At 64.3% G+C, this 57,671-nt stretch carries 48 protein-coding genes (2 of these 48 cut by a window edge); 32 read left to right on the top strand and 16 right to left on the bottom strand.

Features of this window, described 5'->3' with window-relative positions; genetic code table 11:
• Positions 1-1,864, top strand: the 3' portion of a protein-coding gene (ppsA, locus tag KW824_RS12925; RefSeq protein ID WP_182788525.1) for a phosphoenolpyruvate synthase. It extends 509 nt beyond the left edge of the window; the window shows 1,864 of its 2,373 coding nt (coding positions 510-2,373); the start codon falls outside the window, past its left edge; it ends in the stop codon at positions 1,862-1,864.
• Positions 1,865-1,982: 118 nt separating this feature from the next.
• Positions 1,983-3,437, top strand: coding sequence for a molybdate ABC transporter ATP-binding protein ModF (gene modF, locus KW824_RS12920; RefSeq protein ID WP_218409992.1), 1,455 nt, complete (start codon positions 1,983-1,985; stop codon positions 3,435-3,437).
• Between the two features lie 18 nt (positions 3,438-3,455).
• On the opposite strand, the gene KW824_RS12915 is transcribed toward modF, so the two are convergent.
• Genes KW824_RS12915 through KW824_RS12905 form a run of 3 tightly spaced genes read right to left on the bottom strand, consistent with a single transcriptional unit; the run spans position 3,456 to position 4,662 of the window.
• Entirely contained in the window at positions 3,456-3,647 is a 192-nt protein-coding gene (locus tag KW824_RS12915; RefSeq protein WP_234690507.1) for a hypothetical protein, read from the bottom strand.
• A gap of 5 nt (positions 3,648-3,652) precedes the next feature.
• Complete coding sequence (locus KW824_RS12910) at positions 3,653-4,192, bottom strand: isochorismatase family protein (RefSeq protein ID WP_218409991.1); 540 nt, start codon at positions 4,190-4,192, stop codon at positions 3,653-3,655.
• Positions 4,193-4,233: 41 nt separating this feature from the next.
• Positions 4,234-4,662: a VOC family protein gene (locus KW824_RS12905; RefSeq protein ID WP_218409990.1), complete on the bottom strand. Its 429-nt coding sequence runs from the start codon at positions 4,660-4,662 to the stop codon at positions 4,234-4,236.
• Between the two features lie 342 nt (positions 4,663-5,004).
• Here KW824_RS12905 and KW824_RS12900 point away from each other — a divergent pair, with 342 nt between their 5' ends.
• Positions 5,005-5,826, top strand: a complete 822-nt coding sequence (locus KW824_RS12900) for a MetQ/NlpA family ABC transporter substrate-binding protein (protein WP_218409989.1) — start codon at positions 5,005-5,007, stop codon at positions 5,824-5,826.
• Between the two features lie 74 nt (positions 5,827-5,900).
• Here the strand turns inward: KW824_RS12900 and KW824_RS12895 are convergent, their stop codons facing one another.
• Positions 5,901-6,623, bottom strand: a complete 723-nt coding sequence (locus KW824_RS12895) for a phosphatase PAP2 family protein (protein WP_218409988.1) — start codon at positions 6,621-6,623, stop codon at positions 5,901-5,903.
• A gap of 293 nt (positions 6,624-6,916) precedes the next feature.
• Between KW824_RS12895 and KW824_RS12890 the strand changes: the two genes are divergently transcribed.
• The 7 genes from KW824_RS12890 (at position 6,917) to dedD (ending at position 15,663) form a co-directional block, all read left to right on the top strand.
• Positions 6,917-8,038 (top strand): 4-phosphoerythronate dehydrogenase, encoded by a 1,122-nt coding sequence (locus KW824_RS12890; RefSeq protein WP_218409987.1) that lies wholly within the window; start codon positions 6,917-6,919, stop codon positions 8,036-8,038.
• 154 nt (positions 8,039-8,192) lie between these two features.
• Positions 8,193-9,209: an aspartate-semialdehyde dehydrogenase gene (locus KW824_RS12885; protein ID WP_005329439.1), complete on the top strand. Its 1,017-nt coding sequence runs from the start codon at positions 8,193-8,195 to the stop codon at positions 9,207-9,209.
• A 315-nt stretch (positions 9,210-9,524) separates the two neighbouring features.
• Positions 9,525-11,597, top strand: a complete 2,073-nt coding sequence (locus tag KW824_RS12880; protein WP_218409986.1) for a FimV/HubP family polar landmark protein — start codon at positions 9,525-9,527, stop codon at positions 11,595-11,597.
• A gap of 160 nt (positions 11,598-11,757) precedes the next feature.
• Complete coding sequence (gene truA, locus KW824_RS12875) at positions 11,758-12,567, top strand: tRNA pseudouridine(38-40) synthase TruA (protein ID WP_005329451.1); 810 nt, start codon at positions 11,758-11,760, stop codon at positions 12,565-12,567.
• A 118-nt stretch (positions 12,568-12,685) separates the two neighbouring features.
• A complete protein-coding gene (gene accD, locus KW824_RS12870; protein WP_005329453.1) occupies positions 12,686-13,549 on the top strand; it encodes an acetyl-CoA carboxylase, carboxyltransferase subunit beta in 864 nt (287 codons plus the stop codon).
• A 2-nt stretch (positions 13,550-13,551) separates the two neighbouring features.
• Positions 13,552-14,811, top strand: a complete 1,260-nt coding sequence (gene folC, locus KW824_RS12865) for a bifunctional tetrahydrofolate synthase/dihydrofolate synthase (RefSeq protein WP_218409985.1) — start codon at positions 13,552-13,554, stop codon at positions 14,809-14,811.
• Positions 14,812-14,877: 66 nt separating this feature from the next.
• Positions 14,878-15,663: a cell division protein DedD gene (gene dedD / locus KW824_RS12860; protein WP_218409984.1), complete on the top strand. Its 786-nt coding sequence runs from the start codon at positions 14,878-14,880 to the stop codon at positions 15,661-15,663.
• A 111-nt stretch (positions 15,664-15,774) separates the two neighbouring features.
• On the opposite strand, the gene KW824_RS12855 is transcribed toward dedD, so the two are convergent.
• From KW824_RS12855 to KW824_RS12845, 3 genes are all read right to left on the bottom strand, one after another.
• Positions 15,775-16,131: a TusE/DsrC/DsvC family sulfur relay protein gene (locus KW824_RS12855; protein ID WP_171273652.1), complete on the bottom strand. Its 357-nt coding sequence runs from the start codon at positions 16,129-16,131 to the stop codon at positions 15,775-15,777.
• A 154-nt stretch (positions 16,132-16,285) separates the two neighbouring features.
• Positions 16,286-18,421 (bottom strand): YccS family putative transporter, encoded by a 2,136-nt coding sequence (gene yccS / locus KW824_RS12850; protein ID WP_218409983.1) that lies wholly within the window; start codon positions 18,419-18,421, stop codon positions 16,286-16,288.
• A gap of 268 nt (positions 18,422-18,689) precedes the next feature.
• Positions 18,690-19,346: a Bax inhibitor-1/YccA family protein gene (locus KW824_RS12845; protein ID WP_111874565.1), complete on the bottom strand. Its 657-nt coding sequence runs from the start codon at positions 19,344-19,346 to the stop codon at positions 18,690-18,692.
• Between the two features lie 347 nt (positions 19,347-19,693).
• Between KW824_RS12845 and KW824_RS12840 the strand changes: the two genes are divergently transcribed.
• A complete protein-coding gene (locus KW824_RS12840; RefSeq protein WP_218409982.1) occupies positions 19,694-20,005 on the top strand; it encodes a DUF6719 family protein in 312 nt (103 codons plus the stop codon).
• 66 nt (positions 20,006-20,071) lie between these two features.
• On the opposite strand, the gene prpF is transcribed toward KW824_RS12840, so the two are convergent.
• The 4 genes from prpF to prpB all read right to left on the bottom strand — a co-directional run bounded on the left by prpF (position 20,072) and on the right by prpB (position 26,122).
• Complete coding sequence (gene prpF / locus KW824_RS12835; RefSeq protein ID WP_218409981.1) at positions 20,072-21,259, bottom strand: 2-methylaconitate cis-trans isomerase PrpF; 1,188 nt, start codon at positions 21,257-21,259, stop codon at positions 20,072-20,074.
• A 123-nt stretch (positions 21,260-21,382) separates the two neighbouring features.
• Positions 21,383-24,001: a Fe/S-dependent 2-methylisocitrate dehydratase AcnD gene (gene acnD, locus KW824_RS12830; protein WP_218409980.1), complete on the bottom strand. Its 2,619-nt coding sequence runs from the start codon at positions 23,999-24,001 to the stop codon at positions 21,383-21,385.
• Positions 24,001-25,158: a 2-methylcitrate synthase gene (gene prpC, locus KW824_RS12825; protein WP_042648406.1), complete on the bottom strand. Its 1,158-nt coding sequence runs from the start codon at positions 25,156-25,158 to the stop codon at positions 24,001-24,003. Before prpC ends, acnD begins: the two co-directional genes overlap by 1 nt.
• A 64-nt stretch (positions 25,159-25,222) precedes the next feature.
• Positions 25,223-26,122, bottom strand: coding sequence for a methylisocitrate lyase (gene prpB, locus KW824_RS12820; protein WP_041205970.1), 900 nt, complete (start codon positions 26,120-26,122; stop codon positions 25,223-25,225).
• 369 nt (positions 26,123-26,491) lie between these two features.
• On the opposite strand from prpB, the gene KW824_RS12815 reads away from it, so the two are divergent.
• The 12 genes from KW824_RS12815 (at position 26,492) to KW824_RS12760 (ending at position 42,048) form a co-directional block, all read left to right on the top strand.
• Positions 26,492-27,472, top strand: coding sequence for a quinone oxidoreductase (locus KW824_RS12815; protein WP_218409979.1), 981 nt, complete (start codon positions 26,492-26,494; stop codon positions 27,470-27,472).
• A 74-nt stretch (positions 27,473-27,546) separates the two neighbouring features.
• Positions 27,547-28,395: a TauD/TfdA family dioxygenase gene (locus tag KW824_RS12810; protein ID WP_005329478.1), complete on the top strand. Its 849-nt coding sequence runs from the start codon at positions 27,547-27,549 to the stop codon at positions 28,393-28,395.
• 74 nt (positions 28,396-28,469) lie between these two features.
• Positions 28,470-29,519 (top strand): 3-keto-5-aminohexanoate cleavage protein, encoded by a 1,050-nt coding sequence (locus KW824_RS12805; RefSeq protein ID WP_218409978.1) that lies wholly within the window; start codon positions 28,470-28,472, stop codon positions 29,517-29,519.
• 189 nt (positions 29,520-29,708) lie between these two features.
• Positions 29,709-31,031, top strand: a complete 1,323-nt coding sequence (locus tag KW824_RS12800) for an MFS transporter (protein ID WP_005329486.1) — start codon at positions 29,709-29,711, stop codon at positions 31,029-31,031.
• A complete protein-coding gene (locus KW824_RS12795) occupies positions 31,028-32,008 on the top strand; it encodes a DsbA family protein (RefSeq protein WP_218409977.1) in 981 nt (326 codons plus the stop codon). The genes KW824_RS12800 and KW824_RS12795 overlap by 4 nt, the downstream gene beginning before the upstream one ends.
• Positions 31,996-33,021, top strand: a complete 1,026-nt coding sequence (locus tag KW824_RS12790) for a YeiH family protein (protein ID WP_171268889.1) — start codon at positions 31,996-31,998, stop codon at positions 33,019-33,021. The genes KW824_RS12795 and KW824_RS12790 overlap by 13 nt, the downstream gene beginning before the upstream one ends.
• 141 nt (positions 33,022-33,162) lie before the next feature.
• Positions 33,163-33,858, top strand: coding sequence for a CoA transferase subunit A (locus KW824_RS12785; protein ID WP_218409976.1), 696 nt, complete (start codon positions 33,163-33,165; stop codon positions 33,856-33,858).
• A gap of 97 nt (positions 33,859-33,955) precedes the next feature.
• Entirely contained in the window at positions 33,956-34,585 is a 630-nt protein-coding gene (locus KW824_RS12780) for a CoA transferase subunit B (RefSeq protein WP_043129642.1), read from the top strand.
• Between the two features lie 463 nt (positions 34,586-35,048).
• On the top strand, positions 35,049-36,944 hold the full coding sequence (locus KW824_RS12775) for a DUF1302 domain-containing protein (RefSeq protein ID WP_171269464.1): 1,896 nt from the start codon (positions 35,049-35,051) through the stop codon (positions 36,942-36,944).
• 28 nt (positions 36,945-36,972) lie between these two features.
• Positions 36,973-38,331, top strand: a complete 1,359-nt coding sequence (locus tag KW824_RS12770) for a DUF1329 domain-containing protein (RefSeq protein WP_218409975.1) — start codon at positions 36,973-36,975, stop codon at positions 38,329-38,331.
• A gap of 87 nt (positions 38,332-38,418) precedes the next feature.
• Complete coding sequence (locus KW824_RS12765) at positions 38,419-39,480, top strand: YCF48-related protein (RefSeq protein ID WP_218409974.1); 1,062 nt, start codon at positions 38,419-38,421, stop codon at positions 39,478-39,480.
• A 69-nt stretch (positions 39,481-39,549) separates the two neighbouring features.
• Complete coding sequence (locus KW824_RS12760) at positions 39,550-42,048, top strand: RND family transporter (RefSeq protein ID WP_371316618.1); 2,499 nt, start codon at positions 39,550-39,552, stop codon at positions 42,046-42,048.
• 84 nt (positions 42,049-42,132) lie between these two features.
• On the opposite strand, the gene KW824_RS12755 is transcribed toward KW824_RS12760, so the two are convergent.
• On the bottom strand, positions 42,133-43,179 hold the full coding sequence (locus tag KW824_RS12755) for an AraC family transcriptional regulator (protein ID WP_218409973.1): 1,047 nt from the start codon (positions 43,177-43,179) through the stop codon (positions 42,133-42,135).
• Between the two features lie 316 nt (positions 43,180-43,495).
• Here KW824_RS12755 and KW824_RS12750 point away from each other — a divergent pair, with 316 nt between their 5' ends.
• The 3 genes from KW824_RS12750 (at position 43,496) to KW824_RS12740 (ending at position 47,474) form a co-directional block, all read left to right on the top strand.
• Positions 43,496-44,080 (top strand): alpha/beta hydrolase, encoded by a 585-nt coding sequence (locus tag KW824_RS12750; RefSeq protein ID WP_218409972.1) that lies wholly within the window; start codon positions 43,496-43,498, stop codon positions 44,078-44,080.
• Between the two features lie 60 nt (positions 44,081-44,140).
• The gene (locus KW824_RS12745; protein WP_218409971.1) at positions 44,141-45,799 is read left to right on the top strand and encodes a fatty acid--CoA ligase; all 1,659 of its coding nucleotides are present in this window, start codon (positions 44,141-44,143) and stop codon (positions 45,797-45,799) included.
• 121 nt (positions 45,800-45,920) lie between these two features.
• Positions 45,921-47,474 (top strand): PAS domain-containing methyl-accepting chemotaxis protein, encoded by a 1,554-nt coding sequence (locus KW824_RS12740; protein ID WP_218409970.1) that lies wholly within the window; start codon positions 45,921-45,923, stop codon positions 47,472-47,474.
• A 95-nt stretch (positions 47,475-47,569) separates the two neighbouring features.
• Here KW824_RS12740 and KW824_RS12735 read toward each other — a convergent pair whose 3' ends face one another.
• Positions 47,570-49,162: a GGDEF domain-containing protein gene (locus tag KW824_RS12735; RefSeq protein WP_218409969.1), complete on the bottom strand. Its 1,593-nt coding sequence runs from the start codon at positions 49,160-49,162 to the stop codon at positions 47,570-47,572.
• Between the two features lie 87 nt (positions 49,163-49,249).
• Between KW824_RS12735 and KW824_RS12730 the strand changes: the two genes are divergently transcribed.
• From KW824_RS12730 to maiA, 6 genes are all read left to right on the top strand, one after another.
• Complete coding sequence (locus tag KW824_RS12730; protein WP_218409968.1) at positions 49,250-49,894, top strand: TIGR01621 family pseudouridine synthase; 645 nt, start codon at positions 49,250-49,252, stop codon at positions 49,892-49,894.
• Positions 49,891-50,541, top strand: coding sequence for an HAD family hydrolase (locus tag KW824_RS12725; RefSeq protein WP_218409967.1), 651 nt, complete (start codon positions 49,891-49,893; stop codon positions 50,539-50,541). Before KW824_RS12730 ends, KW824_RS12725 begins: the two co-directional genes overlap by 4 nt.
• A 238-nt stretch (positions 50,542-50,779) precedes the next feature.
• The gene (gene hppD / locus KW824_RS12720; protein ID WP_043129621.1) at positions 50,780-51,910 is read left to right on the top strand and encodes a 4-hydroxyphenylpyruvate dioxygenase; all 1,131 of its coding nucleotides are present in this window, start codon (positions 50,780-50,782) and stop codon (positions 51,908-51,910) included.
• A 50-nt stretch (positions 51,911-51,960) separates the two neighbouring features.
• Entirely contained in the window at positions 51,961-53,112 is a 1,152-nt protein-coding gene (locus KW824_RS12715) for a homogentisate 1,2-dioxygenase (RefSeq protein WP_218409966.1), read from the top strand.
• Between the two features lie 10 nt (positions 53,113-53,122).
• A complete protein-coding gene (locus tag KW824_RS12710) occupies positions 53,123-54,121 on the top strand; it encodes a fumarylacetoacetate hydrolase family protein (protein ID WP_218409965.1) in 999 nt (332 codons plus the stop codon).
• Between the two features lie 74 nt (positions 54,122-54,195).
• The gene (maiA, locus tag KW824_RS12705; protein WP_218409964.1) at positions 54,196-54,834 is read left to right on the top strand and encodes a maleylacetoacetate isomerase; all 639 of its coding nucleotides are present in this window, start codon (positions 54,196-54,198) and stop codon (positions 54,832-54,834) included.
• Between the two features lie 78 nt (positions 54,835-54,912).
• On the opposite strand, the gene KW824_RS12700 is transcribed toward maiA, so the two are convergent.
• The 3 genes from KW824_RS12700 to KW824_RS12690 form a co-directional block, all read right to left on the bottom strand.
• The gene (locus tag KW824_RS12700; RefSeq protein WP_218409963.1) at positions 54,913-55,413 is read right to left on the bottom strand and encodes a thioredoxin family protein; all 501 of its coding nucleotides are present in this window, start codon (positions 55,411-55,413) and stop codon (positions 54,913-54,915) included.
• A gap of 181 nt (positions 55,414-55,594) precedes the next feature.
• The gene (asnB, locus tag KW824_RS12695; protein WP_171273670.1) at positions 55,595-57,259 is read right to left on the bottom strand and encodes an asparagine synthase B; all 1,665 of its coding nucleotides are present in this window, start codon (positions 57,257-57,259) and stop codon (positions 55,595-55,597) included.
• Between the two features lie 193 nt (positions 57,260-57,452).
• Positions 57,453-57,671, bottom strand: partial view of a cupin domain-containing protein gene (locus tag KW824_RS12690; RefSeq protein WP_005330238.1) — the 3' portion only. It continues 150 nt past the right edge of the window; 219 of the gene's 369 nt are visible here — the last part of the coding sequence; its start codon lies off the right edge, out of view; it ends in the stop codon at positions 57,453-57,455.

Below are 57,671 nucleotides of genomic sequence, written 5' to 3'. Positions count from 1 at the left end.
GGTGCATCAGGGGTACGATCACAAGGGCGTGGCGCTCTCCGCCGGGGTGCAGCGCATGGTGCGCTCCGATCTCGCCGCTTCCGGCGTCATGTTCACCCTGGATACCGAGTCCGGCTTCAACGACGTGGTCTTCATCACCGGTGCCCAGGGCCTGGGGGAGATGGTGGTGCAGGGGGCCGTCAACCCGGACGAGTTCTATGTGCACAAGCCGACCCTCAAGGCTGGTCGCCCAGCGGTGGTGCGCAAGACGCTGGGCTCCAAGCTCATCAAGATGACCTATTCCGAGGACGCCGGTCACGGCCGTCAGGTGAAGATCGTCGATACCGTGGAGGCCGAGCGCAACCGCTTCTGCATCACGGACGAGGAGGTGATGGCGCTGGCCAAGCAAGCGCTCATCATCGAACAACACTACGGCCGCCCGATGGATATCGAGTGGGCCAAGGATGGTCAGGACGGTCAGCTCTACATCGTCCAGGCGCGCCCGGAGACCGTACGCAGCCGCCAGGAGGCGAACACGCTCGAACGCTTTGCCCTGAAGCAATCTGGCAAGGTGTTGATCGAGGGGCGCGCCATCGGCCACAAGATTGGGTCGGGCCCGGCGCGAGTCATCAGCTCCATCAGCCAGATGGACGAGGTACAGCCCGGCGATGTCTTGGTCACCGACATGACCGACCCGGACTGGGAGCCCATCATGAAGCGGGCCTCCGCCATCGTCACCAATCGGGGTGGGCGTACCTGTCACGCCGCCATCATCGCCCGTGAGCTGGGCATCCCGGCCGTGGTCGGCTGTGGCGATGCCACCGACCGCATCGAGGCAGGTCAGCTCATCACGGTTTCTTGCGCGGAAGGGGACACCGGCTTCATCTACGACGGCGAGCTCGACTTCGACGTAGCGGTGACCGAAGTGGGCAATATGCCGCCCTTGCCCATCAAGATCATGATGAACGTCGGCAATCCGGACAGGGCATTTGATTTTGCCCAGTTGCCCAATGCCGGTGTGGGGCTGGCGCGGCTCGAGTTCATCATCAACCGCATGATAGGTGTGCACCCCAAGGCCCTGCTGGAATTCGACCAACAGACCCCCGAGCTCAAGGCCACCATCACCAAGATGATCGCGGGTTACGACAGCCCCCGTGAATACTATGTGGCCAAGCTGAGTGAAGGCATTGCCACCCTGGCCGCCGCCTTCTGGCCGGAGCGGGTCATCGTGCGGATGTCGGACTTCAAGTCCAACGAATACGCCAACCTGGTGGGGGGCCGCGGCTACGAGCCCCACGAAGAGAACCCCATGATCGGCTTCCGTGGCGCTTCCCGCTACATCGCCGACAGCTTCCGTCCCTGCTTCGCCCTCGAATGCGAGGCGATGAAACGGGTGCGCGACGTCATGGGCCTGACCAACGTCGAGGTGATGATCCCCTTCGTTCGTACCGTGGGCGAGGCGGAGCAGGTGGTGGAGATCCTGGCCGAGAACGGCCTGCGCCGCGGCGAGCGGGGCCTGAAAGTCATCATGATGTGTGAACTGCCCTCCAATGCCCTGCTGGCGGACAAGTTCCTCGAGCACTTCGACGGCTTCTCCATCGGTTCCAACGACATGACCCAGTTGACCCTGGGGCTGGATCGGGATTCGGGCCTCATCGCCCACCTGTTCGATGAGCGCAACGAGGCGGTCAAGGCGCTGCTGGCAATGGCCATCCAGGCCGCCCGCAAGGCGGGCAAGTATGTGGGTATCTGCGGTCAGGGGCCGTCCGATCACCCGGACTTCGCCGCCTGGCTGGTCGAGCAGGGGATCGACTCCGTGTCCCTCAACCCGGATACCGTGGTCGACACCTGGCTCTATCTGGCCGAACAACACAAGGCCGGCTAAGCCCGTCCCCCGCTTTTCAATGACACGGCGCCGCAAGGGCGCCGTTTTTTTGATAGCGCCATTTTCTGGTACAAGGGAGAGGGAGCAAGGTGCTCCGCACGAATCACAGGACGACCCCATGACCTCATTGCAGTGGCAATCCGCCGCCCTGGCCCTTCGTGGCCACCACACTCTGGTTATTCCAGAACTTTGTCTCACCCCGCAGGACTGCTGGGCCTTCGTCGGCAGCAATGGCAGCGGCAAGACGGCGCTGGCCTCTGCCCTGTGCGGCGAGCTGGCCGTCCGTGCAGGGGAGGTGACTGGCCGGGTGAGGGCCGTGCGCCTCTCCTTCGAGTCGCAGCAGCAGTTGGGGGAGCTGGACTGGCAACGGCGCAACACCGACATGCTGGGGGAAGAGGAGGAAGCGGGCTATCGGGTGTCGACCCTGATGCTGGAGACGGGGGGAGAGGAGGTGCAAGCCCGATCGCTGCTGGCGCGCTTCGGCATCGAGTCCCTGTGGGAGCGCCCCTATCGCTATCTTTCGAGCGGGGAGGGGCGCAAGTTGCTGCTGGCCCGCGCCTTGCTGGGGCGACCCGAGCTGCTGGTGCTGGATGAGCCCTTCGATGGGCTGGATCAGGGGGCCAGGGCCTCCCTGATGTCGCTGCTGGCGCACCTGGTGAGCGAGGGGCAGCGCCTGGTGGTGATCGTCAACCGTTTCGACGAGATCCCGCCCTTCGCCACTCACCTCGGCCTGCTCGGCGAACGCCGCCTGCTGTTGGCGGGGGAGCGCGATGCCGTGCTCTGCAGCCGGGAGGTGGCCCAGCTGGCGCGCGCCGAGGGGCAGAGCCCGCAGCTGCCCCCGCCGCTCCAGGCGCCCACGCCCCTGCCCGCCGGCCCCCGGGTACAGATGCGCGCCTTGCGTGTCGCCTACGGGGAGCAGGTCATCATCGACGGGCTCGACTGGACCATAGAGGAGGGAGAGCACTGGCAACTGGTGGGGCCCAACGGTGCCGGCAAGTCGACCCTGCTCGCCCTCATCACAGGGGATCATCCGCAGGGGTACAGCAATGATCTGCGCCTGTTCGGAGTGCGCCGGGGCAGTGGCGAGAGCATCTGGGAGATCAAGCGCCACATCGGCCTGGTGAGCCCGGCCCTGCATCTGGACTATCGCGTCAATTGCTCGGTGCAGGCGGTGGTCCTCTCCGGCTTTTATGACTCCATCGGCCTCTATACCCACCCGGGGGATCGCCAGCTGGCGCTCGCCGACCAGTGGCTGCTCCTGCTGGGGCTAAAGGAGCAGGGAGCGCAGCCCTTTCACTCCCTCTCCTTCGGCCAGCAGCGCCTGGTGCTCATCGCCCGGGCCCTGGTCAAGCATCCGCCGTTGCTCATCCTGGACGAGCCCCTGCAGGGGCTGGATCCCTTGAACCGCCACCTGGTGCGGGAGATGGTGGTGCGCCTCATAGGGGAAGGTACCCAGTTGCTGTTCGTCTCCCATCACCCCGAGGATGCGCCCCCCGGCCTCACCCACCGGCTGAGCTTCGTGCCAAACGGCGTGGGGGGTTATCGCTATCTGCAGGAGCGGCTGGGGGACTGAGCTCTCGGGTGGTCATGATCAGAGAGGGGGCGGCTCGGCAAGGAGCGGGGGCATGCCCAGCAGCGCCCACCACAGCCCGAAGAAGAGCATGATCCCCAGCCAGAGCCAGGCCAGATAGTGGCGGGTGGCCGCCATGCCTGTCATCGTCACCGTGAGCGCCACCCCGAAGGCGATGAGGGCAAACATCAGGGGGGCCATGTTGTCCATCATGACGGTCACTTCACCAGGGCCAGGATCTGGCGAAACGCCGGATGGCGGCAATCCCCCATCAGCTCGTAGAGACACATCTCCACCGAGGTGAGGGATGCGCCCATGGCCGCCAGCTGACCGATGGCGAGCTCCCGGTTGGCGGCGGTGCGGGACGACACCGCATCCACCACCAAAGAGACCCGGGCGCCGCTCGCCAAGAGCCCCAGCACGCTCTGGTAGACGCAGATATGGGCCTCAATGCCGCACACCAGCCAGTGGCTGACCCCGGTTCCGGCCAGGGCATCGGCGACCGTCGGCTCCCCCAGGGCGCCGAAGCTGTATTTGGCCAGCACAAGGGTGCCCGCCTGGAGCGGCTGCAACTCGGGCACTGTGGCGCCGAGCTTGTTCGGGTTCTGCTCCAGCCAGACAACTGGCAGCCCCAGCGTCTTGGCTCCTTGCACCAGTCGGGCCGTGTTGACGATGAGCGACTCGCTCCCCTCCACCAGGCGGGCCAGTTTGCCCTGGATATCGACCACCAGCAGGCCGGTGTCGCGGCTTTCAAGCATGATTTTCTCCTTTGTTTGTGGCGAGCTTCCTAGCCCCGAGCTCAAAGACGCCGGGCTTCTGCTGACAAGCTGCACGGCGCCCCTTCACATGCTCGCCATGCCAGGGGGTCAAGGTAGGCCATTGCCTCTATGTTGTTGCCGTCCGGATCGCGCAGGAAGGCGGCGTAGTAATTGGGGGCATAGTGGGGGCGCAGCCCCGGCTGCCCGTTGCAGACAAAGCCGGCCCTGACGCCAGCCTGATGAAACTCATCCACCTGCGCCGCGCTGCTTGCCGCGAAGGCGAGATGGCAGGGGGCACCCTGTTCGCCCCGCTCTATCAGGAAGCCCACCTTGTCGTGACCAACGCGGCCGAAACCTGCGGCGTCTTTGTCTGCCCATTTGAGTGCTATCAAGAGGGGCGCCAGCACGGTTGCATAGACGCGTCGGCAGTCGTCGACGCGCACCACCTTGATTTCAACATGATCGAACACGGCTACTCCTTGTGCTGTCTGGGGGCTGAGCAGGCTCTTGGCACCCGGATCGGATCCCATGATGATGGGTATCGAATGACCACAATAAGCCGGTTTTGCGTCAAGCGGGGAGAGTGCAAGCCGCATAACTGCGTGCTCTGTCAAAGATTTCTCATCCAGGGGCCGGATGGGCTTTGCCTCTCTTTGGCCAAGCTTGCCCGGTTTTGTTGCTTGGCGAAGGGAAAAAGCTCTGTTATGGTGTCTCTAGATAGCCGTTTGGATGGCTAGATGGTTGTGGTGTCGGCCTTCATGATAACACCCGCAGCCCCACCATTTTGATGATCACCTCGACAGGGAGTTTCTATGCAGCGTCGTTCCTTCTTCACCCTCTCCGCCCTCGCGCTGCTCGCCAGCAGCCTGCCGCTGTCCGCCTTTGCCATCGATGAGGCGAAGAAAGAGATAGTGATAGGCACCACGGTCGGGGACTTCGCCGACATGGTAACCGACTCCATCAAGCCGCAGCTCGAAGCCAAGGGTTACAAGGTCAAACTGGTGGAGTTCACCGACTACGTGACCCCCAACATTGCCCTGGCGGACGGGTCGCTGGACGTCAACTGCTTCCAGCACAAGCCCTATCTGGACAGCTTCTCCAAAGACAGGGGCCTCTCTCTGGCACCCATTACCCAGGTACCGACCGGCCCAATGGGGCTCTATGCCGGCAAGTTGGGGGATCTCAAGGCCCTGAAAGAGGGGAGCACTGTCGCCATTCCCAACGACCCTACCAACCAGGCGCGGGCCCTGCTGATGCTGCAGGACCTGGGCTGGCTCACCCTCAAAGAGGGGATCAACCCCCTCAAGGCGAGTGAATTCGATGTGGTGAAGAACCCCCACGACATCAAGTTGGTGTTGCTGGAGGCGGCGCAACTGCCCCGCTCCCGTGAAGACGTGGACTTCTCCGTCATCAACGGCAACTTCGCCGCCTCGAGCGGGATCCCGTTCAGCACGGGTCTTTTCCTGGAACGCAGCTATGACTTCATCAACTGGGTGGTGGTCAAAGGGGCCGATGCGGACAAACCGTTCGCCAAGGATGTAGCGGCGGCCTACAACTCCCCCGAATTCAAGGCCTATGCCGCCAAACGCTTCGTCGGCTACAAGTACCCCCAGGGCTGGCAGAGCCAGAGCTGAGAGCAGAGCCAGGGCTGAAGGCAGCACCAGCGATCAAAAACGGGCACCAGGGTGCCCGTTTTTTATTTGGAAGGTCAGTAATGGCGCAGCCACCAGCGGGCGGCCACGAGGGCGGTGAGGCTGCCAAGCAGGGCGCTCGCCAGCACGTCCAACGGCCAGTGCATGCCGATCAGGGTGCGCGACAGGCCGATGCCGATGGCCCAGAGCGGCAGCAGCCAGACCCCGGCGGGGGCCCGGGCCAGCCAGATCAGCCCGAAGAACTGGGCCAGGCTCATGGCGGCGATGCTGTGGCCGGAGGGGAAGGCGTAGTTCACCTCCGTCTGCCAGTGGTGGCCGAGCCAGGCGGGCAGCGCCAGCAACTGGGTCGCGGCATGGACCTGTTCGCTGCGAAGATCCTGGCTGCCGGCATAGAACTGGCGGATGGCGGGGATAAGCTCCTGGCTCTCCAGCCAGAGCAGATAGGGCCTTGGCTCCTCGGTCAGCTGCTTGATCAGGCTCTTGATGATCCAGTCGCTCGCCAGCGTGGCAAAGAGGGCGCCCGCGAGGGCCAGCAGGGCGGTGTGGCCGAGCGTCAGTTTGTGTCGGGTCAGCAGCAGCAGGGCGGCGATGGTGATGGCGAGGCCGGGCAGGTCCACCATGCGGGTGAGGGCGTAGGGCCACCAGAGCCAGTCCGATTGCAGGGCACTCGTCATGAAGGGATGCCAGGGCAGGCAGACGAGCAGCAGCAGCGGCAGCAGCAGTATGGCGTTGAAACCAAGCACCAGGCGGCGTGGCAACGAAGAGGCATGAGTCGGCATGGGAGGGCTCATAACAGGTGCGCATGACAGGGGCGGATCATAAAGAGGCGTCATTGTGCCAGCATGGCCCCCCTGGTCAAGGCAGGGGAGGCGAGGGCAACATGTTGTTACATATGAGTGCCGCGCCTCATCCATGGATGCCCGGGAGCCCGCTTCGATACTCTGGCTCCCTGTGGCTCCAAGAGAGCGGCGCACTCTTTGTCCATGACAACCCGAGAACAAGCCTCTGAAAATTCGATGCGTTTGGGCTAGAATGGCGCGCCTGTGGCCGGTTGTGGATGAGAAGAGAGCGGATGAAGATCGTCGTTGATGAAAATATGCCCCATGCCTGCGAGCTGTTTGCCGAATTTGGCGAGGTCGTGCCCCTGCCCGGGCGGCAGATAGGGGCGGCAGATCTGCAGGATGCCGACGTGCTGCTGGTGCGCTCGGTGACCCGGGTCGATGCCGGGCTGCTCGCCAGCTGCCCGCGGCTCGGCTTCGTCGGCACCGCCACCATAGGCACGGATCACATCGACACCGCTCTCCTGGCCGAGCGGGGCATCCCCTTCTTCAGCGCCCCCGGCTGCAACAAGTATTCGGTGGGCGACTATGTGCTCTCGGCCCTGCTGGTGCTGGCGGAGCGCCATGAGCTCAGCCTCGATCAGATGAGCCTCGCCGTCATCGGCGCGGGCAACACAGGGGAGTGCGTGGCGGGCAAGGCAGAGGCGCTCGGCATGCGGGTGCTGCGCTGCGATCCGCCGCGGGCACGGCAGGAGGGCGCCGCCGGCTTCGTCGACTACCGGGCGGCGCTCTCGGCCGACATCGTCAGCTTCCACGTGCCCCTGACCCGGAAGGGGCCGGATGCCACCTTCCACCTGCTGGGGCAGCGGGAGATAGCCGCCCGTCCGGCCGGGCAGATCCTCATCAATGCCTCCCGAGGCGAGGTGTGGGACAACCAGGCCCTGCTCGCCCGCCAGCAGAGCCAGGCGCCGCTCAAGCTGGTGATGGATGTGTGGGAAGGGGAGCCCGAGCCGCTTGCCGCCCTGGTGCCCCATACCGAACTCGCGACCCCGCACATCGCCGGCTACAGCCTGGAGGGCAAGGCCCGCGGCACCTGGATGCTCTATCAGGCGCTCTGCCAGCAGCTGGGGCGCGTGCCACGCCAGGATCTGCAATCTCTGCTGCCCGCCCCCGAGGTGCGCGAGCTGACGCCGGGTCAGCCCGCCGATCAGGGGTTGATCAAGCAGCTGGTGCATCTGATTTATGACGTGCGCCGGGACGATGCCCGCTTTCGCAACCGGATCGGGTTGCCCGGCAGCTTCGATGGGCAGCGCAAGGACTACCCGGAGCGGCGCGAGCTCTCCTCCTTGCACCTGAATGGCCCCTTCGCCTGCGACAGGCTGGCCCGACTGGGTTTTGCCATCTCGCCAAAATAAACCGGAATTCATGCGGGGGCTCCGATCATCGGATCGGGGCCCTCCGTTTCGGCCCGGCACCCTGCCGGCCGACCATCAGACAGATCACGCCTGCCACCCCTGATGCCGACCCGGTCGGCCTCATCGGCGGGCAATATCACAGGAGAGAACATCAGTGAGTCAACAATTCAACGTAGCGGTACTGGGCGCGAGCGGCGCCGTGGGTCAGGCCATGATCGAGATCCTGGAGGAGCGCGGCTTCCCGGTCGCCACCCTCTATCCCCTGGCCTCCAGCCGCAGCGCTGGCGATACGGTGCGCTTTGGCGGCAAGAACATCGAGATCAAGGATGTCGAGGAGTTTGACTGGAGCCAGGTGCAGATCGCGCTCTTCTCCGCCGGCGCCGAGGTCTCGGCCAAGTGGGCACCCATCGCGGCCGAGCAGGGCTGCATCGTCATCGACAACACCTCCTGCTTCCGTTATGACGAAGACATTCCCCTGGTGATCCCGGAAGTGAACCCGGAGGCCCTGGCGGATTTTCGCAATCGCAACATCATCGCCAACCCCAACTGCTCCACCATCCAGATGCTGGTTGCCCTCAAGCCCCTGCAGGACGAGGTGGGCATAGCCCGCATCAACGTGGCGACCTACCAGTCCGTTTCCGGCTCTGGCAAGGAAGGGGTGAGCGAACTGGCCGGCCAGACCGCCCACCTGCTCAACGGTCGTCCGGTGGAGCCGACTATCTATCCGCAGCAGATCGCCTTTAACCTGATCCCGCAGATCGACAGCTTCACCGACAACGGTTACACCCGTGAAGAGATGAAGATGGTGTGGGAGACCCAGAAGATCCTCGGCGATGCCAGCATCGCCGTGAACCCCACCTGCGTGCGGGTGCCGGTGTTCTACGGTCACGCCGAGGCGGTCCACGTCGAGCTGCACCAGCCGCTGGACGCCGAGCAGGTCAAGGAGCTGCTGCGCAATGCCCCCGGCGTCACCCTGTTTGACGACGATGCCGACTACCCGACCCCGGTGCGCGACGCCACCGGCAAGGACGAGGTACTGGTCGGCCGGGTACGCCAGGATATTTCTCATCCGAGCGGTATCAATATGTGGATCGTGGCCGATAACGTTCGTAAGGGCGCGGCGACCAACAGCGTGCAGATCGCCGAGCTGCTGGTGCGCGACTACCTCTGAGGCCGTTTTGCGGCCAGTGGCGGGGAGGGAACCCCGCCCGAGGAAGTGAGCCAGGGTTCCGGGATGTGACCGGGGGCGCACTCTCCGGTTTTAAGAATGTCGCGTGATATCAGTGGACTAGGTTTTTTTCTACACTCGGGTTCATGTCTGGGACTCACATCTGGTGTGGATCGGGTTCGCGCCTGATAGACGCCGAACGCAAAATGTGTCGGATCGCTGGCTTGAGACCGGCGCCTGATTTATATTGAGCCGATTGTTTTGGGGTAACTATCCAGATTTTTCAATGTGATAGGGCCATCATACGAAGGAACGAATATGGGACATTCCCGCATAACGCTGGCAACGCTACTCGCATTGGGTCTTCTGGGCACGGCTCAGGCCGACGAGGCGGGGCGAGAGCCTTTCTTTGTCGAGCTCAAGGGCCCGGACGGTGCCGCGCCTCCTGTCGTTCAACCTCAGGCCCAGCCCGTGGCGCCGGCCCAGCCTGCTGCTAGGGCTCAGCCCATAGTGCGTCAGGCGCCCAGCGCGGCGGCGGGCAGCTATGGCCCTGTTCGTTCCACCGATACCCTCTGGAGCCTGGCGAGCAAGCATCGCCCCTCCAACCGGGTGACCGTCTACCAGACCATGGTGGCGATCTATGACAAGAATCCCCGCAGTTTTGCCGACGGCAACATCAACCACATCCTGGTGGGATCCCGCATTCTGCTGCCAAGCGCCGCCGAGGCGGGCCGCATCACGGACGCCGAGGCCCGCCGCCGCTTCAACAGCGACAACGCCAGCTGGAAGGGGCTGAGCCCCAAATACCTGGCCGAGAAGCAGACCCATCCGGTGGCGACCAAGCCGGCTGCCAGCGCGCCGGTCAAGGCCGTGGCCAAGGCGGCCCCCCTTCCGACGGCCGCCCCCAAGGTGAGCACGCCCCAGGCGGCGACCGAGGTGACGGCGATCGCCAAGGCTGCAGTCCCGGTGGCGAGTACCGTCGCGCCGACCGCTGCCCCGGCCCCCTTGCCGGTCAGTGCCGCGACCGTGGTGGGCAAACCCTCCACCGAGATGGCGCTGGCGCTGGAAGATGCCAACGCCCAGCTTGGTCAGGTCACCGAGATGAACCACAGGCTCAAGCTGCGCCTGCAAGCCCTGACCGAAGAGGTGGAGACCCTCAAGGCCCAGTTGCAGGATCAGACCGCGCTGCAAAAAGAGGTGGCGGAGCTCAAGGCCAAGCCGGTACCGCCCGTGGTGGCCCCCGAGCCCAAGCAGAACTGGGTGATGGAGCTGCTCGCCTCGCCGCTGAACCTCGCCATGATCATCCTGCTGCCCGTGCTGCTGGTGTTGGCGCTGGTGACGCTCTGGCTGCGTGCCCGCGCCCGCCGCGAATTGGAAGAGCAGGAAAAGAGCCTGTCCGAGTCCACCTCCATGGTGATGGGGGAGGAGAGCAGCGAGTTTGACCAGCTGATGACGGTCGGCATCGCCGATGACGAACCCATGCACCCCATGGCGGATCTCAATGGCAGCCAGGAGGGGGCAAATGCCTCCACTGACGTCATCTTCAGCGATGACGAGGTGGCCCTGTCCGCCTTCGATGTGGAGCCTGCGGTGACGACGGCCAACCGGGATCCGGATCTGGTGCCCGAGCTCGATCTGGCTCTCGACGGAGACTTTGAGCTGCCTTCGGCCCCTGAGCTCGATCTCTCCGGCGAGTCCGATGCCAGAGCCCGGGCCAGCGACGAGATCATGAGCGAGGAGGAGCTGCAAGCGGCCCTGTTTGCCGAGCTGGACGCCGATCTCGAGGCCGATCTGAACCAGGCGCAGGAGCAGAGCCGAAGCCAGCAGGATACGGAACTCGCCAACTTTGATCTCAGCGATCTCGAGACCGGCTTCCAGGAGCCTGCCACCGACACCGCTGCCCGAGGCGACGACGCCTATGGCAAGGATGATATCGATGACATGCTGGCCGAACTCGGGCTGGAGCCCACCAAGCCGGCGGCGCCGGCCTGGGATCCCAACGAGCTGGCCCTGGCGGACTTCGAGGATGCCTTCACCGAGGTGGAGCCCCATCAGGGCGATCTGAAGCCTCGTGAGCAGGCGGAGGCGAACGACTACGTGGAGATAGACAAGCTGCTGGCCGAGGCCAACGCCAGCAGCTCGGAGCAGGAGCCCTACCAGGGCTTCTCCCTGGACGTGGGGCTGGATGGCTTCCCCGAGGTGTTGCCGGAATCCACCGGGTTCGATGTGGATGCCGATGACGGCGGCGTGGGGGCAAAGCTGGATCTGGCCCGCGCCTACCTCGAGATCGACGACAAGGAGAGTGCCCGCGAGCTGCTGCAAGAGGCGGCGGCCCAGGGCAGCGAGCATCAGCGCAGCGAAGCCGAGAAGCTGCTCAGGCGCCTAGGGTGATCCCCTTTGCCAGTGATCAACACAGAGGGCAGCCCGCGGGCTGCCCTCTTTCATGTTGGCCGCCGGCACGGGATGCCGGCCCGAACTGGGACTTTTGGGCCCAAGGGCGTATAATCCGGCCCGTTTCTTTCATCCTTTCCCCACAAGACAAGATTCATCCATGCGAATTGCCCTAGGTATTGAATACGACGGCAGCCGGTATTTCGGCTGGCAGCGTCAGCGCGAAGTGATCAGCGTGCAGGCCGAGCTGGAAAAAGCTCTCAGCCGCATCGCCAATCACCCTGTTTCCATCCAGTGCGCCGGTCGTACCGATGCCGGGGTGCACGCCACCGGCCAGGTGATCCATTTCGATACCGAGGCGAACCGCGCCGAGGGCGCCTGGACCCTGGGGCTCAACTCCAACCTGCCGCCGGACATCGCCGTGCGCTGGGTCAAGGAGGTGGACGAGAGTTTCCACGCCCGCTTCAGCGCCACCGCCCGTCGCTACCGTTATGTCATCTACAACCACAACTTCCGCCCTGCCATCCTCGGCAGCGGCGTCAGCCACTATCACGAGACCATAGATGCCGAGTTGATGCACCAGGCGGGCCAGAGCCTGCTGGGTGAGCATGACTTCAGCACCTTCCGCGCCATCGCCTGCCAGTCCAACACCCCCTGGCGCAACGTGACCCACCTGTGCGTCAGCCGCTCCGGCCCCTACATAGTGCTCGATATCAAGGCCAACGCCTTCCTGCACCACATGGTGCGCAACATCACCGGCTCCCTGCTGCTGGTGGGGCAGGGACTCAAACCCGTGGAGTGGATAGCCGAGGTGTTGGCGGCCAGGGACCGCAACCTAGCGGGGCCGACCGCCAAGGCGGGGGGGCTTTATCTGGTGGACGTGGACTACCCGGCAGAGTTTGCCCTGCCGCAGTTGCCGCTCGGCCCGCTGTGGCTGCCGGACTCGGCACCGGGTACGACCAGTTTTTAGTAACTGGGCCCGAAAATTTGTGGTTTAATGATCCGTCATTTATTGCCATCGAGCCGTAAGTCATTGAACAATCAAGGCCCGATGCGTTTTGTCAGGCACAAAAGCATTAAGGAATTCCATGAGCTGGCTTGAGAAGATCCTTCCCAAGAGCAAGATCACTACACCGCGTCGTCACAACATTCCGGAAGGGGTGTGGACCAAGTGTACCGCTTGCGAACAGGTGCTCTACCGGGCAGAACTGGAGCGCAATCTCGAAGTGTGCCCCAAGTGTGATCATCATATGCGGATCAGCGCCCGCGCCCGCCTCGAGAGCTTCCTCGACGAGCAGGGCCGCACCGAGATCGGTGCCGAGCTGGAGCCGCAGGACATCTTGAAATTCAAGGATTCCAAGCGCTACAAGGATCGTTTGTCTGCCGCTCAGAAAGAGACGGGAGAAAAAGATGCGCTGGTGGTGATGAAGGGGACCCTCAAGGGGGTGCCGGTCGTCGCCTGTTCATTCGAGTTCTCCTTCATCGGGGGCTCCATGTCCTCCGTGGTCGGTGCCCGCTTCGTGCGCGCCGTCGAGGAGAGCATCAAGGAAGGTCGCGGCCTGGTCTGCTTCTCCACCTCAGGTGGGGCGCGGATGCAGGAAGCGCTGTTCTCCCTGATGCAGATGGCCAAGACCAGTGCGGCGCTCGACAGGCTCACCAAGGCGGGTCTGCCCTTCATCTCCGTGCTGACCGACCCCACCATGGGGGGCGTCTCCGCCAGTCTGGCGATGCTGGGTGACATCAACGTGGGCGAGCCCAAGGCGCTGATCGGCTTCGCCGGTCCCCGTGTCATCGAGCAGACCGTGCGCGAGAAGCTGCCGGAAGGCTTCCAGCGCTCCGAGTTTCTGCTGGAGAAGGGCGCCATCGATCTCATCATCGACCGCCGCGAAATGCGCAACCGTCTGGCCGGCCTGCTGGCCAAACTGATGAACACTCAGGTCATCGAAGACTGAACATGAGTTCGCACATGCAACAATCTCAAAGCCGGTCGCTGGTCGACTGGCTTTCTTATTTGGAACAGATCCACCCGGTCAACATCGACATGGGGCTGGATCGGGTCGGCGCCGTCGCCCGGCGCATGGATCTCACCCAGTTGCCGTTCAAGGTGATCACGGTGGCGGGCACCAACGGCAAGGGCTCCTCCTGCTCCATGGCCGCCAGCATACTGATGGCCGCGGGTTACAAGGTGGGGGTCTACTCCTCGCCGCACCTGCTGCGCTTTACCGAGCGGGTGCGCATCGACGGGACCGAGCTCTCCGACAACGAGCACTGCGCCGCCTTTGCCGAGGTGGAAGCCGCCCGCGGCGAGATTGCCCTTACCTTCTTCGAGTTCGCCACCCTGGCGGGCCTGTGGCTCTTCCGGCGCGCCGCCCCCGACGTGCTGCTGCTGGAAGTGGGGCTGGGCGGTCGGCTGGATGCCACCAATGTGGTGGAGTCCGACGTGGCCCTGATCACCTCCATCGCGCTGGATCACTGCGACTGGCTGGGTGATACCCGCGAAGCGGTGGCGGTGGAGAAGGCGGGAGTGTATCGCGCCGGCAAACCCGCCATCAGCGGCGAGCCCAACCCGCCAGCGACCATCGCCAGCGAAGCGGCGCGTCTTGGCGCCTGCCTGCGCCAGGTCGGTCGCGACTTCCACGGCGATGAGCAGGATGCAGACTGGGATTACCATGGCCTGAATCATTGGCTGGGGCTGCCCATACCCGCCCTGCCGCTGATGAACGCGGTCACCGTGCTGGCGGCGCTGGAATCCCTCGGCTTGCCTCTCTCGGAGTCCGCGATCCGTGACGGGCTGGCCAATGCCCGGCTGGCGGGGCGGATGCAGCGGTTGCAAAACGAGCCCCTGGTTATCGTCGATGTGGCCCACAATCCCCATTCGGCGGCCTATCTGGCGAGCCAGCTGCGCCAGATCCCCTGCAAGGGCAAGCGCCGCGCCGTGGTCGGCATGCTGAAAGACAAGGACATGGCAGGGTCGCTGGCCGAACTCGACGGCCTCATCGACCAGTGGTTCCTGGCGAGCCTCACCGGCCCGCGCGCCGCCACCGCAGAGCAGCTTGCCGCTGCCCTCGGGGACGGACAGGGATCAGCGGCGACCTTTGACGGCGTGAGTGCGGCTTATGGTGCCGCCATGGCCGCATCGAGTCCTGATGATATGGTTATCGTCTTTGGTTCGTTTTACACTGTCGCCGACGTGCTGGCCGGGCAGCCGGCCTGATGAATCCGGCCATCATCGTTGTCCATAAAAAGCAGCAGGTTCTAAGCAACATGGGTGGAAATTAACTTGGCTTCGAAGTTCCAAAATAGATTGGTGGGGACCGTCATCCTGGTCGCCCTGGTTGTCATCTTTCTGCCGGATCTGATGGACGGCAACAAGCTGGAGCAGAAGGAGGAGGCGTTTGCCAAGATCCCGCTGCGCCCTGAGCTCGAGCCCGCCAAGCCTGCCTTGCAGGTCTCTGCCGCCAGTACCCTGCCGGCCGATCACCTGGCGAGCCAGCAGCAGGCCTCTGCCGCCACCCAATGGCAGGTGGAAGAGATCGGGGATACGGTGACTCTGGCTGCCAATCAGGCCGCTGCTGCCGCCCAGGCACAGCCAGCGACCCCGGCTGCGGCCAAGCCTGAGCCCAAACCCGCGCCCAAGCCCGAGGTAGTGGCCAAGAAACCGGTGGAGCAACCCAAGCCCAAGCCGGTGCCGCCCAAGCCGGTCGAGGTGAAGAAGCCAGTGGAGAGCAAGCCGCAGGCGGGCCAGATCAAGTCCATGGACGATCTCATCGCGAGCAAGATGACGACCCAGGCGGCCACGCCGGCACCCGCAGCGGCAGCCCCGGCCCAGGGCAGCTGGATCCTGCAGCTCGGCGCCTTCAAGAATGCTGACAGCGTCAATGCCTTGGTGGGCAAGCTGAGGGCGGCCGGCTACTCGGCCCAGACCTCGCCGAGAACGCCGGTGCAGGGGCAGATCAACCGGGTCTTTATCGGGCCGGATGTCTCCAAGGCCAAGCTGCAGGGCATGCAGAGCAGGATAAGCCAGATGACAGGGCTGAGCGGCTCCGTGGTGGCCTACAACCCCTGATGCAGGTTTGACGAACGCCGAACACAAAAATACCGCGCCTCATTTGACAGATGGGCGCGGTATTTTTTTTGAACCTGTTGATGGTCTCTCAGGGAGAAGCCGATCTGGTTTTTAGATGCACTTCACCGGCTTGGGCAGGCCTGCGATCTTGGTGGCCTGCTTGGCGGGCCCCTCGGGGAACAGCTTGTAGAGGTAGCGGCTGTTGCCCTTGTCCGGGCCGTACTGTTTCTCCATCGCCTTGACCAGGGCGCGGATGGCGGGGGAGGTGTTGAACTCCAGATAGAAGGCCCGCACGAAGCGCACTACTTCCCAGTGCGGCTCCTCCAGCACTATGCCCTCCTGCTCGGCCAATACCAGCGCCAGCGCCTCGCTCCACTCTTCGCTGTGGCGCAGATAGCCCTTGGCATCGGTCTCGATGAGTTGGCCGTTGAAATGCAGCTGATGGTGTTCGGACGGGTGCTCGGACATGGGGGCTCCTCGGGCTGTCGGGATTGGGCGGGCATGGTAGCGCCTTGATCTTCGGCGAGCAACCGGCGCAGACGCGCCAGGGGGCATAATTCACCGGGCAGGGCCGTCGCCCCGCCCGGTGTGCGTTCTCTGGACTGGTGCCTTTCTTCGCCCGTCAGACGTTGCCTTGCCGGGTGAGCAGCTGGCCGTCGTTGGCCAGCATCAGCAACTCGTCCGCCAGTTGGCTGATGAGGGTGAGCTGCTGCGTCAGCATCAGCTGCTCCTCGCTGCTGTCCGGGGTAATGGCCGGGCATGCCCCCTCGAGCCGGGCCGGCATCTCACCCGCCAGATGGCCGGCGGCCCGCTCCAGGGTATGGCTGATGTGGCGGCTGATCTCGTCAAGGCCCTCGATGGGTTCCAGCCTGTCCCGATGGGCCCCGAGGGCCGAGATGTAGGAGAGCAGGGCGTGGTTGCGCCAGGTGAGGGTGAAGCAGAGATCGAGGAAGCGGCGGCGCTTGCTCGGCTCCACCAGCATGCTCTGCCAGGCCATTGCCAGCTCGCTGTCGGCCAGGTGGGCACACTTGCGGGCCACCCGGTAGTCGAGGGACTCGTCCCGCTGGCGGTGCAGGCTGGCGAGTACCGCCGACAGATAGCGCGCGTTGGCGGAGAGGGAGTTGGCAATCAGGGTCGGCAGCCGCTTGTATTGCCAGTCCGGCCAGAGCCAGGCCACCAGGGCGTAGGAGAGCAGGCAGCCGAGCAGGGTATCGAGCAGGCGCGGCCCCAGGATGGCGAAGCCGATGCCGTCCAGCAGGTTGAACGCCATCAGCACGTAGAGGGTGATGAAGCAGACGGCGGCGCTGTAGTTGCTGCGCACCTGGGTGAAGAACAGGAAGGCGGCCAGCCCCATGATTCCCAGTTGCAGGTGCAGCTCGGGGAAGAGCCAGAGCACGGGCACGCCTATCAAGATGCCGGCGAAGGTGCCGAGCATCCGCTGCACCAGCCGGCGCCGGGTGGCGCTGTAGCTCGGCTGGCAGACGAACAGCACCGTCAGCAGTATCCAGTAGCCCTTGTCCAGGTTGAAGGCCTGCAGTATGCCATAACCCACCACCAGCCCCAGCGACAGTCGCAGGGCGTGGCGAAACACCATGGAGTCTGGGGTCAGGTGCTGCTTGAGCAGGGTCAGCAGCGGCAAGGAGGCTGGCCTTGCCAGCGGCGGCAGGCTGGCAGGAGGGGCAGCGGGGTTTTGCAGCTCCTCGGCGCTGGCCAGCAGCTCGTTGATGCTGGCCAGGTTGCGGCGCAGGAACTTCATCGGCGTCAGCAGTGTCTTGGGATAGTGCTGCTTGAGATGGGTGAACTCCAGCTGATCGCCGAGGGCCTCCAGGGTCCAGTGAATGCGCTTGTGATGGGCATAGGGCTTGTGCACCAAGATGGCGTAACCGAGTCGCTGGCACGCCTCCGAGAGCTGCAGGAACACCTCCTGGAAGCCGTCGAGGACGATGCCCTGCTTGAGCTCCGCTTCCAGCTTGCTGTAGGGGTAGTGGCTGGAGGTGGCCCGCTCCTGGATCTCCAGCGCCAGCAGGTAGAGCCGCAGCAGGCCGGCCAGCTCGGGCGCCGCCTGATGGCGGGTACTGAGGCGGGCATTGAGCGCCGTCTTGGTCAGGTTCAGGGCATTGACCAGGTTGATGTTGAGCTGGGCCAGGTTGTGGCGAATGGCCTGGGCGCCGTGCTCGTCCGCCGGGAAGAAGCGGGACTTTTCCAGCAGGTAGCGGCCGAGGGCGAAATAGCTCTGGGCCAGTTGCTCGTGCAGTGTCTTGTAGGGCAGGAGCCAGAGCCAGACCAGCGACACCAGGCCGTACCAGAGGGCACCGGTACCGAGCGCCAGCGGCTGGTAGAAGAGATCCGGCGCCTTGGCGGCCCCCAGCATGGTGTAGATGGCGATGAGCAGGGAGCCGAAGCTGATGGTGGCGTAACGTTGCCCGAGCGCCCCCACCATCACGAAGATAAAGGTGGATCCCGCGAGCCCAAGGGCAAACAGCCAGGGGGTGGGGAAGAGGTATTGCACGCACAGGGAGGCAAACAGGAAGCAGACCAGCGTCATGGCGAGGTTCTTGACCCGGCCCCAGAGGCTGTCGTCGGTCTCGGCGATGGCCCCCGCCACCACCCCGAGGGAGAGCAGCACGGTGAGCTGGATGTCGCCGGTGGCCAGGGCGAAGGCGAGCAGCCCCAGGATGGCCAGCAGCACCTTGAGGGCGAAGTAGATATGGCTGTCAGACAGCAGGCGGCGCAGCAGGCCCGCGAGATCAATGGGCATGGGGAACACTGTCCTTGTGTGCAGGGGCATCGGCAGCGTGAGCAATCAGTAAGCGGTGCCGCAGATCGGCAGAAACCATGGGCATGGGATAGATGCAACCCTTGAGCGAATCGAAAGCGAGAGAATAGCCGGTTGGCTACGAAAGAGCCCTGATCCAAATCAGGGCCGGGTTCTTCATACCGGTTTTGTACTGACGCCTTCACCCTAGCAGGGGAGGCGGACAATAAAAACCCCGCCGTAGCGGGGTTTTGTTCATCAGAAACAGCGCTTAGTTGCGGTTGCCGCCAAGCAGGCTCAGCAGACTCAGGAAGATGTTGTAGATGGAGACATACAGGGTCACGGTGGCGGAGATGTAGTTGGTCTCGCCGCCGCGCACTATCTGCTGGGTGGTCAGCAGGATGGCGCCGGAGGAGAACAGCATGAACATGGCGGACAGGGCCAGGCTCAGGGCGCTCATCTGCAGGAAGATGTTGGCGACCATGGCCACCAGCAGCACCCAGAAACCGACGAACAGCATGCCGCCGATGAAGGAGAGGTCACGCTTGGTGGTCAGGGCGTAGGCCGACAGACCGAAGAAGGTGAGCGCGGTGCCGCCAAGGGCCGTCATCACTATCTCGCCGCCGCCATTGTTCATGTACATATTGATGATGGGGCCCAGGCTGTAGCCCATCAGGCCGGTCAGGGCGAAGGTGAATACCAGCCCCATGCCGTTGTCACGGTTCTTCTCGGTCAGGAACATCAGTCCGTAGACACCGACCAGGAAGATGGCCCAGTGCAGGGGCGGCATGTTCATGACGGTGGCGACCCCGGCAACCACGGCAGAGAAGCCAAGAGTGAGGGAGAGCAGCATATAGGTATTGCGCAGCACCTTGTTGGTGTCGCGCACGGCACCCTGGGTGCCAGTGTAGATAGAACGGGTATCCATCTTGATGTCCTCTTGATTTCCGGGGTGAGGCGGCAGATTCCGCTTCGTTAACGCATTGTATGCACTGAATGTGTGGATGACGAGCGCTGATTTCAAGCGCCCCCCAACTGTGTCGGCTCCTACTATTCCAGAGCAAAGATGTATTGCGCATGAACAAGGGGGCGAAGGTGCTCCGTTAGCCAGGCCTGGGCCCTGTGATTGTGCCGGTCCCTGCTGTGTCTGGAATCGTCACAGCGCCGCCCTGGATGGCTGTCGGCCCGGGGGGATGGCTGGCACACTGCCGGTGTCAGGGGCGCATGGGTGCAGGCGTGCCGATGCATGTAACAGATCATGACAGGGAGTGGCAGATGGTTGTCATATGGAAGAGAGTGGTGTTGTCAGGGGCGCTGTTGCTGGTGGGTCTGGTGTCGGGTTGCAGTGTCCTTGCCCCGACCCCCATCACCTATCTGAGCCAGGATCCTGCACCGGGCATCCTCCCTTATGGGAAGGTCGCCTATGTGGACGACGGCAAATGCCCGGCTGACCAGGTGAAGAGGTTGATCGGTGGCGATGCGAAGAAGAGTATCCCGCGCCGTGTGGAGTGCGTGGCGCGTCCGCAACCACAGGCGGATGAGTGGTGGAGCAGCCCCGCCAGCGGCCAGGGTGAGATAAGTCCTTGAGGTGAACATCATCACAAAGAGGCCCAGGCAATCGCTTGGGCCTCTTTCATGTCGGTGGCGAAGGGGCTAGAAGGCATCCCCTGGCACCCGCACCCAACCTTCCATCAGGATGCGGGCGGAGCGCGACATCACCGCCTTGGTGACCGTCCACTGTCCCTCTATCTGCCGCGCCTCTGCACCCACCCGCAAGGTGCCTGAGGGATGGCCGAAGCGCACCGCCTCGCGCTCGCCGCCACCGGCCGCCAGGTTGACGAGGGTGCCGGGAATGGCCGCCGCGGTGCCGATGGCCACGGCGCAGGTGCCCATCATGGCGTGATGCAGCTTGCCCATGGAGAGCGCCCGCACCAGCAGATCGATCTCACCGTCCTTCACCTCCTTGCCGCTGGCTGTGCGGTAATCCTTCGCCGGCGCGACGAAGGCAATTTTCGGCGTGTGCTGGCGGGTCGCTGCCTCTTCTGCGGTCTTGATTAGCCCCATGCGCAGGGCCCCGGCGATGCGGATCTGCTCGAAGCGGGCCAGTGCCTCGGGGTCGCCGTTGATCTGCTCGCGTAGCTCCGTGCCTTCATAGCCAATATCTTCGGCGTTGACGAACACCGTCGGGATACCTGCGCTAATCAGGGTGGCTTTTAATGTGCCTATGCCCGGCACCTCCAGTTCATCGATCAGATTGCCGGTGGGGAAGAGGGCGCCGCCGTCCTCGCCATCGTCGGAGGGGTCAAGAAACTCCAGCACAATTTCGGCGGCGGGGAAGGTGACCCCGTCCAGCTCGAAGTCGCCTGTCTCCTGCACCTGGCCGTTGTGCACCGGCACGTGGGCCATGATGGTCTTGCCAATGTTGGCCTGCCAGATCCGCACCACGCAGGTGCCGTTGTCAGGGATGCGGACCGGGTCCACCAGCCCGGCGTGAATGGCGAAGGCGCCGGCGGCGGTGGAGAGGTTGCCGCAGTTGCCGCTCCAGTCCACGAACGCCTTGTCGATGGCTATCTGGCCGTATAAATAGTCCACGTCGTGATCCGGTTGGCTGCTCTTGGAGAGGATCACGCACTTGCTGGTGGAGGAGGTGGCGCCCCCCATGCCGTCCATGTGGGCCGAATAGGGGTCGGGGCTGCCGATCACCCGCAGGAAGAGCGCATCGCGGGCCGGGCCGGGTACCTGGCAGCGCTCGGGCAGATCAGATAAGCGGAAGAAGACGCCCTTGCTGGTGCCGCCGCGAATATAGGTGGCCGGGATTTTCACTTGAGGTTCGTAGGCCATAGAAATCGTCCTGATTTGGATTGATGGCTTGCTGGAGTGGGCGCGAGCCCCCTTCCCGGCCTCCCCCTTGAAAAAGGGGGAGGAGTAACAACCCCTCCCTTGTCAATGGGGAGGGGCTGGGACTTAGCTTGCCGCCTGGTGCGCCGTCGATGCCAGGAAGTCCTGGGCGAAGCGTTGCAGCACGCCGCCCGCCTCGTAGACCGAGACCTCCTCGGCGGTGTCGAGACGGCAGGTCATGGGCACTTCGATCACCTCGCCGCTGCGGCGACGGACAACGAGGGTGAGATCGGCGCGCGGCTGGCGCTCCCCCACCACATCGTAGGTCTCGGTGCCGTCCAGCCCCAGGGTGAGGCGGCTGGTGCCCGGCTTGAACTCGAGCGGCAGCACCCCCATGCCGATGAGGTTGGTGCGGTGAATGCGCTCGAAGCCTTCCGCCGCGATGGCCTCCACCCCGGCCAGCCGCACCCCCTTGGCCGCCCAGTCACGGGACGAGCCCTGACCGTAGTCGGCGCCGGCGACGATGATCAGCGGCTGCTTGCGCGACATGTAGGTTTCGATGGCTTCCCACATCCGCATCACCCGACCTTCCGGCTCGACGCGGGCCAGCGACCCCTTCTTCACCGCGCCGTTCACCACCGCCATCTCGTTGACCAACTGGGGGTTGGCGAAGGTGGCGCGCTGGGCGGTCAGGTGATCGCCGCGGTGGGTGGCGTAGGAGTTGAAGTCCTCCTCCGGCAGGCCCATCTTCGCCAGGTACTCACCCGCCGCGCTGCTGCGCAGTATGGCATTGGAGGGGGAGAGGTGGTCTGTGGTGATGTTGTCCGGCAGCAGCGCCAGCGGCCGCATCCCCTTGAGGGTGCGCTCACCCGCCAAGGCGCCCTCCCAATAGGGCGGGCGGCGGATATAGGTGCTCATGGGGCGCCAGTCGTACAGGGGCGCCACCTTGGGGCCGCTCTCTTCCTCGAGGGTGAACATGGGAATGTAGACCTGACGGAACTGGGCCGGCTTCACCGAGGCCTTGACCACGGCGTCGATCTCTTCGTCCGACGGCCAGATGTCTTTGAGGCGAACGTCCTTGCCGTCCACCACTCCCAGCACGTCCTTCTCGATGTCGAAGCGGATGGTGCCGGCGATGGCGTAGGCCACCACCAGGGGTGGGGAGGCGAGGAACGCCTGCTTGGCATAGGGGTGGATGCGGCCGTCGAAGTTGCGGTTGCCCGACAGCACAGCGGTGGCGTAAAGGTCGCGATCGATGATCTCCTGCTGGATGGCAGGATCCAGGGCGCCGGACATGCCGTTGCAGGTGGTGCAGGCGAAGGCCACCACGCCGAAGCCGAGTTGCTCCAGCTCGTCGTCCAGCCCCGCCTCTTTAAGATACAAGGCGACTGTCTTGGAGCCGGGCGCCAGGGAGGATTTGACCCAGGGCTTGCGGCTGAGACCGAGCCTGTTGGCGTTGCGCGCCAAGAGGCCGGCGGCAATCACGTTGCGCGGGTTGCTGGTGTTGGTGCAACTGGTGATGGCGGCGATGACGACGGCGCCATCCGGCAGCAGGCCGTCCGCCTCCTGGGCGCGGGCGCGGTCCAGATCCACCGCGATGCCGCGCGTGGCCAGCTCGGCCACCGGCAGGCGGCGATGGGGGTTGGAGGGGCCTGCCAGGGTACGTACCACGGTCGACAAGTCGAAGTGCAGTACGCGCTCGTATTGGGTATCCACCAGGGCATCGGCCCAGAGGCCCGCCTCCTTGGCGTAGGTCTCCACCAGCCTGACCTGCTCGTCGTCACGGCCGGTGAGTCTGAGGTAGTCGATGGTCTGGCCGTCGATGAAGAACATGGCCGCGGTGGCGCCATACTCCGGCGCCATGTTGGAGATGGTGGCCCGATCGCCGAGGGTCAGGGCGGCGGCGCCCTCGCCACGGAACTCCAGATAGGCGCCGACCACCTTCTGCTGGCGCAGGAACTCGGTGAGCGACAGCACCAGATCCGTGGCGGTGATGCCGGCTTGCGGCTTACCGGTCAGCTCCACACCGACGATCGAAGGCAGCCGCATCCAGGAGGCGCGGCCCAGCATCACGTTCTCGGCCTCTAACCCACCGACCCCGACGGCTATGACGCCGAGGGCATCCACGTGGGGGGTGTGGCTGTCGGTGCCGACGCAGGTATCCGGGTAGGCCAGGCCGCGATCGGCGTGGATGACAGGGGACATCTTCTCCAAGTTGATCTGGTGCATGATGCCGTTGCCCGGCGGGATCACCTCGATGTTCTTGAACGCCTGCTTGGTCCAGTTGATGAAGTGGAAGCGATCCTCGTTGCGGCGATCCTCGATGGCGCGGTTCTTCTCGAACGCCTGCGGATCGAAGCCGCCGCACTCCACGGCGAGGGAATGGTCGACGATGAGCTGCACCGGCACCACGGGATTGACCTGGGCGGGATCCCCCCCCTGATCGGCGATGGCGTCGCGCAGCCCGGCCAAGTCCACCAGGGCGGTCTGGCCCAGGATGTCGTGGCACACCACGCGCGCCGGGAACCAGGGGAAGTCGCGCTCGCGCTTGCCATGGACTATCTGGCCGAGGCACTCGCCGAGGATGGCCGGATCGCACCGACGCACCAGGTTCTCGGCATGGACGCGGGCGGTGTAGGAGAGCCTGCCCCAGGCGCCGGGGGTGATGGCGTTCACCGCCTCCCTGGCATCGAAGTAGTCAAGCACCGTGCCTGGCAGGGGCTTGCGGTATTGAGTGTTGATCATCACTTGCGCTCCTTGAGCGGCACGAACACCAGGTCTTCCGGGCCGACGTAGTTGGCGCTCGGGCGGATGATCTTGCCGTCGATGCGCTGCTCGATGACGTGAGCGGACCAGCCGGAGGTGCGGGCGATGACGAACAGCGGGGTGAACATGGCGGTGGGCACCCCCATCATGTGGTAGCTGACGGCGCTGAACCAGTCGAGGTTCGGGAACATCTTCTTGGCTTCCCACATGGTGGACTCCAGCCGCTCGGCGATGTCGAACATCTTGGTGTTGTGCTGCTCCAGGCTGAGCGCGCGGGCCACCTCCTTGATCACCTTGTTGCGGGGATCGGAGACGGTGTAGACCGGGTGGCCGAAACCGATGACCACCTCTTTCTTCTCGATGCGGGCACGGATGTCGGCCTCGGCCTCGTCCGGATTCTCGTAGCGTTTCTGGATCTCGAAGGCCACCTCGTTGGCGCCGCCGTGTTTGGGCCCGCGCAGGGCACCGATGGCGCCGGTGATGCAGGAGAACATGTCGGAGCCGGTGCCGGCGATGACGCGGCCGGTGAAGGTGGAGGCGTTGAACTCGTGCTCGGCATAGAGGATGAGGGAGGTGTGCATGGCGCGCACCCAGGAGTCACGGGGCTTCTCCCCGTGCAGCAGGTGCAGGAAGTGGCCACCGATGGAGTCGTCATCGGTCTCCACATGGATGCGCTTGCCGTTGTGGCTGAAGTGGTACCAGTAGAGCAGCACGGACCCCAGGCAGGCCATCAGCTTGTCGGCGATGTCCCGGGCACCCGGGTGGTTGTGATCGTCCTTCTCCGGCGACAGGCAGCCCAGCACCGAGACGGCGGTGCGCATCACGTCCATGGGGTGGGCGGAGGGGGGCAGCTGCTCCAGGGCGGTCCTGACCCCGGTGGGCAGGCCGCGCAGGGCCTTGAGCTTGGCCTTGTAGGCGGCCAGCTCGGCCACATTGGGCAGATGGCCGTGCACCAGCAGGTGGGCGATCTCTTCAAATTCGCAGCTGGTGGCCACATCCAGGATGTCGTAGCCACGGTAGTGCAGGTCGTTGCCGGAGAGGCCCACGGTGCACAGGGCGGTGTTGCCGGCGGCGGTGCCGGAGAGGGCGACGGATTTCTTCGGCTTGAAGCCGGTGGTTTCGGGAATGGCGCTCATCACATGTTTCCTCATTCAGTCCGTTGAAGCGCCGGCCGCCAGCATGAGACGGCCGGTCGCCGTGTTATTCCTTGGTAGACAGGTCCTGGGTAAACAGCCTGTCCAGGGTCTGCTCGTAGTGGTGGTAGCCGAGGAAGTCGTAGAGAGACTCCCGGGTCTGCATGGTGTCGACCACGGCGCGCTGGTGGCCATCGCGGCGCAGCTGCTGATAGACGTTGAGGGCGGCCTGGTTGGCGGCGCGGGTGGCGCTCAGGGGGTAGAGCACCATGTCGACGCCGTGGGCGGCGAGGGCCTCCTTGTCAAACAGCTCGGTCTTGCCGAACTCGGTCATGTTGGCGAGGATCGGCACCCCGGCTGCCTGCTTGAAGCGGTCGTATTGTTCCAGTTCGGTGACCGCCTCGGCGAAGATCATGTCGGCGCCTGCCTCCACATAGGCGGCGGCGCGCTCCAGCGCCGAGCCCAGCCCTTCCACCGCCAGGGCGTCGGTGCGGGCCATGATGACGAAGTGCTCGTCCCGGCGGGCATCCACCGCCGCCTTGATCCTGTCGACCATCTCGGCGATGGAGACCACCGCCTTGTTCGGCCTGTGGCCACAGCGTTTCTGGGCCACCTGATCCTCCATGTGGACGGCGGCCACCCCACCGCGCTCGAAGGCACGGACGGTACGGGCGATGTTGAAGGCGCCGCCCCAGCCGGTATCGATGTCCACCAGCAGGGGGATCTCGGTGGCGGCGGTGATGCGCTCGGCATCGATGAGCACGTCGTTCATGGAGGTCATGCCGAGATCCGGCAGACCATAGGAGGCGTTGGCCACCCCGGCGCCGGAGAGGTAGAGGGCCTTGAAGCCGCTGCGTTCGGCCATCAGCGCCATATAGGCGTTGATGGTGCCAACGATTTGCAGGGGTTTCTCATTGGCCAGCGCGGTGCGAAAACGCGCCCCGGCCGAGGGGGACAAGTTAGACATAGTGACTCCTTTCATGCTGCTCATGTTTCGCTGTGAATAGAACCATCTCACACTACGTTGACGTTAACGTCAATTATGCTTAGGTCCAAGGCCCGTCAATCTGCGGGTACAGGCGGCCCCTCTTTTGATAACTACTTGCCATTCAATTGGATAGCTCTTGATGCCCCAGGTGCGCCGGGTCAATGGCATGACGCCGCCATGGGGAGCAGGGCCGATTCTGTCGTCTTCCACGAGGGGGGGCAACGAATTCGAAGGGGGGTGTCATGAGATGAAAAGTGGCTGTCGCCCGATGCAAAGCGGACGTTTACGTAAACCCCTAGATTCACTCTGGACGATGTTTTCACCCATGAATGAATCTGGAGAACAGCCATGGCCAACGCCATTCGCTTTTATGAAACCGGGGGGCCCGAGGTCCTGCGTTATGAAGAGGTCAGTGTTGGCGAGCCCGGGCCAGGCCAGGTGCGCCTGCGCCACGCGGCGGTCGGTCTGAACTATGCCGACACCTATTTTCGCAACGGCACCTACCCCATCCCCATGCCAAACGGCCTCGGCGTCGAGGCGGCCGGTGTCGTGGAAGCGCTGGGCGAGGGGGTGACCAACGTCGCCGTCGGGGATCGCGTCACCTACACCGGCTTCATCAATACCCTTGGCGCCTACGCCACCCAGCGCCTGATCCCGGCCGCCCCGCTCATCAAGTTGCCGGATAGCATAGCGTTCGAGACCGCTGCCGCCATGACCATGCGCGGTCTCACCTCCGCCTACCTGATGCGCCGCATCCATGCCTTCAAGCCCGGTGACAGCATCTTGCTGCACGCGGCGGCGGGCGGGGTTGGCCTCATCGTCGCCCAGTGGGCCAAGCTGCTGGGGCTGACGGTGATAGGCACCGTGTCGAGCGACGCCAAGGCCGAGCTGGCCCGTGCCCACGGCTGCGACTTCACCATCGACTACAGCCGTGAAGACGTGGCCACCCGGGTGCGTGCCCTGACTGGTGGCGCCGGGGTCGACGTGGTGTTTGACAGCGTCGGCAAGAGCACCTTCATCGGGTCGCTCGATTCCCTCAAGCGCCGCGGCCTCATGGTCTGCGTCGGCACCGCCTCCGGCCCCATCGACGGCTTCAACCCCCAGTTGCTGGCCATGAAGGGCTCCCTCTACCTGACCCGTCCTGCGCTCGCCGACTACATCGCCGACCCGGCCGAGAAGGAGGCGCTGGCCAGCGAGCTGTTCGATCACGTGGCCAGCGGCCGGATCAAGATCGAAATCAACCAGAAGTACGAGCTGCAGGACGCAGCGCAGGCCCACCGGGATCTGGAGTCGCGCCAGACCACGGGCTCTTCAGTCTTCATCATCTAGGCCACGGATCTCAGGCCAGTCCGCACTCAAGGGCGGCGCCTGACAGCATCGACTTGTCATTCAGGGAGAGAGACATGCGTGTAGAACAACTGACCTGCCATATCGGCGCCGAACTGAGCGGCGTGCGCCTGGCGGACGCCGTTCATGATGAAGGGCTGTTCGCCGAGCTCCGCACCCTCCTGCTCAGGCACAGAGTGCTGTTTTTGCGTCAGCAGGAGATCAGCCGGGCCGATCACGTGGCCTTCGCCCGCCGCTTCGGCGAGCTGGAGGATCACCCGGTGGCGGGCAGCGATCCGGACAACCCCGGCCTGGTGCGTATCTACAAGTCGCCGGATGTGCCGAGTGATCGCTACGAGAATGCCTGGCACACCGATGCCACCTGGCGTGCCCAACCCCCCATGGGGTGCGTGCTGCGCTGCGTGGAGTGCCCACCCGTGGGGGGCGACACCCTCTGGGCCAACATGGTGGTGGCCTACGAGCAGCTGCCTGACGAGATCAAGCAGAAGATCGCCGGTCTGCGCGCCCGTCACAGCATAGAGGCGAGCTTCGGGGCGGCCATGCCCACCCCGAAGCGGCTCGCCTTGAAGGCGCAGTTTCCGGATGCGGAGCACCCCGTGGTGCGCACCCACCCGGAGACAGACGAGAAGATCCTGTTCGTCAACGCCTTCGCGACCCATTTCACCAACTACCACACACCGGCCCACGTGCGGGTCGGCCAGGACTACAGCATGGGAGGCAGCGATCTGCTGCGTTACCTCATCAGTCAGGCCTATATCCCGGAATATCAGGTGCGCTGGCGCTGGCAGCCGGGCAGCGTGGCCATCTGGGACAATCGCAGTACCCAGCATTATGCCGCCATGGACTACCCCCCCAGCCATCGCAAGATGGAGCGGGCCGGGATCATGGGTGACACCCCCTTCTGATAGACAGGTTCTGATCAACGATGCCCGGGCGAGTGGATCGCCCGGGCAGAGCTTCACCTCAAGGAGAGAAACAGATGCAATTTTTTGACGATTCCCTGCACCCGGAAAACATGGAAAAGGTAGTGATCACCGTGGCGCCCTACGGCCCCGAGTGGGCGCCGGGCGACTTCCCGGAAGACATCCCGGTGACCATGGAGGAGCAGATCCAGAAGGCGGTGGAGTGCTACGAGGCCGGTGCCACCGTGCTGCACCTGCACGTGCGCGAGCTGGACGGCACCGGCTCCAAGCGCCTGTCCAAGTTCAACGAGCTGATCGCCGGGGTCCGCAAGGCGGTGCCGGACATGATCATCCAGGTCGGCGGCTCCATCTCCTTCGCCCCGGAAGGCGAGGGCGAGGCGGCCAAGTGGCTCTCCGACGACACCCGCCACATGCTGGCGGAGCTGACCCCGAAACCGGATCAGGTCACCGTCGCCATCAACACCACCCAGATGAATATCATGGAGCTGCTCTATCCGGAGTATCTGGAAGGCACCTCCCTGGCGAACCCCGCCTACCAGGCCGCCTACAGCGAGATGACGGTGCCGGCCGGTCCGGCCTGGGTGGCCGAGCACCTCAAGCGCCTGATGGCCAGCGGCATCCAGCCCCACTTCCAGCTGACCGGCATGCACGCCCTGGAGACCCTGGAGCGCCTGGTACGCAAGGGCATCTACCGCGGCCCGCTGAACCTGACCTGGATCGGCATCGGCGGCGGCTTCGACGGCCCGAACCCGTTCAACTTCATGAACTTCGTCCACCGTGCGCCGGACGGTGCCTGCGTCACCGCCGAGTCCCTGCTCAAAAACGTGCTGCCGTTCAACATGATGGCCATGGCCATGGGCTTGCACCCGCGCTGCGGCATCGAGGACACCATCATAGGTCAGCACGGCCAGCGCATGAGCTCGGTGGAGCAGATCCAGCAGTGCGTGCGCGTCGCCCACGAGCTGGGCCGCGAGGTGGCCAACGGCAAGGAGGCCCGCGCCATCTACCGCATCGGCGTGCAGTACGACAGCATCGAAGAGACCCTGAAGGCCAACGGCATGGCGCCGAACCGCGTTCCTGGCCAGCTCGGTGTGCCGCAGCGCTGAGCCAGATGGGTCGCGGTATGAAAAACCAGCACCGCGCCCCGTCAACTCTGTTTGCCAAAGGGCGGCAGCCCTTGCACTATGCAGCACCCAGTAAAACTGAGCGATGCATCAGTAGTGGGTGCCCGGTGGCTCCGGCCACCGGTGCCCTGACCGGGATCCTGCCCAACTTGAAGTAGCACGAGGGATTGTATGGCTACGTATCATATCGATGACGACCCCCAGGCCGGCAAGGTTGCCGTGCCCCGTCGTTATGCCTGGATAGTGTTTGCGCTGACCTTCGGTCTGCTCATCTCAGATTACATGTCGCGCCAGGTGCTCAACGCCGTCTTCCCCATGCTCAAGGGGGAGTGGGCACTTTCCGACACCCAGCTTGGGCTGCTCAGTGGCATAGTGGCGCTGATGGTCGGCCTCTTGACCTTTCCGCTCTCCCTGCTCGCCGACAGGTTCGGCCGGGTCAAGAGCCTGGCCATGATGGCCGCGCTCTGGAGCCTGGCGACCCTGGGCTGCGCCCTGGCTCAGGACTATGAGCAGATGTTCATCGCCCGCTTCCTGGTGGGGGTGGGGGAGGCCGCCTACGGCAGCGTCGGCATCGCCGTGGTGGTCTCGGTGTTCCCGCGGGAGATGCGAGCCACCCTCTCCGGCGCCTTCATCTCCGGCGGCATGTTCGGCTCCGTGCTCGGCATGGCCACCGGGGGCGTGCTGGCGCATTTCCTCGGCTGGCGCTGGGCCTTCGCCGGCATGGCGCTGTTCGGTCTGGTGCTGGCGGCCCTCTATCCCCTCATCGTCAAGGAGGCGCGGATCTCCCAGACCAGCCGGGCGGCACGGGGGAGCACGGAGGCGGGTCGCAATCCCCTGCGCAGCCTCTACTCCAGCCGCTCGGTGATCTCGGCCTATGTGGGCAGCGGTCTGCAACTGTTCGTCGGCGGCACCGTCATCGTCTGGATGCCGAGCTATTTCAACCGTTACTACGGACTGGACACGGACAAGGCGGGGCTCATGGCCGCCATCATAGTGCTGTGCAGCGGGGCCGGCATGATCCTCTGCGGCATGCTGAGCGATCGGCTGTGCCGCAACCGGCCGGATCGCAAGATAAGCCTCGCCATCGCCTACTGCCTCGGCAGCTGTGCCCTGCTCTCCCTGGCGTTTGCCCTGCCGGCCGGGTTGCCCCAGCTGCTGCTGATCGGTCTGGGGATGTTCATCGCCACCGGCACCTCCGGCCCCGCCGGTGCCATGGTGGCCAATCTCACCCACGCCAGCGTGCACGGTACGGCGTTTGCGACCCTGACGCTGGCCAACAACCTGCTTGGCCTCGCGCCCGGTCCCTTCATCACCGGCAAGGTGTCAGACCACATCGGCCTGGACAACGCCTTCCAGCTGGTGCCCCTCATCAGTGTCGCGGCGGCGGTGGTCTTCTTCTACGGCAAGCGCCACTACCACAAGGACGTGGCCAGGCTCGAAGGTGACGCCCGCCTGGTCACCACCGGCCCCCAGGGCAGCGAGGTGAGGGCATGACGCTCAGGATCGAGGTCTATTTCGATTTCATCTGTCCCTGGTGTCTCATCGGCAAGCGTCAGCTGGATCAGGCGCTGGCCCAGTTGCGGGTGGCGCAGCCCGAGGTGCAGGTTGCCGTGAGCTGGCGCGGGGTGCAGTTGCTGCCCGCGTTGCCGGTGCAGGGGGAGGCGTTTCACGACTTCTATCTGCGGCGCCTTGGCAGCGAGCAGGGGATGAGCCTGCGTCAGGCCCAGGTGCTACAGGCAGCGGCCAGCGTCGGCGTTGAGCTGGACTTTGGCAAGATCCCCCGCATGCCGAACACCGCCGATGCCCACCGCCTGTGGCAACGGGCCTGCCAGCTCGGCAGCCCGTCCCAGTGCGAGGCGTTGCTGGAGTCCCTGTTCGCCAGCCACTTCCTGCACGGTGGGGATCTGGGGGATGGCAGTACCCTGCTGGGGCTGGCCGAGGCGGCCGGTTTCTCGTCCGCCGAGCTGGTGAGCAGCCTGCAGGGGGATGGTACCCCCTTCCTTGGTACCGCCGAGGGGGCCGCCAGCCAGGGGGTTCCGAGCTTCGTGCTGGGAGGACGGGTCCTCTCCGGAGCCCAGCCGGTGGAGCGCCTGCTCGCCAGCCTGCACCAGGCCGTCGCGGCGGCGGCCCGGACGTCGGCGACACGGATTGCGGTGCCTGCCGAGCGGGTGCCTGCGCCGGGCAAGCGGATCCTCATCGAGGCTGAGGGCAAGAGCCTGGTGCTGTTCAACGTCGATGGCCGTTTCCACGCCATCGATGACGGCTGTCCCCATCAGGGCGCTTCCCTGTGCGGTGGCCGGCTGGAGGGGGAGGTGATCCAGTGCTGTGCCCACGGCCTGCGCTTCAACCTGAACACCGGCTATCTGCTGGGCTCCACCCAGCTCAGAGTCAACCGCTACCCGGTCGAGCGGGCGGGTGACCAGCTCCATATCGTCATTCCACAAGAGGACGCCGCTTCATGCACGCGTTGAACCCCACCGCCACTGCCCGTTTCTCGCGGGTACGCGAGCTGGCCCCCGGCATGGCGGTCAGCATCACGGTGGCGGCCGCCGCCACCTTCCTGTCCGAACACTACGGGGCTCCCGTGCTGCTGTTCGCCCTGCTGCTCGGCATGGGGCTGAACTTCCTCAGCGCCGAGGGGACCTGCAAGGCCGGCATCGAATTCACCGCGCGCAGCGTGCTGCGCATCGGGGTCGCCCTGCTCGGCATGCGCATCACCCTGGGCCAGATAGCCGAGCTGGGCTGGATGCCGGTGTTGCTGGTGGTCACCCTGGTGGTGGTCACCATAGGCCTGTCGGTTGTCGCCGCCAAGGCGATGGGCTTCCAGCGCCTGTTTGGCATGCTGACCGGCGGGGCTACCGCCATCTGTGGCGCCTCCGCCGCCCTGGCCCTGGCCGCCTCCCTGCCGAGCCATCCCCAGAAGGAGCGAGCCACCCTGTTCACCGTGATAGGGGTCTCGGTGCTCTCGACCCTGGCGATGATCCTCTACCCCATGATCGCCCGCTATTTCGAGCTGACGCCGGTGGAGGCCGGGGTCTTCCTCGGCGCCACCATCCACGACGTCGCCCAGGTAGTGGGAGCCGGCTACAGCATGTCCACCGAGACGGGTGACGTGGCGACCGTGGTCAAGCTGATGCGGGTCGCCATGCTGCTGCCGGTGATCGTCGTCGCCGCCATGATCACCCGCAGGCAGGGGGCGGATCCCGCCTCCGGCAAGCGTCCGCCCCTGCTGCCGCTGTTCGCCGTCGGCTTCCTGGTGCTGGCCTGCATCAACAGCACAGGCCTGGTGCCCGCCATGGTTCAGGGAGGGGTCAACGAGCTGTCGCGCTGGTGCCTGGTGATCGCCATCGCCGCCATCGGCATGAAGACCCAGCTCAAAGAGCTGGCGGCCGTCGGCATCAAGCCCATCCTGCTGATGGTGGGGGAGACCGCCTTCCTGGTCGCCCTGGTGCTGACCCTGATGCATTGGGGCATCAAGCCATAACGTACGGAGAAACCCCGACCCTGGTCCTCCTCTCACAGGGGGGCTGGGAGGGGGGAGACAGGTCCAATCAAGACGCCCCGTCATTGAAGAAGAGCAAACGCCCCGTGGCCAACGGACTAGCCAGAGAGCAGAGAGGTATTTATGAACAAGGTTTATCCCAGCGCCCAGGCCGCCCTTGGCGATCTGGTGCAGGACGACATCACCATCGCCTCGGGGGGCTTCGGCCTGTGCGGCATTCCCGAACAGCTTATCGAGGCGCTGCGCCAGAGCGGCAAAAGCGGCTTCACCATCATCAGCAACAATTGCGGGGTGGATGAGTTCGGCCTCGGGCCGCTGCTCCATAGCCGCCAGATCAGGAAGATGATCTCCTCCTACGTGGGGGGCAACAAGGAGTTCGAGCGCCAGTACCTCGCGGGGGAGCTTGAGCTGGAGTTCACCCCCCAGGGGACGCTGGCGGAGAAGCTGCGGGCCGGCGGCGCCGGCATCCCCGCCTTCTTCACCCGCACCGGTTACGGCACCCTGATTGCGGAAGGCAAGGAGACCCGCCAGTTCGACGGCGAGTGGTATGTGATGGAGCACGCCCTGACGGCGGACCTGGCCCTCATCAAGGGGGCCAGAGCGGATCGGGCGGGCAACCTGATGTTCAACAAGACCGCACGCAACTTCAACCCGCTCTGCGCCAAGGCGGGACGGATCTGCGTGGCCGAGGTGGAGGAGATAGTCGAGGTAGGCGAGCTGGACCCCGACGAGATCCACCTGCCCGGCATCTATGTGCAGCGGCTGGTGCTGAACCCCCATCCCGAGAAACGCATCGAAGTGCGGACAGTGAGGAGCTGACGATGGCCTGGACCCGTGAAGAGATGGCGCCGCGTTGCGCACAAGTGCTGCCAGCAGCGTTCGTTTTACAGCATTGCGCACTGAGGAGCAGATAGCGATGGCCTGGACTCGTGAAGAGATGGCGCAGCGCGCCGCAAAGGAGCTGCAGGACGGCTTCTACGTCAACCTGGGGATCGGCCTGCCGACCCTGGTGGCCAACTACATCCCGGACGGCATGGAGGTGTGGCTGCAGAGCGAGAACGGCCTGCTCGGCATCGGCCCCTTCCCCGGCGAAGAGGAGCTCGATCCCGATCTCATCAACGCCGGCAAGCAGACCATCACCACATTGCCCGGCAGCAGCTTCTTCGACAGCGCCGAGAGTTTTGCCATGATCCGCGGCGGCCACATCAACCTGGCCCTGCTCGGGGCCATGCAGGTCTCAGAGCGCGGCGATCTCGCGAACTGGATGATCCCGGGCAAGATGGTCAAGGGCATGGGGGGCGCCATGGATCTGGTGGCCGGCGTCAAGCGGGTGGTGGTGCTGATGGAGCACTGCGCCAAGGGGGGCGAGCACAAGATACTGGAGTGGTGCTCCCTGCCGCTGACCGGGGTCGGCGTGGTGGATCGCATCATCAGCGATCTCGCCGTGCTGGATGTGACCCCCACCGGCCTTCGCCTGGTGGAGCTGGCCCCCGGCATCGAGTTCGAGGCGCTGCAGGCCGCCACCGGCTGCGCCATCGCGCGCTGATCGTCTGGCTTTCGGTGGGGAGGGGGCCTGGCCTTTCCCCGCCGTTTTTATGTCTGACACCCGTCTTCCTTTCGTCCTGACTCTTCCCCACGCATCCTGCCCATCCCGCCAGACAGGCAAACAGGCCCGTAATCGGGGTTGTCTGGCACCGCTTTGGGCGCCCTTTGCCATCCTCCGCCGGCGCTGTCATCAAATGAAAAGTGGCTGACGTTCAATGGCAAGCGTGGCCCCGGAGGGAGGCCTTACAGTCGGCACACAAGAGAGAAAAACCGAGCTCATCAGCGTGAGCGACACCCCGGGGCCGATGCAAAAACAGAGCTGCATCCTCGAGTGCCAAACAAGGTGGTGCGCCATCAGCCAGGTCATCTCCCTTGCATCAATGCAAAGCCAACGGAAACGGCGATCAAACAGATAACAACAACTAAATCAGATGACGACACTCGGAGAGACTGTAATGGATTACATGCACACGAGTCATGGTTGCGGCGTCCTGCGCCTCAGCCTGCTGGCGACGGCCATTGCGGCCGTCCTCATGCCCACCGTTCAGGCGGTCGAAGTCGATACCGGAAGCGAAGAGTGGTCCGTTCGCTTCGACAACACCGGCAAGTTCAACTACGGCGTGCGCACCGAGAGTGCCGACGAGCGGATGCTCGCCACCCCGAACAACAACGATGGGGATTACAACTTCAAGGATGCCGGCGATACCGTCACCACCCGCTTCGATCTGCTGACCGAGCTGGATGTGGTGAACAAGGGCAACACCGGCTTTCGCATCAGCGCCGCCAGTTGGTATGACTACGCCTATCGCGACGTCGGCGCTGACGAGAACCCCTTCATCAACGGCAACAGCGCCAGCTCCGGCATCGTCGGGCAGCCCCCGGTGGCGGGCAACCGTCATCTGAGCGACTATGCCGACCGCTATTACCATGGCCCCTCCGGCGAGCTGCTCGACGCCTTCGTGTTCCACAACATGGAGCTGGGTGACGAGTCCCTGCTCGGGGTCAAGATAGGGCAGCACAACCTCTACTGGGGAGAAACCCTGCTGAGCCCGGTACACGCCCTCAGCTATGGCCAGTCGGGGCTCGATCTCGCGAAGCTGGCGGCCTCCCCGGGGACGGAAGCGAAAGAGCTGTTCGTGCCCCGCAACCAGGTTTCCGCCTCCTTCACCCTGAACCCGGAATGGACCTTCGCCGCCCAGTATTTCCTGGACTGGAACGCCGCCCGCCTGCCGGAAGCCGGCACCTATTACGGCAGCTCGGATCTGGTGGGCTTCGGTGCCCAGTCCTTCCTGCTGGGCCACACCGGCGGGCCGGGCCTCGCCGGACCGAGCGGCACCCTCAGCAACATTCGCCGGGGGGATGACATCGAACCGGGCAAGCACGGCGACTGGGGCATCATGGCCAAGTGGTCCCCCGAGGTGCTGGATGCGACCCTGGGGGCCTTCTACCGCCGCACCGCCGACATCCTGCCCCAGGCGGTGCTCGATGCCCGTGGCCTCAGTGTCCGTGGTGCCACCGCCAACCCGATCCTCAACCTGCGCAATTCGATCTCGACCACCAGCTACTCCATGGCCTATGGCGACGACATCGACATCTTCGGCCTGAGCCTCTCCAAGGACGTGGCCGGGGTCAGCGTCGGCAGCGATCTGAACTACCGCCACAAGATGCCGCTCTCCAGCATCCCGGCCCTGCTCAGCGCCCCGGGCCCGGGCGGGCTGGCCGCCGGCCTGGGCGCCCTGCCTCCCCGCAATGCCGACACCGGGGTGATCACCGATGACTCCGATGGCTATGGCGCCACCGGCGATACCCTGCACTGGACCCTCAACGGCCTGATGACCATCGCCGATACGGCGCTGTTCGACGGGGCCGCCCTGCTCGGCGAGCTCTACTACAGCAACCTGCTGAGCCTGGATGACCACAACAAGGCGCTCTACAAGGGGGAGGACAGCTACACCGGCATCGACAAGCCGACCCGCGATAACTGGGGGCTGGCGGTCAACTTCACGCCGATCTGGTACCAGGTCTTGCCGGGTGTCGACATGAGCATGCCGCTCTCGGTGAACTGGGGGCTGGCGGGGATCTCCCCGGTCCAGGCGGGCGGGGCGAAAGATACCGGGAGTTACGCGGTGGGCCTCGGCGCCACCCTCTACAACCAGTACTTCGTCGATCTGAAATACGTGGACTCCTTTGGCGAGTCTGCCGAGTGCAATGACGGTGCCGAGGATGGCACCACGCCCAACGCCCTCGATGGCGCCCAGCGCAACACCTGTTATGCCGGTGGTTACGCCTCTTTCTCCGGTGGCGGTGCCACCACGGAAGACAGAGGTGCCCTCTACCTGACCCTGAAGACCACTTACTGAGTCAAGCGACCGAGTCGGAGAACGAGATATGACATTCAACAAGACCATGCTGACCGCCGCCCTCACCCTGGCCCTTGCGGGCCAGGCGCTGGCCGCCGTCTCCAGCAGTGAAGCACAGCAGCTCGGCACCAGCCTGACCCTGGTGGGCGCCGACGCGGCCGCCAATGCCGACGGCAGCATCCCCGCCTACAGCGGGGGGCTGACCACGCCCCCCACCGGCTTCAAGGCCGGTGACAGCATGCGCCCGGATCCGTATGCGGGCGAGCAGCCGCTGCAGGTGATCACCGGCAAGAACGCGGCGCAATACCAGGGGGCGCTGACCGCCACCACGGCGGAGCTGCTCAAGCGCTTCCCGGACTTCCGGGTGGACGTTTATCCGACCCATCGCAGCGTGGCGCTGCCCCAGGCGGTGCTGGATAACACCAAGCAGAACGCGCTGAACGCCACCACCCTGGCGGGGGGCATGGCGGTGGACAAGGTGTTGCCGGGCATTCCCTTCCCGATCCCCAAGAGCGGGGCCGAGGCGATGTGGAACTTCCTGCTGCGCTACCAGGGGGTGAACATCGCCACCAAGTACGACTCCTGGAACGTCGATTCTGCCGGGGTCGCGGCCCTCTCCACCACGGGGCAGGCCTTCATCAACTACGCCATCTACGAGGACATGACCAAGCCCATCTCGGCCAAAGACACCTACTACCAGATGAAGCTCCATTACACGGGGCCGGCCCGGCGCGCCGGCGAGGCCATCATGCTGCGCGATGCCGCCAACCCTCTGGAGCAGCCGCGCAAGGCCTGGCAGTACCTGCCGGGGCAGCGCCGGGTCAAGCTGGCGCCGAACCTGGCCTATGACACCCCGAACCCGGGCACCTCGGGGGCGGGCACCTATGACGATGTGTTCGTGTTCAACGGCGCGCTGGACCGCTTCGACTGGAAGCTGGTGGGCAAGCAGGAGATGATCGTGCCCTACAACACCTATCGACTGACCTATCAGCCCGATGCCAGTGCCCTGACCACCCCGAACTTCCTGTCACCGGATCACGTGCGCTGGGAGAAACACAGGGTCTGGGTGGTGGAGGGCAGCCTCAAGGCCGGGGAGCGCCACATCTACGCAAAGCGTCGCTTCTACCTGGACGAAGACAGCTGGGTGGCGCTGGCCTCCGATCAGTACGACGCCCGTGGTCAGCTCTATCGCGGCTCCTTTGCCTTCCTGAGCCAGAGCTACGACAAGGAGACCCCGGATGCGACGCCCTTCATGATCTATGACCTGGTGGCGGGCAGCTACAACATCAACGGCGTGGTGGGTCCCTACGGCGGCATCAAGTACGGCACCTCCCTGTCGAAGGCAAAGTGGTCGCCGGAGTCTCTGGCCGGGGCGGGGATCCGCTGACGCTGACGGGAACCAGGCTCGCCGTAGGCGAGCCCGGCTCCCGGCTGTTCGTGCCGGCGTGCCCGGCGCATATGGAGACAAGGACGTATGGGTTCATTCAACAAGTTGGCGCTATGCTGCGCCCTGCTGATGCAGGGTGCCGTGCTGGCGTCTGAATACATCGACGTGCTGGATCTGCCGGCCAGGGCGAGCGCCCTGGCCCGATACAGCCCCCTGCTGGATCTGACCCGTGCCGGGTCGCGGCTGGTGGCGGTGGGGCAGCGGGGTCACATCCTCTACTCCGACGACGAAGGCAAGGGCTGGCAGCAGGCCAGGGTGCCAGTGAGCTCGGATCTGAACGCCGTCGTCTTCCCTACTCCCGAGCAGGGCTGGGCGGTGGGGGGGGATGGCGTGGTGCTGCACAGCCAGGATGGCGGCACCAGCTGGCAAAAACAGCTGGATGGCCGCCAGATCGGGGAACTGGTCTTGCGTCATTACACGGCGCTGGCCCGTGCCGAGCCAGACAGCGCGCAGTGGCCGCAATGGGTGGAGGAGGGCCAGCGCCTGGTGGAGGAGGGGGCCGACAAGCCGCTGCTCGACGTCTGGTTCCAGGATGACAGGGTCGGCTACGTGGTCGGGGTCTTCAACCTGATCCTGCGCACCCAGGATGGTGGCCAAAGCTGGACACCGCTGCAGGATCGCACCGACAACCCCCAGGGGCTGCACCTCAATGCCATCGCCCGGGCCGGTGACGACCTCTATCTCGTGGGTGAGCAGGGCCTGCTGCGCAAGTGGGACTCGGGGACGCAGCGTTTCGTCTCCTTGCCAAGCCCCTATGACGGCAGCTTCTTCGGCCTCATCGGCCGACCCGGCGAGCTGCTGATCTACGGGCTGCGCGGCCATGCCTATCGCAGCACGGATGACGGCCAGCACTGGGTACGGCTGGCCAGTCCGCTGCCCATCAGCATCAGCACCGCGATGCAGGGGGCCGATGGCCAGTTCCGCCTGTTTACCCAGGCCGGTCACATGCTGCTCCAGCGTGGCAACGAGCCGCTCACGCTGCTGCCCCAGGCCGAGCCATCGCCGGTGGCGGGCGCCGCCCTGACCGCCGATGGCACCCTGGCGCTGGTGGGCAGCCGCGGGGTGCGCATGCCGACTGCGGCCAAATAACGTGTGTGAAAGCAGGCCGTCACCGGATGACGGCCCCATAACGATAACGAGGATCCAGAGATGGGCCATGTGAAGCAAGATGCAATGCCGGTGATCCGCGAGTTGGCACAGTTCGACAGGCACTCCGGCAACCTGCTGGAGCGGCTGGTGTTCAACCATAGAGCCCTGTTCATGTTATTGATGACACTGGCGACCCTGGTGCTTGGCTACATGGGGACGACCCGCCTGGCGCTGGCACCCAGCTTCGAGAAGATGATCCCCCAGAGCCAGCCCTACATCAAAAACTTCCTGGAGAACCGGGACTCCCTGCGTGGCCTCGGCAACTCGGTGCGGGTGGTGGTGGAGAATACCCGGGGGGACATCTTCGACCCCGACTATCTCGGCGTACTTAAACGGGTCAATGACGAGCTGTTCCTGACGGAAGGGGTCGACCGGGCCTGGATGAAGTCCCTGTGGAGCCCGGCGGTGCGCTGGACCGAGGTGACCGAGGAGGGGTTCCAGGGCGGGCCCGTGATGCCGGATGCCTATCAGGGCAAGCCCGCCGACATCGAGCAACTGCGCCAGAACATCAACCGGGCCGGCATCGTCGGCAGCCTGGTGGCGAGCGACTTCAAGTCCAGCATGCTGATCGTGCCCCTGCTGGACAAGGCATCGGCCACCGGCAAGCCCCTAGATTACCATGCCTTTTCCCAGCGCATCGAGCAGCTGCGCAGCCAGATTGAATTTGACGGCAAGCCGCACCAGGCGGGGGAGGAGGGGACGGGTCAGTACAAGATCCGGGTGATCGGTTTTGCCAAGCTGGTGGGGGATCTCATTGATGGCCTCATTCAGGTGATCCTCTTCTTCGCCCTGGCGGTAGTCACCTCGCTCGTCATCATCTTCCTCTACACCCGCTGCGTGCGCAGCACCCTGCTGGTGGTGGGTTGCTCGCTCATCGCCGTGGTGTGGCAGCTTGGGCTGGTCGCCTGGCTGGGGTACGCCATCGATCCCTACTCGGTGCTGGTGCCCTTCCTCATCTTCGCCATCGGGGTCTCCCACGCGGCCCAGAAGATGAACGGCATCATGCAGGACATCGCCCGTGGCACCCACCGCCAGATAGCGGCGCGCTATACCTTCCGCCGCCTCTTCCTGGCCGGGGTCACGGCGCTGCTCGCCGACGCGGTGGGCTTCGCTGTGCTGATGCTGATCGACATCCCGGTCATTCAGGATCTCGCCATCACCGCCAGCATCGGGGTGGCCGTGCTCATCTTCACCTCCCTGCTGCTGATGCCGGTAGCCCTCTCCTATGTGGGGGTGGGCCGCAAGGCGGCCGAGCGAGCGCTCAGGATAGAGACCCACGCCGCCGCCAACCAGGGGTTCGGCAGACTCTGGGCGCTGCTGGATCGCTGCACCGAGCGCAAGTGGGCCACCGTTGTGGTTCTGCTGGGTCTGGCCATGGGGATAGGCGGCTACCTGGTGAGCCTGAACCTGAAAGTGGGCGATCTGGACAGCGGGGCCCCCGAGCTGCGCGCGGATTCCCGCTACAACAAGGACAACGCCTACATCACCGGCCACTACGCCCTCTCGAGCGATCTCTTTGCCGTCATGATCAAGACGGCGCCGGAGGGGTGCCTCGACTACCGGACCCTGATCCTGGCGGATCGCCTGGGGTGGGAGCTGCAGCAGCATCCCGGCGTGCAGGCCACCAGCTCGCTGGTCAACGCGGTGCGCCAGATCACCGCCGGCACCTATGAGGGCAACCCGAGACTCGCCAGCCTCCAGCGCAACCAGAACGTGCTGAACTATGCCGCCCAGCAGGCCTCGGTGAACACCCCAGAGTTGTTCAACACCGACTGCTCCCTGATGCCGGTGATCGCGTACTTGAAGGATCACAAGGCCGAGACCCTGAGCGGCGTGGTGGCCATCGCCGAGCGGTTTGCCGAGGAGAACGGCACCGCGGATCGCCAGTTCCTGCTCGCCGCGGGCAGTGCCGGCATCGAGGCCGCCACCAACATGGTGGTGCATGAGGCCAACCGCACCATGCTGCTTTACGTCTATCTGGCGGTGACCCTGTTCTGCCTCATCACCTTTCGCAGCTGGCGGGCGACCGTGGTGGCGCTGGTGCCCCTGATGCTCACCTCGGTGCTGTGCGAGGCGCTGATGGTATTCATGGGGATCGGCGTCAAGGTGGCAACCCTGCCGGTAATTGCGCTCGGGGTCGGCATCGGAGTGGACTACGCGCTCTACCTGCTGAGCGTGCAACTGCACCATCAGCGCCAGGGCATGTCACTGGTGGACGCCTATCGCCAGGCCGTGGCCTTCACCGGCCGGGTGGTGGGGCTGGTGGGGATCACCCTGGCCGCCGGTGTGGTGGGCTGGATCTGGTCTCCCATCAAGTTCCAGGCCGACATGGGCATACTGCTCACCTTCATGTTCCTGTGGAACATGCTGGGGGCCCTGATCGGGGTGCCGGCGCTCTCCTACTTCCTGCTGTCCGGTACCGGGGCGGCAGCGACCCGTGCATACCGGGAGGGGGATGTTCAAGAGGGCGGCAAGCCCTGCACCCCGGTGGGCGCTGACGCCAGCTAGCAAGACGACAGAACATGCAGAAGGAGAAAAAGAGCAGGGAGGCTGGATGCCTCCCTGCTCTCGTCTGGCCAATGCTCAGCAGTCTCAGCCGTAGGCGAGGCCGGCGCGTGCGGGTTGCGCCATCACGCCCTTGTGGCGGGAGCGCCAGGTGGCCGGCGGCATGCCGAACTGGGCGTTGAACCAGCGGGTGAAGGAGCTGGGCATGGAGTAGCCCAGCATGTCGGCGATGTGGCCGAGGGAGTAGCCGGAGTTTTGCAGATAACGCATCACCAGATCCCGGCGAACGTCGTTGACCAGTTCGCTGAAGGTGGCTCCGCTCTCTTCCAGATGACGCTGCAGGGTGCGCACGTTCATCCCCAGGGTGCGGGCGATCTGCTCTATGGTGGCGCGCCCCATGGGCAGCAGCAGGTAGACGGCCTTGCGTACGTCGGTCAGCAGGGATTGCTGGGTCTCCACCAGCAGGGTGTCGAGGTACTGGCGGGCATGGCGGGCCATGGCCTGGTTGGCCAGGGGATTCGGAATGTCCAGATCGGCGGCGTGACAGACGATGCCGTTGAACTCGCTGCCAAACTCCAGCTTGCAGCCGAACAGTCGCTTGTGGATGGCGAGGTCCGCCGGCGCATCATGGGTGAAGTTGACGCTGATGGGATGCCAGTTGGCGCCGACCCCGACCTGGGCCGCACAGAAGCGATACATGACGCCGACCGCGAGCTCGGTGGCCTGGCGTGAGGGCATGGGGGCGTCGGTGATGATCTCCTCGCGAATGATCACCGCCTTGCCCGCCTCCTCGATGAAGATGGCCAGGGCATTATTGAACAGGTGAATGTACTGGACTATGACCTGCAAGGCCTCGCGCAGGTTGGGCTGGTAGCTCAGCAGCAGGCTTACCTCGCCAAAGTCCGACAGCTGACGATGCTCCGCCATGCGCAGGCCCAGGCTCTGGCAGTTCCCGGTCCGGGCGGACAGCTCGAGCAGGTTGACGATGGTGGAGACGGGGATGCGCTGATTGGGCACATCCAGAATGGAGGCGCTGAGGCCGGCTTGCGACAACAGGTTGGGGGTATTGAGGCCCAGCTGGCGGGCGACATCGAGATAGTTGGTGAGGGTGGCGGCTCTGGCAAGGAGGGTCATGATGCAATTCCCATGGCGACAGCTCATCTGCTGGTTGCTTGTTGTTAACTGGTTTTTATCATTTCGTTTACAAGTTGGAAAGTGCTTATTAACTGATCTATTAGTCGCAGGTGCCATGTGATGACCCTGCGTGCCAGCCAGATCCATGGCCTTTCGAGTCCGGTTCTATGCAGCCCGGTGGCGCTCACGCCATCAGGCTCCTGTCATATAAAGACAACTCCATGGCATCCAAGGTAAAGCAGCCGGGGGGCTGGCACCTTACTGTGGTCCTGATGTCATCCGGCCGTCGCCGGAGCGCCTGAACAGGGGAAGAGAGATGAAGACATTTCAGCCCGAGGCCACAGTGCTGATAGTGCCCGGCCTGCGCGACCACGTGGCGGATCACTGGCAGACCCTGCTCGCCGAGCGGCTTGAGAAGGTGGTGACAGTGCCGCCGTTGACCTCGGACAAGCTGAGTTGCCAGGCCAGGGTCGAGGCCATAGCGCAGGCGCTGGCACGCATCCAGGGCCCGGTGATCCTGGTGGCACACAGCGCCGGGGTGCTGATGCTGGCTCACTGGGTGGCGCAGCAGGGCGAAGCCCTGCATCGTCACCCCATCCGGGGCGCCCTGCTGGTGACGCCGCCGGATCTGGATGCCAGCTGGCCATCCCATTACCCGAGCCCTCAAGCCATGCAGGCCGGAGGCTGGCACCCGCTGCCCCGCATGAAGATGCCGTTTCCGAGCCTGGTGGTGATGAGCCAAAACGATCCCCTGGCGAGCCCGGCGGCGGTGCGTGCCCTGGCCCAGGACTGGGGGAGCGAGCTGGTGGATGCCGGGGCCGTGGGACACCTCAACCCGGCGAGCGGATTTGGCCCCTGGCCCCATGCCGAGGCCTTGCTGCGGCGTCTCGACGCCCGCTAACCCAGATGGCGAGGGGAGAGAGGCTCCCCTGCGCCCAGACACGAATCGGAAGGAGTCCGTATGGTGAAGACAAGGATCATACCGCCAGCCCAGGGAGCCCATGCTTATCCGCTGCTGATCAAGAGCCTGCTGTTATCCGGGGTGCGTCAGCACCCGGACCGGGAGATAGTCTATGCAGATCGACTGCGCTATGACTATCGCACCCTCAACCAGCGCATCCACCGCCTCGCCAACCTGCTGACGGCCTCGGGCATAGGGCCGGGGGACACGGTCGCCCTGCTGGACTGGGACAGCCACCGCTCCCTCGAATGCTTCTTCGCCGTGCCCATGATAGGCGCCGTGCTGCACACGGTGAACGTGCGCCTCTCGCCGGAGCAGATCGCCTTCACCATGCACCACGCCGAGGATCATCTGGTGCTGGTTCATGACGACTTCCTGCCCATGATGGAGAGCATCCAGGAGAGGCTGCCCACGGTGCGCGGCTATATCCGGCTGACCGATGGGGAGTCGCCTTCCACCGGTCTGCCGCTGCTCGGAGAGTACGAGACTCTGCTGGCGGGGGCGGACGACCAGTTCGACTTCCCCGACTTCGATGAAAATTCGGTGGCGACCCTGTTCTACACCACGGGCACCACTGGGGATCCCAAGGGGGTCTATTTCAGCCACCGCCAGCTGGTGCTGCACACCCTGAATGAACTGGGCACCCTGGCGGCCCATGCGGGCCAGTCGCTGCTCTGCTCAGACGATGTCTACATGCCCATCACCCCCATGTTCCACGTCCATGCCTGGGGCGTCCCCTATGTGGCGACCATGCTGGGGGTGAAGCAGGTCTATCCGGGACGTTACGAGCCGGACAAGCTGGTGCGGCTCTACCGCGACGAGGGGGTGAGCTTCTCCCACTGCGTGCCGACCATCTTGCAGATGATCCTCGACAGCGAGGAGGCAGCAAAGACCTCCCTTGCGGGCTGGAAGATGCTGCTGGGGGGCAGTGCGCTGCCGCTCGGGCTGGCGACCCAGGCTCACCGACAGGGGATACTGGTACACGCCGGCTACGGCATGTCGGAGACCTGCCCGCTGCTGTGCGTGGTGCACCTCGCTCCCGAGGAGCTGGCGCTGCCCATGGCCCAGCAACTGCCGCTGCGGATCCGCACCGGCAAGCCCATCGGCCTGGTGGACTTGCGCATCATCGACGAGCAGGGCCGGGCGCTGGCCCACGATGGCCAGACCATGGGGGAGATAGTGGTGCGTGCTCCCTGGCTGGCCCAGGGCTACCTGAAAGAGCCGGGCAAGGGGGCCGAGCTCTGGGAGGGGGGCTGGCTGCACACGGGGGACATGGCCTCCATCACCCCGGACGGCACTGTGGAGATCAGGGATCGCATCAAGGATGTGATCAAGACAGGGGGCGAGTGGATAAGCTCGCTGGCGCTGGAGAGCCTCATCAGCGCCCACGCCGACGTTCATGCGGTGGCCGTGATCGGGGTGCCGGACGAGCAGTGGGGGGAGCGGCCCCTGGCCCTGGTGGTCGGCAAGGAGGGGTCGCATCTGGATGCACAGGCCATCAAGGCCCACCTGCAGGGGTTCGTCGACAGCGGTCGCATCAATCGCTGGGCCATTCCGCGCCAGATCCACATAGTGCAGGAGATCCCCAGGACCAGTGTCGGCAAGGTGAACAAGAAGCTGATCCGGGAGCGTGAATGCCGTCCGGCGGCGGAAAACTGAGGGCGCCATCATGGATCCAGAGGCCTGTCTCTCAGTCATCCCCACTGCCTGAGGGGCCGCGTTGGCCTGGCTGCCATGGCTTGACTACGCTAACTGAGTTATCAAACAAGAGGCGTGCGCCATGAACAGAACCCAGATTCATCTCGTTGATGAAGAGGTGGATTTTCCGTCCAGTGAACAGTTGGTTTCCACCACGGATCTTCAGGGGGTCATTACTTATGCCAATGACCACTTCTGCCGGGTGGCGGGATACAGCAGGGCAGAGATGATAGGCCAGCACCACAACATGGTGCGCCATCCTGACATGCCCAAGGCGGCCTTCGCCGATCTCTGGGGCAAGCTGAAGCAGGGCAAGCCCTGGCGCGGCATGGTGAAGAACCGCTGCAAGGATGGTCGCTACTACTGGGTGGATGCCTATGTCACCCCCATCTTCGAGCAGGGGCGGATAAGCGGTTATCAGTCGGTACGCAATCGGGCCGAGCCCGCGATGAAGGCCGTCGCCGCCGCAACCTACGGGAGATTGAGGGCGGTGGAGCGGGGGGATCGCAAGGCGGGCCTGAGCCTGCGCCCCGTGCGCCATGGGCTGGCCATCGCCGGGCTCCTGTCGATGCTGGCGGCGGGTGCCTATCTGACCGGGCCCTTGGGGGCCTTGTTTATGCTGCTACCCCTTTTGTGGCTTGGCCTCCTCTATCGCCACGCCATCATCACCACCCCCCGCTATCTGCAACAGCTGGCCGAGGAGTACGACAGCCTGACCCGGCTCATCTACTCGGGGGATGAACCCAGCGCCATCGCCGATTTCCACATCAAGCTGCTGCAGGCCAGGATCCGCACCGTGCTCGGGCGGGTAGACGATGCGACCCTCTCCCTGCAGGATCTGGCGGTCCATCTCAAGACGGCCTCCAGCGAGGCGAGCGCCGACATCGCCGAGCAGGACATCCAGACCCAGCAGGTGGCGACCGCCATCACCGAGATGGCGGCGACGGCCCATGAAATAGCCCGCAACATCCAGGAGACGGACAACCAGATTGCCCAGGCCAAGGTGCACTGCCAGCATACAGACCAGCAGCTGGAGGATACCCAGCACAGGGTCACCGAGCTGGCTACCCAGGCCGAACACGCCTTCACGGCGGCGGTGGCGCTGGCGGAGGAGTCGGATCGCATCGGGGTGCTGATGAGCGAGATCCAGGGCATCGCGGATCAGACCAATCTGCTGGCCCTCAACGCCGCCATCGAGGCGGCCCGGGCAGGGGAGCAGGGGCGTGGTTTCGCCGTGGTGGCTGACGAGGTGCGTACCCTCTCTACCCGTACCCACAAGGCGACCGAGCAGATCCAGGGCAGCATAGGGCAGATCCAGCGTACCCTGAATGGCTGGAAGGGGATGATGCAACAGAATCTGGAGCAGACCCAGTCCTGTGTGACCCTGACCCGGCAGGGGTCACAGAGCCTGCATCAGGTGTTGACGGAGATAGAGCGGGTAGTGGATCTGTCGACTCAGATCTCGGCGGCGGCCGAGCAGCAGCAGGCGGTGGTGGAGGACATCAGCCGAAACGTCAACGCCATCTCCCAGCACTCCCACACCAACAGCAACAAGATGCACGACATGGATGCCTCGAGCGACATCCTGCTCACCAAGGCGCGCCAGCTCAAATCCCTGGGGCAGACCTTCGGCTGACGTCCACCTCGAGCAAACACAAGATGACAACAAGGCCACCCTGGGGTGGCCTTGTTACGTGAGCGCTGTGGGTGGCCCCGCCGTTGATGGCACTGTCAGCTGGATTGCTCCGCCAGCGCAATGAAGCCGCCGTTCTTGTCGCAATACATGGCCCTGTCCGCCTGGATGAGCCATTGCTCTGGGCTCCAGCCGCTCTGGTAGTGACTGACCCCGATGCTGATCCCGACCTGCATGGGCTGGCCATTGACCACGAACGGGGCCTCCATGGCCTGCCGGATCACCTCGGTGACCTCCTCTGCCTGATGGGTGTTGTAGCCGGGCAACAGCAGAATGAACTCATCTCCCGCCAGGCGAGCGAAGAAACGGTGATGGCCGATGGCATCGTTGATCCGCTGAGCCAGCTGGCAGAGGAGCGCATCCCCCTGGCTGTGGCCAAAGTTGTCATTGATTCGCTTGAAGTCATCGAGATCACAGAACAGCAGGCAGCCGGGGCTGTCGCTCTTTACCTGTGCTTTCAACTGCTCCATCAGGTTCAGGCGATTGGGCAATCCGGTGAGGGGATCGCGCCTGGCCAACAGCAGTATCTCCTGCTCCCGCTGCTTGCGCAGGGCCACCTCCCGGTAGAGTCGCTTGTTGTTGGCGAGCAGATAGAGGGCGAGCAGCAGTATGATGCTGCCGACCCCCAGGCTCAGCAAGAACCAGGGGCGCCAGAAGATCCACTGCTCGGAGGGGGCCTGATAGAGAAAATGGGTCAGTGGCACCGGCTTTGGAACCAGCCCTATTTCGACCAGTTGCTGCATGATGTGGGCGAAGCGATCCGGATTCATATACCCGATCTCCACATAGAGCGGCTGTATCATCTCCTTGCTCATCTGCAGCTCGTACTCCATGTGGGCCTGGCTGCGGTTGACGCCATACTCCTTGCGCAGCAGGTCGATGGCCTCGGCCGGGTGGGCGAGGGCGTAGCGCCACCCCTTGAGGCTCGCGGCCCGAAACCGCGCCACCCGATCCGGGTTGGTGTGCTCCTCGTCCTGAGTGGTGAACAGGATGTCGCTGTAAAAATCGATGCCGTAGTTGCGGGGATTGATGACGGAGACCGAGACGCCGCGCTCTTCCAGGTAGAAAGGCTCGTTGCTCAGGTAGGCGTTGAAGATGTCTATCTTGCCGGCGATCAGATCGTCGATGTTGACCGAGGTCGGCACCGGGATGAGCTGGCGTTCGTGCAGCCCCTGATAGTAGAGGGTGGCGAGCAGCTCGGCGTCCTGATGGCCGGGGAACATCATGATCCGTTTGCCACGCATGTCCGCAACGGTGAGAATGCCGCTGTCGCGACGGGCCAGGAAGATGGACGGGGAGTGCTGGTAGACACTGGCCAGTGCCAGCAGGGGTTCGCCATTGGCGTAGCCGGTCAGCACCTCGGTGTTGCCGACGCCAAAGTCGGCGCGACCGCTGAGTACTTCCTGGACCGGGCTTATGCCCTTGCCGCCGGGTCTTATCTCGACGTCCAGTCCGGCCTCGGCGTAAAAACCCTTGGCCTTGGCCATGTGGTAGCCGACGAACTGGGGTTGATGCAGCCAGCGCAATTGCAAGACGACCCGATCCGGAGGTTCATGGGGACGGTCACTTGCCTGGACAGGGAAAGCGTAACTGGCGCCAAGCAATAGCAGCCAAAACAGGTATCTCGTCATCCGTGCGATTCTTGTGCTGAGGATCCATGGGGTGGCCAGCAGGCCCGCATTCAACTTGTTAACAAATCACATTCTAAAGGGTTATAGATGTACCGGATACAGTTGCAGCACAAAGATTTCATGGTGATCAACAAGGGTCCAGGCCTTGGCATGCATGACGAGGGCGGTGAGCCCGGGCTCGTCAATCGGGTCAAGATGGATACCGGCCTCGAACTCTATCCTGTCCATCGCCTCGACAAGATGACCTCGGGACTGGTGCTGCTGGCGCGCACCCCGGAGGCGAACCGGGCCCTCAGCATGGCCTTTGCCGCCCGGGAGGTGAGCAAGCAGTATCTGGCCCTCTCCGATCGCAAGCCGAAGAAGAAGCAGGGCTGGGTCAAGGGGGACATGGAGAAAGGGCGTGGCGGCAGCTGGATGCTGGCCCGCACCCAGCAGAGCCCGGCCATCAGCTGGTTCGATTCGGTGGCGGTGCGGGAGGGGCTGCGGCTCTATCGCATCAAGCCCCAGACCGGCAAGACCCACCAGATCCGGGTCGCCCTCAAGAGCATTGGTGCCCCCATCCTCGGGGACGCGCGCTACGGTGGCACGGCCGCCGATCGCGGCTACCTGCATGCCTGGCGCCTGCAGTTTACCCTGGCAGGGGAGGCTTTCGATCTCGTCTGCCCACCGGATGAGGGGGCGCTGTTCCTCCTGCCCGAATTGCACGCCGCCATCGCGGGATTGAGTGAATGACAAGCTCACGCGGGGCGCCCAGCTCGGGCTGGATCCTGGCCGACTTTGACGACACCCTGGCGCCGGGGGACAGTCACGCCGGCCTGCTGCGCTTCATCCTGCGCCGCCGGCTTTGGCCACTGCTGCTGCTGCCGGTGATCGCACTGGGTGGCCTGGTGTATCTGGTGCCCAGCCTGCGGCGTCAGGGGATCTCGCTTATCTGGTGGGCCATCACCCTGGGGCTCTCGCCACTCGGCTGGCGCCAGCTGGTGCGGGCCTATTGCCACACCCGGCCGGGGTTGTTTCGGGAGGCACGCGCCCTGCTGCTGGCCGAAGGGCACCGTTGCTGGGTGCTTTCCGCCAGCCCCCGCGCCCTGGTCCGGGCACAGCTCCATCGGCAACTGCCACAGCTGCCCCATCGCATCATCGGCTCGCGAATGCACTATCGTCTCGGCGGCCTGGTGCCGCGCTTTTACTGCCACGGCTGGCACAAGATCCTGCCCGGGATCCGCGCCCTCGGCGCCACGCTGGCCTTGAGTGACAGCCTGCATGATCTGCCGCTGCTGGCACTGGGGGAGGAGGCCTGGCTCATCAATCCCAGCGCCCGCCGGCTGCAACAGGCCAGGGGCAGCCTGCCCCATCTCGAGGTGAAAAACTGGCGGTTGTAAGGCAAAGCTGACAGCCTTGCGGTGCGCCGTGGGGCTGTCCGCAAGGCTCAGGCTGTAATGTCACAATCTATTTACATCTTCTGGCGGTAGTTCTCGCCAAACTATCTGAAACCCGCCTCTTCTCTTCTGCTCCGCCCCTGCTTCTAATGAAACAAGTTGTTAACAACGCCGGTGGCGACTGCCTGTCGTGGCCCCGGTGTGACCCGTTTCGTTATCAATCCATCGCAAGGAGCGCATCATGACGACCTCTTCTTCCCGTTCCCATACCATCAATCCCCTCGGCACCGATGGGTTCGAATTCGTCGAGTACACGGCCCCGGATCTCAAGGGCATTGCCGCCCTCAAGGCGCTGTTCGTCTCCCTGGGATTTGCGGAGGTGGCCAGACACAAGCACAAGCAGTGCTGGCTCTACCGCCAAGGGGATATCAATTTCGTGGTCAACGCCGAGCCCCACTCCCAGGCGGAGCAGTTTGCCAGCCTGCACGGGCCCAGCGTCTGCGGCATGGCATTTCGGGTGGCGGATGCGGGCCGTGCCCAGCAGTATGCCATCGCCAAGGGGGCCAAACCCTTCGTCGGCAAGATAGGGCCCATGGAGCTCAACATCCCCGCCATCTACGGCATCGGCGAGAGCACCCTCTCCTTTGTCGACCGCTACGGCGAGCAGGGCTCCATCTATGACGTGGATTTCGTCTTTTATCCCGACTGGCAGGCGCGCATGGCCGAGGTGGATGCGGGGCTCTACGAGATCGATCACCTGACCCACAACGTCCATCGCGGCAACATGGACGTCTGGTCCAACTTCTACGAGCGGATCGGCAACTTCCGGGAAATTCGCTACTTCGACATCGAAGGCAAGCTGACCGGGCTGCATTCCCGCGCCATGACGGCCCCCTGCGGCAAGATCCGCATCCCCATCAACGAATCCTCCGACGACAAGTCCCAGATCGAGGAGTACCTGCGCCAGTACAAGGGGGAGGGGATCCAGCACATAGCACTGGCCTCCAGCGACATCTACCAGACCATCCGCACTCTGCGCGGGCGGGGAACCGGTTTTATGCCGACCCCGGACACCTACTACGAGAAAGTGAACAGCCGGGTGGAGGGGCATCAGGAGGATCTGGAGGCGCTCAAGGCGCTGCGCATCCTCATCGACGGCTCGCCCACCAAGGACGGCATCCTGCTGCAGATCTTCACCGACACCGTCATAGGCCCGGTCTTCTTCGAGATCATCCAGCGCAAGGGCAACGAGGGGTTCGGCGAGGGCAACTTCCAGGCACTGTTCGAATCCATTGAACTGGATCAGATCCGCCGTGGGGTGCTGAGCGGAACCGAGCAGGGCGAGAAGAAGGGGGAGCCGAGCGATGCGTAACGGGATGCTAGCTCGTCGGCCGGTATTCATTTCATGGGAGATACACAGCCATGCGTAATTGGATAAGTTTCCCCCACCGGGAGGGGACCCACTCCCGCCAGGCCCACGCCGACCTGCCCGAGCAGGCCATCTACGAGCGCGAGCTCGGGCGCAGCGGCTTTTTCGGACCGGCCACCCACATGCACCACAAGCATGCCCCCACCGACTGGAGCAGCTGGGAGGGGCCGCTGCGACCGCGGCTGTTCGATCTCAATGCCCTCGGCGAGGCGGTGAGCTCCCTCTCCCCCTGGGTGATGCCGGATCTGCTCAGCAACCCCCACTGCCGCTACCGGATGTGGCGCCTGACCGAGACAATGCCGTTTCTGGTGCGCAACGCCGACGGCGACGAGCTCTTGTTCATCCACGAGGGGGGCGGGGAGTTCTTCTGCGACTACGGCCATCTCACCCTGCGGGACGGGGACTATGTGGTGATCCCCCGCGGCACCATGTGGCGCATCGAGCCGACGGCGCCGCTCTTCATCCTGATGATAGAGGCGACCGAGGACAGCTATCAGCTGCCGGACAAGGGGTTGGTGGGCAACCACGCCATCTTCGACTCGGCGGCCCTTGACGTACCCGCCATCGATGAGTGTTTCCTGGCCCAGCAGGACGAGAATCCCTGGTCGCTGCAGGTCAAGCGCCACGATCAGGTCTCTGTCATCACCTGGCCCTTCAACCCCCTGGATGCCCAGGGCTGGCACGGGGATCTCTGCGTGGTGCGCCTCAACTGGCGGGACATCCGCCCCCTGATGAGCCACCGCTACCATCTGCCGCCCTCGGCCCACTCCACCTTCGTGGCGAGCCGCTTCGTCATCTGCACCTTCGTGCCGCGCCCCATAGAGAGCGATCCCGGTGCCTTGCGGGTGCCCTTCTATCACAGCAACGACGATTTTGACGAAGTGCTCTTCTACCACGCCGGGGACTTCTTCAGCAGGGACAACATAGAGCGGGGCATGGTCACCTTCCACCCCGCCGGTTTCACCCACGGTCCCCATCCCAAGGCCTTTGCGGCGGGGCAGGCCCACGCTAAGACCTTCACCGACGAGGTGGCCGTGATGCTCGACACCCGGGATGCCCTGGGAGTCGGCCAGATCTGCGAGGGGATAGAGAATCCCCACTATGTGTCCAGCTGGCAGCGGCCAGACGGCACACCCGGCAAATAAGGAATTCGATATGAAATTGGCAACCTTGAACAATGGCAAGCGCGATGGCGCCCTGGTGGTGGTGAGCCGGGATCTGACCCGGGCGGTGGCCGTGGCCGACATAGCCCCCACCCTGCAAGGGGCACTGGACGAATGGGCCGAACTCGCTCCCCGACTGACCGCCGTCTATCAGGCTCTCAACGACGGCGCCTGCCCCGATGCCTTCCCCTTCGATGAGACCGCCTGCCTCTCCCCGCTGCCCCGCGCCTACCAGTGGGCCGACGGCAGCGCCTACGTCAACCACGTGGAGCTAGTGCGCAAGGCGCGTGGCGCCGAGATGCCGGAGAGTTTCTGGCACGATCCCCTGATGTACCAGGGGGGCTCCGACAGCTTCCTCGCTCCCCGCGGCCCCATCGTCATGGGGTCGGAGGAGTGGGGCATCGACTTTGAATCTGAGGTGGCCGTCATCACCGACGACGTGCCCATGGGCACCAGCGCACAGGGGGCCGAGGAGCACGTCAAGCTGCTGATGCTGGTCAACGATGTGAGCCTGCGCAACCTCATTCCCGGGGAGCTCGCCAAGGGCTTTGGCTTCTTCCAGTCCAAACCCTCCAGCAGCTTCTCGCCGGTGGCTATCACCCCGGACGAGCTCGGAAGCGACTGGCGGCAGGGCAAGGTGCATCTGCCCCTGGTGACCCAGCTCAACGGTGCCCTGTTCGGGGAGCCGGATGCGGGGCTGGACATGACCTTCAACTTCTTCGAGCTTATTGCCCACGCAGCCAAGACCAGACCCCTTGGCGCTGGCTGCATCATAGGCTCGGGCACCGTCTCCAACTACGACAGAAGCCGGGGATCCTCCTGCCTCGCCGAGCAGCGGATGCTGGAAATTATCGAGTCAGGTCAAGCCACTACACCCTTTCTGCGCTTTGGTGATACAGTGTCCATCGCGATGCAGGATCGCAACGGGATGAGTCTGTTTGGCACCATTTTGCAACGGGTCACGCAAGGGGACGCCAGTCAGACGAGCTAGCAAGGCCTGGGCCGGCCAAGGTCGGCCCAGGCGACACGGCAGGTGGCAGACACCTGCCACCATAGGGACATAATATGCTGCAGTTGTTTGGATATTGGCGTTCATCGGCCAGCTTTCGCGTACGTCTGGTGCTGCAACTCAAGGGACTTGGTTATGAGCAGCACCCGGTCAATCTGAGACAGGGTGAGCAGAAAGAGAAGGCCTATCGCCGGGTCAATCCCCAGGGGCTGGTGCCTTTTCTCATCGACGGGGATGTGCAGCTGGGTCAGTCGGTGGCCATCATGGAGTACCTCGACGAGACCTATCCGGCCTACCCCCTGATGCCCTCCGCTCCCGAGGAGCGGGCCAGGGTGCGCCAGATAGTCAACATGATTGCCTGCGACACTCACCCCCTCAACAACCTGAGGGTGCTGAACTACCTGGAGCAGGAGCTGGGGCAGGGCAATGCGGCGCGCGATGCCTGGTATCGCCACTGGATTGACGAGACCTTCACCGCCCTGGAGCAGTTGTTGATGACCACGGCCGGCGTCTATTGCGTGGGCAACGAGGTGACCCTGGCGGACTGCATGCTGGTGCCCCAGGTCTATAACGCCCACCGTTTCAACATGACGTTGGACGACTACCCCACCATCGCGCGCATCGTCGCCAACTGCGAGCAGTTGCAGGCCTTTGTCAAGGCCGCTCCCGCCAATCAGCCGGATGCGCAAGCCTGATTCTTCCCCGTGATAAACAACAAACACCCCGCACGGTCGCCTGACGGTGCGGGGTGTTTGCATCATGGTCAAGGCTTGTCAGCTACGAGCATCCTGGCGCTCAAAGTAGCTGATAAACTTGCCAAACTTGACCTCATCGTAACTTTTCCCCTTCTCCAGCAATCCGGTATTGAAGGACTCCAGCAGCTTGCCTCTGGCGTCCAGCACGTAGAAGTGGGGCACCCCCAGATATTCTGGATAGGCCTTGAGGAAGGGGGCGTTTTTGTTCTCCTTGCTGACGTTCACCTTGACCACCACGAAGGTCCGGTTGAACTGGTGCGCAAGCTCGGGCTCCCGATCCAGGAAGCGGTTCATCTCCTGACACCAGCTGCACCACTCGCCCCCCACCAGCAGCAATACCTGCTTGTCCTCTTGTTGCGCCTTGGCGGTGGCGGCCAGCAGATCCTTGGCGGGATCCCGTGTCTCGTCATAACCCTGGCTGTAATCGGGCAAGCCCCTGGCCCAGAGGTGGTCACCCGCGCGTGCGGCACCATTGAACAGCAGGGTGCCCAGCACCAGGGGCAGTAACAGTCGTTTCATCGTCTCTTCCTTGTATTGTCGTTGTTGCTTCCAAGCCGGAATAATGTGACACGAGCGAGCCCCTTCGCCAAGCCGCAAACAGAGAAGGAGAGAAGCAAAAAAGCGGGAATGAAATGGCAGAAAACAACAAAGCCCCTCGAGAGGGGCCTTGTTGTTTGGTCGGGCTCTGTCCGATTGCGGATCAGTAGCTCTGCTGGTGGACGTCCATCACGGCGCGACCGGAGGGGTCGGCCATCTCCTTGAACTTGGCATCCCACTCCAGCGCGGTCGGGGTGGAGCAGGCGACCGACTTGCCGTAGGGCACGGTGCGGGCTGCGGACTCCAGCGGGAAGTGCTCGTCGAAGATGGCGCGGTAGAAGTAGGCCTCCTTGGTGAGCGGAGTGTTGACGGGGAAGCGGAACGCCGCCGCCTCGAACATCTGATCCGTCACTTCGGTCTCGACCATGGCCTTCAGGCTGTCAATCCAGGAGTAGCCCACGCCGTCGGAGAACTGCTCCTTCTGGCGCCATGCCACCTCGTGGGGCAGCAGCTCCTCGAAGGCTTCCCGCAGGATGTGCTTCTCGATCTTGCCGTTGCCACACATCTTGTCGGCGGGCTGCAGGCGCATCGCCACGTCCATGAACTCCTTGTCGAGGAAGGGCACGCGGCCCTCCACGCCCCAGGCGGCCATCGATTTGTTGGCCCGCAGGCAGTCATACAGATGCAGGGAGGCCAGCTTGCGCACGTTCTCCTCGTGGAACTCCCGGGCGTTGGGGGCCTTGTGGAAGTAGAGGTAGCCGCCAAACAGCTCGTCGGAGCCTTCGCCGGAGAGCACCATCTTGATCCCCATCGCCTTGATGTAGCGTGCCATCAGATACATCGGCGTGGAGGCGCGGATGGTGGTGACGTCATAGGTTTCGAGGTGATAGATGACGTCCCGCAGGGCATCCAGCCCTTCCTGCACGGTGAAGTGGATCTGGTGGTGTATTGTGCCGAGGTGATCGGCCACCTTGCGTGCGGCGGCCAAGTCCGGCGAGCCTTCCAGCCCCACGGCGAAGGAGTGCAGCTGGGGCCACCAGGCTTCGCTCTTGCCGTCATCCTCTACCCGACGGGCGGCATAGAGCTTGGTGATGGCGGAAATGACGGACGAATCCAGACCGCCGGAGAGCAGCACGCCGTAGGGCACGTCACACATCAGCTGGCGTTTGACCGCCGCTTCCAGGGCGGCTTTCAGCTCGGCCTTGTCACTGACGTTGTGCTCGACCGCCTGATATTCCATCCAGTCGCGTTTGTACCACTGTTTGAGCTCGCCATCCTTGCTCCAGAGGTAGTGTCCCGGTGGGAAGGTCTCGACGCTCTTGCACACCGGCACCAGGGCCTTCATCTCGGAGGCGACGTAGAAGTTGCCATGCTCGTCGCGGCCGGTGTAGAGGGGGATGATCCCCATGTGATCGCGACCGATCAGGTAGGCGTCCTGCTCGGCGTCATAGAGGATGAAGGCGAAGATGCCGTTCAGATCGTCCAGGAAGGCGGGGCCCTTCTCCTTGTAGAGGGCGAGCAGCACCTCGCAGTCGGAGTGGGTCTGGAACTGGAAGTCGACCTTGAGATTCTTCTCCAGTTCCTTGTGGTTGTAGATCTCGCCGTTGACGGCCAATACGTGAGTGCGCTCCGGGTTGTAGAGCGGCTGGGCGCCATTGCCCGGATCGACGATGGCCAGGCGCTCGTGCACCAGGATGGCCTTGTCGGAGCTGTAGACGCCGGACCAGTCAGGCCCGCGGTGACGCAGTCGCTTGGACATCTCCAGGGCCGATTTGCGCAAGGCGGCGGAGTCGGTCTTGATGTCCAGAATGCCGAAAATAGAACACATTGGCGGTAATCCTCTTGATTTTTATATGAGCCCCCCACGTTTGGGCTCGAAATTCCATTTACATTCCTCGCCAATCACAATGCCTAGTGCAAAAACCTTTTGCAAGCGGGAAAACCGCACAAAATCATGCCGCAAACGTCAACCTGGCCGGCATGAAAAAGGGCCGCAGACAGGGCCCTGGTTGACGTTGGCGTCAAGTCGCGGCGGGCTCGAAGATCACATAGAGCTTGCGACAGGGGGTGAGGGTCTCCCACTCGCCGACGAAGCCCGCCGGGATGACGAACTGATCCCCCGGCTTGAGGTGCAGTTCGCCCCCCTGGCCGTCGTGGATCCGCGCTTCCCCTTCCAGCAGCTGACAATATTCGTGCTCTGTGTAGTGAATGGCCCAGCGCCCCGGCTCGCAGGCCCAGAA

Origin of the sequence: Aeromonas sp. sif0611, assembly GCF_019218845.1 — a bacterium.
Taxonomy (GTDB): domain Bacteria; phylum Pseudomonadota; class Gammaproteobacteria; order Enterobacterales; family Aeromonadaceae; genus Aeromonas; species Aeromonas media.
This window is presented reverse-complemented; position numbering and strand designations above follow the sequence as displayed.

What these genes read in the sequence shown, in the direction of transcription:
- modF (WP_218409992.1), top strand. Translation starts at nt 1,983, where the DNA reads ATGACCTCATTGCAGTGGCAATCCGCCGCCCTGGCCCTTCGTGGCCAC.
- KW824_RS12915 (WP_234690507.1), bottom strand. Translation starts at nt 3,647, where the DNA reads ATGATGGACAACATGGCCCCCCTGATGTTTGCCCTCATCGCCTTCGGG.
- KW824_RS12910 (WP_218409991.1), bottom strand. Translation starts at nt 4,192, where the DNA reads ATGCTTGAAAGCCGCGACACCGGCCTGCTGGTGGTCGATATCCAGGGC.
- KW824_RS12900 (WP_218409989.1), top strand. Translation starts at nt 5,005, where the DNA reads ATGCAGCGTCGTTCCTTCTTCACCCTCTCCGCCCTCGCGCTGCTCGCC.
- KW824_RS12895 (WP_218409988.1), bottom strand. Translation starts at nt 6,623, where the DNA reads ATGCCGACTCATGCCTCTTCGTTGCCACGCCGCCTGGTGCTTGGTTTC.
- KW824_RS12890 (WP_218409987.1), top strand. Translation starts at nt 6,917, where the DNA reads ATGAAGATCGTCGTTGATGAAAATATGCCCCATGCCTGCGAGCTGTTT.
- KW824_RS12880 (WP_218409986.1), top strand. Translation starts at nt 9,525, where the DNA reads ATGGGACATTCCCGCATAACGCTGGCAACGCTACTCGCATTGGGTCTT.
- truA (WP_005329451.1), top strand. Translation starts at nt 11,758, where the DNA reads ATGCGAATTGCCCTAGGTATTGAATACGACGGCAGCCGGTATTTCGGC.
- accD (WP_005329453.1), top strand. Translation starts at nt 12,686, where the DNA reads ATGAGCTGGCTTGAGAAGATCCTTCCCAAGAGCAAGATCACTACACCG.
- folC (WP_218409985.1), top strand. Translation starts at nt 13,552, where the DNA reads ATGAGTTCGCACATGCAACAATCTCAAAGCCGGTCGCTGGTCGACTGG.
- KW824_RS12855 (WP_171273652.1), bottom strand. Translation starts at nt 16,131, where the DNA reads ATGTCCGAGCACCCGTCCGAACACCATCAGCTGCATTTCAACGGCCAA.
- yccS (WP_218409983.1), bottom strand. Translation starts at nt 18,421, where the DNA reads ATGCCCATTGATCTCGCGGGCCTGCTGCGCCGCCTGCTGTCTGACAGC.
- KW824_RS12845 (WP_111874565.1), bottom strand. Translation starts at nt 19,346, where the DNA reads ATGGATACCCGTTCTATCTACACTGGCACCCAGGGTGCCGTGCGCGAC.
- KW824_RS12840 (WP_218409982.1), top strand. Translation starts at nt 19,694, where the DNA reads ATGGTTGTCATATGGAAGAGAGTGGTGTTGTCAGGGGCGCTGTTGCTG.
- prpF (WP_218409981.1), bottom strand. Translation starts at nt 21,259, where the DNA reads ATGGCCTACGAACCTCAAGTGAAAATCCCGGCCACCTATATTCGCGGC.
- acnD (WP_218409980.1), bottom strand. Translation starts at nt 24,001, where the DNA reads ATGATCAACACTCAATACCGCAAGCCCCTGCCAGGCACGGTGCTTGAC.
- prpC (WP_042648406.1), bottom strand. Translation starts at nt 25,158, where the DNA reads ATGAGCGCCATTCCCGAAACCACCGGCTTCAAGCCGAAGAAATCCGTC.
- prpB (WP_041205970.1), bottom strand. Translation starts at nt 26,122, where the DNA reads ATGTCTAACTTGTCCCCCTCGGCCGGGGCGCGTTTTCGCACCGCGCTG.
- KW824_RS12815 (WP_218409979.1), top strand. Translation starts at nt 26,492, where the DNA reads ATGGCCAACGCCATTCGCTTTTATGAAACCGGGGGGCCCGAGGTCCTG.
- KW824_RS12810 (WP_005329478.1), top strand. Translation starts at nt 27,547, where the DNA reads ATGCGTGTAGAACAACTGACCTGCCATATCGGCGCCGAACTGAGCGGC.
- KW824_RS12805 (WP_218409978.1), top strand. Translation starts at nt 28,470, where the DNA reads ATGCAATTTTTTGACGATTCCCTGCACCCGGAAAACATGGAAAAGGTA.
- KW824_RS12800 (WP_005329486.1), top strand. Translation starts at nt 29,709, where the DNA reads ATGGCTACGTATCATATCGATGACGACCCCCAGGCCGGCAAGGTTGCC.
- KW824_RS12795 (WP_218409977.1), top strand. Translation starts at nt 31,028, where the DNA reads ATGACGCTCAGGATCGAGGTCTATTTCGATTTCATCTGTCCCTGGTGT.
- KW824_RS12790 (WP_171268889.1), top strand. Translation starts at nt 31,996, where the DNA reads ATGCACGCGTTGAACCCCACCGCCACTGCCCGTTTCTCGCGGGTACGC.
- KW824_RS12785 (WP_218409976.1), top strand. Translation starts at nt 33,163, where the DNA reads ATGAACAAGGTTTATCCCAGCGCCCAGGCCGCCCTTGGCGATCTGGTG.
- KW824_RS12780 (WP_043129642.1), top strand. Translation starts at nt 33,956, where the DNA reads ATGGCCTGGACTCGTGAAGAGATGGCGCAGCGCGCCGCAAAGGAGCTG.
- KW824_RS12775 (WP_171269464.1), top strand. Translation starts at nt 35,049, where the DNA reads ATGCACACGAGTCATGGTTGCGGCGTCCTGCGCCTCAGCCTGCTGGCG.
- KW824_RS12770 (WP_218409975.1), top strand. Translation starts at nt 36,973, where the DNA reads ATGACATTCAACAAGACCATGCTGACCGCCGCCCTCACCCTGGCCCTT.
- KW824_RS12765 (WP_218409974.1), top strand. Translation starts at nt 38,419, where the DNA reads ATGGGTTCATTCAACAAGTTGGCGCTATGCTGCGCCCTGCTGATGCAG.
- KW824_RS12755 (WP_218409973.1), bottom strand. Translation starts at nt 43,179, where the DNA reads ATGACCCTCCTTGCCAGAGCCGCCACCCTCACCAACTATCTCGATGTC.
- KW824_RS12750 (WP_218409972.1), top strand. Translation starts at nt 43,496, where the DNA reads ATGAAGACATTTCAGCCCGAGGCCACAGTGCTGATAGTGCCCGGCCTG.
- KW824_RS12745 (WP_218409971.1), top strand. Translation starts at nt 44,141, where the DNA reads ATGGTGAAGACAAGGATCATACCGCCAGCCCAGGGAGCCCATGCTTAT.
- KW824_RS12740 (WP_218409970.1), top strand. Translation starts at nt 45,921, where the DNA reads ATGAACAGAACCCAGATTCATCTCGTTGATGAAGAGGTGGATTTTCCG.
- KW824_RS12735 (WP_218409969.1), bottom strand. Translation starts at nt 49,162, where the DNA reads ATGACGAGATACCTGTTTTGGCTGCTATTGCTTGGCGCCAGTTACGCT.
- KW824_RS12730 (WP_218409968.1), top strand. Translation starts at nt 49,250, where the DNA reads ATGTACCGGATACAGTTGCAGCACAAAGATTTCATGGTGATCAACAAG.
- KW824_RS12725 (WP_218409967.1), top strand. Translation starts at nt 49,891, where the DNA reads ATGACAAGCTCACGCGGGGCGCCCAGCTCGGGCTGGATCCTGGCCGAC.
- hppD (WP_043129621.1), top strand. Translation starts at nt 50,780, where the DNA reads ATGACGACCTCTTCTTCCCGTTCCCATACCATCAATCCCCTCGGCACC.
- KW824_RS12715 (WP_218409966.1), top strand. Translation starts at nt 51,961, where the DNA reads ATGCGTAATTGGATAAGTTTCCCCCACCGGGAGGGGACCCACTCCCGC.
- KW824_RS12710 (WP_218409965.1), top strand. Translation starts at nt 53,123, where the DNA reads ATGAAATTGGCAACCTTGAACAATGGCAAGCGCGATGGCGCCCTGGTG.
- maiA (WP_218409964.1), top strand. Translation starts at nt 54,196, where the DNA reads ATGCTGCAGTTGTTTGGATATTGGCGTTCATCGGCCAGCTTTCGCGTA.
- KW824_RS12700 (WP_218409963.1), bottom strand. Translation starts at nt 55,413, where the DNA reads ATGAAACGACTGTTACTGCCCCTGGTGCTGGGCACCCTGCTGTTCAAT.
- asnB (WP_171273670.1), bottom strand. Translation starts at nt 57,259, where the DNA reads ATGTGTTCTATTTTCGGCATTCTGGACATCAAGACCGACTCCGCCGCC.